This is a genomic window from Agromyces cucurbitae, assembly GCF_058349945.1.
On the sequence record NZ_JBYRES010000002.1, the window covers coordinates 507381 to 563476 of the forward strand.

Here is a 56096-nt window from a genome sequence, read left to right on the forward strand (position 1 = left end):
TCTCGCTGCGCCACCGCGAGGCCGACGGTCGCCTCGGCCGCGAGGCGATCGCGCCGGGCCGTTCGGCGAAGCTGCTGCAGCTCTTCCGCGACACCCCCAACCAGTGGGACGCCTGGGACATCGACGCCCACTACGCCCGCAACGTGGTCGAGCTGCGCGAGGCGGAGTCGATCGAGGTGCGGGACGGCGACCGCGTCTCCGTGCGCATCGTGCGCCGGTTCGGGGCGTCGAGCCTCGTCGAGACGGTGTCGCTCGGCGCCGACGACCGCGCCCTCGAGGTCGAGTTCGAGGTCGACTGGCACGAACGGCAGAAGCTCCTGAAGCTCGCGTTCCCGCTCGACGTGCACGCCGACCGCGCGACGAGCGAGATCCAGTTCGGGCATATCCACCGGCCGACGCACGCCAACACCTCGTGGGACGCGGCTCGCTTCGAGACCGTCGCCCACCGCTGGGTGCACGTCGGCGAGCCGGGCTACGGCGTCGCGATCGCCAACGACGCGACCTACGGCCACGACACGCAGCGCTCCGCCGACGTCTCGCGTCCGGGCGCGACGGTCACGACCGTGCGGCTCTCGCTGCTGCGCGCCCCGCAGTTCCCCGACCCCGAGGCCGACCAGGGCGCGCACCGCATGCGCGTCTCGATCGCCCCGGGCGCCGGCATCCCCGAGGCGATCGAGGAGGGCTACCGCCTCAACCTGCCGCTGCGCACCTTCTCGGGTGTGGATGCCTCGGCGATCGAGCCGCTCGTCCGGGTCACCGGTGCCGTGGTCGAGGCGGTCAAGCTCGCCGAAGACGGTTCTGGCGACGTCGTCGTGCGTGCGTACGAGCCGCATGGCGCCCGCGCGCGGGCCCGGCTCGAGGCATCCTTCGACGCAGCGGCCGAATCGACCGACCTGCTCGAGCGCCCGCTGTCGGGCACGGCCGGCACGGGAGCCGGCGTCGGCGTCGCGATCGCCGACGCCGGCCCGCGTGCGTGGGAGTTCGACCTGCGTCCCTTCCAGGTCGTGACCCTGCGCCTGCGGAGGAGTCGCTGACCGGTCCTCTGACACTGATGCCGATACGGCATCAGTGTCAGAGGGGCCCGACCTCATCGGTCGGGCGCGGCCCTCGTCGGTCTCGTATCGAGACCACGCCCGCGGTCGGGCCTTCGTCGGTCGAGTAGGCGCGCAGCGCCGTATCGAGACCACGCCCCGGTCGGGCCCTCGTCGGTCGAGTAGGCGTGCAGCGCCGTATCGAGACCACGCCCCGGTCGGGCCCTCGTCGGTCGAGTAGGCGCGCAGCGCCGTATCGAGACCACGCCCGCGGTCGGTTCGGAGTTCAGCCCCAGAACCCCCCGATGCGCTCGGCCAGGTCGCGGCCGCGTGCGAACCCGGCCCGTGCCGCGGCGGGTCGCAGCGCGAGGTTCATCGCGTTGTCGAACAGGTGCTGGTCGTCGCTCGTCGGGAAGATCGTCTCGACCCGGCTGCCGCCCGCGCGAAGCGCGTCGACCTGATCCGCGAGGCGCAGCCTCCACTCGTGGGGGAACCGGGTGCGGCCGCCGAACGGCGAGAGCACGAGCACGCGTTCGTGGCCGGCCGAGAGGTCGGCGTTCTCGGCGTTCGTGCGGTAGCCGCCGTCGATGTAGAACCGATCGCCGATGCGATACGCGAAGCCGCCCGCGCAGCTCGCCGCCACGGCGTCGACGAGCTCGACCCCGCTGTCGCGGTCGAACACGACGGGATCGCCGGTCTCGGCGTCGACCGCGGTGAGGAGCACGGTTCGCTCCGGCCATTCCGGGCTCGTGAAGCGCGAGGCGACGGTCGCGCGCCAGCGCGCCTGCTGGGCGTCGTCCGACGAGGCATCCAGTTCGAGCGCCGAGACGCCCATCCGGCGACGCATGTCGTCGGCGTCGCTCGAGGCCTCGATGATCGCGCCCGTTCGCGCGAGGTGGTCCACGGGGCGTCGGGCCGACGGGCGCCCGGCGTCGGACGCGCGGGCGTTTCCGGCCCAGGCCTGGCCTGAAGCAGGGGCCTGCGCACGTTGCGGCGGGGCCGCATCGACCGTCGCGGCGTACAGCTCGGCGGGGGGCGCACCGGCGAGCTGAGCCGCCGCGGTCGATCCGGCCGAGGTACCGATGGTCACGTCGGGTGCGGTCACGTCGATGCCGGCGTCGGCGAGGCCGGCGACGACGCCGATCAGCCAGGCGTTGCCGGTCGATCCGCCGCCGCCGAGCACGAGTGCCCGCGCGCCCGACCTGGGGATGCGCCCTGTGGCGTCGACGAGCCGGGGAGATGAAGAAGGTGTGGTGTGCATGGGAGTCGCCTTTCGCGATGTGCCGTTCGGCGCTCCCGGCGGCGACTACCTCAGTCGCGGATCGTGGACTGCAGGGGAGCGCCCACTGATACTGCGTTCATGGGTCTCACCTCCTGCCGTCGAAACACGATCAACGGGGACGGTAGCACGACGGGGTTCACCGCGGCAATCGCGGTCGCCCGCCCGGCGTAGGCTCGCGAGCATGACTGAACCCGAAGCCGGCATCGCGCCGACGGGCACGCGCGACGTGCCCGTCGCGCGGCACGAACCCCGCCCCGACCGCCGCGCGCGCATCGCCGTGCAGGTGAAGCCGCAGCACGCGAGCTACGCCGAGCTGCGGGCCGCCGTCGTGGCAGCCGAGAACGCGGGTGCCGACGTCGTGCTCGGCTGGGACCACTTCTTTCCGCTCAGCGGCGACCTCGACGGCGCGCACCTCGAGGCGTGGACGCTGCTCGCCGCGTTCGCCGAGGTGACCGAGCGGGTCGAGCTCGGCGTGCTCGTGTCGTCGACCGGGTATCGCAACCCGCAACTGCTCGCCGACATGGCGCGCACGGTCGATCACATCAGTGCGCGGGGCGGCGAGGGTCGGCTGATCCTCGGCATCGGCGCGGGCTGGTTCGAGCGCGACTACGCGGAGTACGGCTACGAGTTCGGCACGGCCCCCGAGCGCCTGCGCAAGCTGCGCGCCGACCTGCCGCTCATCCGCGAGCGGTGGACGAAGCTCAACCCGCCGCCGACGCGGGCCATCCCCGTGCTCATCGGCGGCGGCGGCGAGCAGGTCACGCTGCGCATCGTCGCGGAGCACGCCGACATCTGGCACGGTTTCGGCGACGCCGAGCAGATCGCGCACAAGCATGCGGTGCTCGACGACTGGTGCCGCCGCATCGGCCGCGATCCCGCCGACATCGAGCGGAGTGCGGGCGTCTCGCCGAAGCCCGGTCGCTACGCCGAAGACCTCGACGACTACCCGGGCCACGCCGACGCGCTGTACGCGGTCGGCACGCGGCTCTTCACGGTCGGGCTCGAAGCCGCGACCGGGTGGGACCTCGGCCCGGTTCGCGAACTCGTCGCCTGGCGCGACGAGGTGAACGCGCGCGTCGACCGCTGACGCCTCAGCCGTCGTGCACGAGGAGGCGCACCTCGATCACGTCGCCCTCGCCGATCTGCTCGGCGTCGAGCACCGCGCGCTTCACGGGCAGCGCGTAGGTGTCGCCCGACGGGAAGATCGACGTCGTCCACGTCGTGCCGCCGACCGTCGCCGTCACCCGGACGGAGTCGAAACCACGAGGCATCCGCGGCCGATCTGCGATGTCGGCGCTCGGCTCGGGCGGCACGTCGACGAAGAACCAGTTGCGCCGTGACGCCCACTCGTAGATCTCGGCCGAGAACACGACGTGGATGCCGCCGGCGGGGTCGGTCTCGCGCATGCGGTCATCGTACGGCGACCGGCCGACACCGGCGCCGGCACGACGTCCGATTCCCGCTCGTCGCACCGGCACCGGGCGCCCCGAACGGGGAGAGGATGGAGGCATGACCCGACGCCACGCCACGCTGACGACGCCCCTCGGCGACCTGCTCGTCGTCGCCGACGGCGACGCGCTCGCGGGCATCTACTTCCCGGGGCACTGGCATCCGCCGGTCGCGGGCACGATCGGCGTCGAGGTCACCGCGCGCGACGACGCGCTCATCACGCGGCTCGGCGTCGAGCTCGACGAGTACCTCGCCGGCACGCGCACCGCCTTCGACCTGCCGACCGCTCCCGAGGGCGACGAGTTCCAGCACGCGGTGTGGGACATGCTGCGCCGGATTCCGCTCGGCACGACCGTGACCTACGGCGAGCTCGCCGACCGGCTCGGCGACCGCAACCTCGCCCGCCGCGTCGGCGGGGCGGTCGGCCGCAACCCGCTCAGCATCATCGTGCCGTGCCATCGCGTCGTCGGCGCCGACGGGTCGCTCACGGGCTACGCCGGCGGCCTCGAACGCAAGCGATACCTGCTCGAACTCGAGGGTGCGCCGGTGGTCGCGCAGGCGCGGCTCTTCTAGCGAGCGGCGCACCCGGCTTCATCTGTTGCGGAATGCAACGCGCGAGCGTAGCGTTGCATATGACAACAGAAGGAGACGGGAATGACGAAGCGCACCACCCGCGACGAGGACGCCGCAGCGATCCTGCGCGAGCTCATCGTCATCACCCGACGCGGCGTCGCCGACGCCCGCACCGCGCCGCTCAGCCTCAGCATGACCGACCAGTCGATCCTCGGCTACATCGTCGACCACCCCGGCTGCCGCTCCGTCGACATCGCCGAGGCGTTCCGGCTCAACCGATCGACCGTGTCGCGTCAGCTCGCGGGGCTCGTCCGGCTCGGCGTCGTGAGAGAGATCGCGGATGCCTCGGGCCGAGGCCGTCCGCTCGAGCTGACCGACGCGGGCTGGGCCGCCTACGACGAGGCCATCGAGCTGCTGCAGGGCGTCGTCGGCCGCCATCTCGACGGCTGGAGCGACGCGGAGGTCGCGCGCTTCGCCGGCGACCTCACCCGGTTCAACGACGCCGCGAGCGACGGCGATCGGCCGCGGCATCCCACCGACGAGCGCGCCGGCTGAGACGCGCAACGCCCCACGAGGGCGCACCGACCCCGCCCCACGAGGGCAGAACAGGAAGAAGGAACACCATGACCGCAGTGCAGCACGTGACCGTGCTCGGAACCGGAGTGCTCGGCTCGCAGATCGCGTACCAGACCGCGTTCAGCGGGCTCGAGGTCGTCGCCTACGACCTCGACGACGCCGCGCTCGCCGCCGCGAAGCAGCGCTTCGAGAAGCTCGCCGCCACTTACGTCGAGGAGGGCGTCGCGGGCGCCGCCGACGGTGGAGCCCAGGCCGCGCTCGCACGCGTGAGCTACTCGGCCGACCTCGCAGGCGCCGTCGCGAACGCCGACCTCGTCATCGAGGCCGTGCCCGAGAGCATCGACATCAAGCGCGCCACCTACGAGAAGCTCGCCGCCGTCGCGCCCGAGCGCACCATCTTCGCGACGAACTCGTCGACCCTGCTGCCGAGCGCGATCGCCGACGCGACGGGCCGGCCCGACCGGTTCCTCGCCCTGCACTTCGCGAACCGCATCTGGGCGCACAACACCGCCGAGATCATGGGCACGCCCGCGACCGACCCGGCCGTCTACGCGACGGTCGTCGAGTTCGCGAAGACCATCGGCATGGTGCCGATCGAGATCAAGAAGGAGCAGCCCGGCTACGTGCTCAACTCGCTGCTCGTGCCGTTCCTCTCGGCGGCCGGCCAGCTGCTCGTCGACGGCGTCGCCGAGCCCGAGGCGATCGACGCGACCTGGCGCATCGGCACCGGCGCGCCGATGGGTCCGTTCCAGATCTACGACATCGTCGGGCTCACGACGGCCTACAACATCTCGACGATGGGCGGCCCGAAGCAGCAGGAGTTCGCGGCGCTCATCAAGGAGCGCTACATCGACCAGGGCAAGCTCGGTGTCGCGACCGGCGAGGGGTTCTACCGCTACGGCGAGTGATCGCCGATCGCCGGTCGAGTAGCGCCCGACGCAGGAGGACGCGTATCGAGACCCCTCGCGAGGTCTCGATACGCGTCGCCGCGCGACCACCGGCCGGCGTCAGTCGAGCAGGTGATCCAGCGCCCGACCCATCCAGGCCGCTCGAGTCGCGGCATCCGAGATGCCCTCGAACCCGAAGCCGGTCATGAGCGAACCCGGCGTCGCCACGACCGCCGCCTCGGGGAACCCGGCGGCCGTCGTCACGATGAAGTCGTTCGGGTTCGGCGCGCTGCCGGGCGGCGGCCCGGTGACCTCCCAGCCGCCAGTGTCGCCGTTCTCGAACGACGTCGTGCCCTCGCCCGTCGACACCTCGATGTCGTCGACGAAGACGCCGAGTCCCTGCGTGGCCCAGTCGCTGATGTACGCGATCGACACCTCGACCTGGCCGCCCGAGAAGCCGCTGAGGTCGACCGACCACTGCTGCCAGCCGCCCGAGTTGCCCGAGGCGGCCTGCCACGATCCCGTCGTGCCGGTCGACGTGCACGTGCTCGCGTCGGCGTCGTAGGTCTGGTAGTGGTCGAGCTGCGGGTGCAGCTCGCGCCACCCGGCCGGGCAGCTCTCGCCGACGCTGTCGCTCGTCGCGCCGTTGGCATCGGGCAGCGTCGTCCAGTCGTCCTGTCCGACGGTGTGCGCCTCGACGGCGACGTGGTCCCAGTTCTCCTCGGTGTCGTACGACGTCCAGAACGACAGGTCGGCGCCGCCCGCGGGCACGTCGATCGTGCGCGTCAGGCGCTTGTACGAGACGTCGCCGATCTGCGAGTACGCGTAGGCGTCGCCGGTGTGCGGCTCGAACGGACCGCCCTCGCGGTCCCACCGTCCCGCGACCCAGCTGTCGAACTGCGGGTACTGCTGCGGGTCGAGGATGCCGCTCGTCGTGATGAACGAGTTGCTGTGATCCTGGTTCGGGGCGTTGTCGCCGCTGCCGAAGCCCCAGTCGAGGCCGGTGAACGGCGTGTCCACGCCGAGCACGTCGAGCAGCTCGCCGTCCTCGGTCGTGCCGGCGTCGTCGACGACGAGGTAGGCGCCGAGCCAGTACTGCAGCGTGTCGTTCATGGCGTCGCCCGAGCCGCCGAGCGGCCGGCAACGCGCCAGCACCCCATCGGCGGTGCGGCACTGCGCGTTCGCGGCAGTCGGGTCGTAGAGCTGGTCTGTTCCCGAGTACTGCGTTCCGGCGTACTTGCCGGTGTAGAGCACCTGGCCGCCCTCGTTGAGGAAGTCGCGCACCTCGAGGGTGTTGTCCATCGCGAGTCGCGAGGCGGTGCCGCCCGGCCAGCCGGGTTCGCGCGTGATGATGTCGTCACCCGTGTACCAGATGACGGCGTCGTAGTGCGAGAGCACCCCGAGGGCGTCGGGGGCGGTGCGGGCATGGTCGTCGACGTCGTAGACGTCGTAGCCGGTGCCGTTCGCCTCGAGCGCCTCCTCGTAGTAGTCGAGGTACTGGGGCTCGGTGACGCCCTGCACGGGCGAGGCGCCCGTGTAGTCCTCGGCCGAGAGGATCAGCACGTCGTCGGTCGACTCCTCGACCGCCGTGTACGTGAACGAATCGCTCGTCTCGCCGCCGCCTTCGAACCAGACCTCGACTTCGTCGCCGGGATCGGTGCCGGTGACGACGCCGCTCATGATCCGGTAGTACGCCCCGGTCTTGCCGCCGTAGCGCTCACCGCCGGTCCACTCCTCGGTCGTCGCGCTCACCGGGTCGTCGCCGTTGATCGAGTACTTGAGCGTGACGTCGCCCAGGTCGCGCTTCGCGATGACGCGCACCTCCTGCGGGTCGCCGTAGGAGTAGTCGAAGGTGAGGTCCGCGAGCGGCAGGCCCGCCTTGTAGGTGTCGTCGCTCTCGAGGTAGAAGGGCTTCGTCTCGAGGCCGAGGTGCGACACGGGGTCATCGGGGTCGGCCGCCGACTTCGCGACGTCCATCGCGAACGGCAGTGCGCGCTCGAACTCGGCCTGCACCTGCGCCTCGTCGTCGGGGAACACGAACCCGCCGCCGGCCGGGAGGCCCTCGCCGAGTTCGGGCGTCCACGCGAGGGTGCCCCGCTGCGAGTGCGCGAAGTCGGTCGTCTCGCCGTTCGTCACGTACAGCACGTCCGACGAGAGCCCCGGCTCGAAGTCGGGGATCGCCGGGTCGTCGCGGTTGCCCGAGAGTGCGTAGTAGATCGGGTCGTCGGCCGTCGGCGTGCCGGTCTGCCAGCCCTCCGCGTAGAGCAGCCACTGCCCGAACGAGTGGTAGTTGACCTGGAACGAGAAGTCGGCCCGGTCGAACAGCGATATCATCGCCTGCGTCTCGGGCTCCGACCCGGCCGATGGGCCGCGGTACGTGTCGCTCGAGATCTGCGATGATGACCCCTCTTCGTCGTAGCCGAAGTGCTCGGGGTAGTTGCGGTTCGGGTCGACGCCGTCGGCGCGCGTGATCTGGCCGTCGTTGTCGTTGTCGCGCAGGTTCTTGCGCCACAGCCGCTCGTGGTCGAACGTGTACTGGTAGCCGTCGGGGTTGGCCACGACGAGGAACCAGAACTCGTTCTGGCGCAGGAGGTTCTTGATCTCCTGGTCGCCGCTCCGCCAGCCGTCGACGAAGTGGTGCAGCAGGCGGCGGTTGACCTCGGTCGAGATCCACTCGCGGGCGTGCTGGGTCGAGCTGTAGAGCACCGCGGGCCGGGCGCCGTCGGGCGTCGCCTTCGCGGCCTGGGTGACCTTGAGCGCGATGAGCTCGCGACCCTCGTAGGTGTGCCCGAGCACCTCGAGCTTCACCACGTTCGGGTTCTTCTTCGCGAGCGAGTACAGCTCGTCGCGGATGCCGCCCTGCTCGTCCCACGACCGGAATACGTCGTATCCCGAGGCGGCCTGCTCTTCGGCGAGCTGCCGGGCGGACTTGCCGTCCTTGTTCTTCTTGACGGCGACGTCGAGGCCGCGGGCCTGCAGGCCCTTCGCCTCGTCGGCCGTGAGCACGAGGTCGACGCTGACGCCGGCCTCGGTGACCGTGCGGTTCGCGACGTCGAACCCGGCGGCGGCGAGCTCGGCGGCTTCGTCGCCGCTGACCTGGGCCGTGTACATGTCGAGCGCGCCGTCGTCCTCGGCGGCGTTGGCGCCGACGGGACCCACCATCGTGAACGTCAGCGCGAGTGCGGCGGCGACGAAGACGACGCGATTGCGTATGGAGCGATTTCCAACCATGAGGGGACTCCTTCGGTCCGTCCCGGCCGAGGGCGGATCGTGACGACGTCCGTGTCCGTTGGAAAAGGTCGCCACGCCTCTGGCGTTCGCTGCGGACCCTACGGCACAGCCTTCCGCGACCCGCTCTCGCCTGTCAAGGCGTTGATGAGGATTGCTCGAAGGATTTCGGGCGGCTCGGCCGGTCCGGCGTCGCTCCGCGGCGCCGGCGGCGCCGACCTCAGCCGGCACCGGCCCCAGCCGGCGACGACCTCAGCCGGCGTCGACCTCAGCCGGCGCCGACCCCAGCCGGCGACGACCTCAGCCGGCGTCGCGATCGCGACGCTTCGGCCGCGGCTCGTCGAGGCCCATGCGCACCCGCGTGCGCCGGCGTTCGACGACGATGAACACCGAACCGAGGATCCAGAGCGGCATCTGCGTGAGGAACGCGATGCGGAACGCCTCGAGCGTGTAGGTCTCGGGCGTGCCGGCGCCCTGCAGGTCCATGGCGAGGCCGATCAGGAAGATCGCGATGAGGCCCGCGATGAAGCCGCCGCCGTTGACGATGCCCGTCGCCGTGCTGAGGCGGTGGCTCGGGTTGTGCGTGCGGGCGTGGTCGAACGCGATCATCGACGCCGGTCCCCCCGTCGCGAGCGCGAGGGCGAGCAGGAGCAGCAGCCAGATCGGCGCCGGCCCGGGCCACACGATGACGATGAGCCACGCGACGGCCTGGATGGCGATGGTCGGCAGCACGAGCATGCGCGATCGGCGCAGGGGATGCCGCGCCGAGAGCGCCCCCATCACCGGCCCGACGAGCATGCCGAACACGACGAACGCGCTCACGACGAGCGATGCCGTCGCGGGCGAGAGTCCCTCGCCGGCCGTCAGGAACGGGAACCCCCACAGCATCACGAACGCCGTGCCCGCGAACGGGGTCGTGAAGTGCGACCAGAAGGCGAGCCGCGTGCCGGGGTGCCCCCACGACTCGCGGAAGCCCTGGCGCAGGTCGGCCGACGAGCGGACGACCGCGATGGCACCCGTCTCGGTGTTGACCGAGACGTCGGCGTCGCTCGTCGGCGGGTGGTTGCGGATCACCGCGAACGTGAGCACCGCGAAGAGCGCGCCGAGGCCGGCGAGGCTGCCGAACGCGACGGTCCAGCTCGTCGCGTGCAGGAGGGCGGCCATCGGCAGCAGCGCGAGCAGCTGGCCCGTCTGGCCGACGATGCCCGTCATCTGCACGACGAACGGCGCCCGTTGCTGCGGGAACCAGGTCGCCACGACGCGCAGCACGCTCGGGAAGACGGCGGCGTCGCCCGCACCGAGCAGCACGCGGGCGAAGATCGCCGTGCCGACGTCGGTCGACAGGGCCATCACGAGCTGGCCGACCGCCATGAGCACCATGCCCGCCGTCACGATCGGGCGGGCGCCGAACCGGTCGAGCAGCAGGCCGACGGGGATCTGCATGCCGCCGTAGACGAAGAGCTGGATGACCGCGAACATCGACAGCGTCGAGGCATCCGCATCGAACCTGACGGCCGCATCGGCGCCGACGGCGCCGAGGGAGGTGCGATTGGTGACCGAGACGACGTAGGCGGCGACGCCGACGCCCCAGACCAGCCACAGCCGCCAGGGTCGCACGGGCTGGGGGAGGATCGTCACCGATCCATTCTCACCCCGGTCGCCGTACACATCGAATCGCTTCGAACGCTCGGGCCGGAACACGAAGGAGCGGACGCCCCGAAGGGCGCCCGCTCCCGCGCGATGCGATCGACTCGAGCGACTACTCGCTCGCCTCGATGATCTCCTCCTCCATGCCCTTCAACAGGGCCGACTCGGGCTCGACGTCGGACGACGTCACGATCGTGCCGTCGCCGAGCGCCTCCTCGGCGTCGAGGTCGGTCGCGGCCTGCTCGAACTGCGAGTTGTAGAGGCGGTAGTACGCGCCCTTCGCGGCGATGAGCTCGTCGTGGTTGCCCTGCTCGACGATGTCGCCGTGCTCCATCACGAGGATGAGGTCGGCGTCGCGGATCGTCGAGAGACGGTGCGCGATCACGAACGAGGTGCGACCCTCGCGGAGCGCCGCCATCGCGTGCTGCAGCAGCAGCTCGGTGCGGGTGTCGACCGAGCTCGTCGCCTCGTCGAGGATGAGCACGCTCGGCTGCGCCACGAACGCTCGCGCGATCGTGATGAGCTGCTTCTCGCCCGCCGAGACGTTCGACGCGTCCTCGTCGAGCACGGTGTCGTAGCCCTCGGGCAGCGAGTGCACGAACCGGTCGACGTAGGTGGCCCGCGCGGCGGCGATGATCTCGTCGTCGGTGGCGTCGGCACGGCCGTAGCGGGTGTTCTCGCGGATCGATCCGGCGAACAGCCACGGGTCCTGCAGCACCATGCCGGTCTTCGCCCGCACGTCGTGGCGCGTGAGGTCGGCGATGTCCTGCCCGTTGAGCAGGATGCGACCCGAGTTCAGCTCGTAGAACCGCATGATGAGGTTCACGAGCGTCGTCTTGCCGGCGCCCGTCGGGCCCACGATCGCGACCGTCTGCCCGGGCTCGACCCGGAACGACAGGTCCTTGATGAGCGGGCGGTCGGGGTGGTACGAGAACGCGACGTGCTCGAAGACGATCGTGCCGTCTCCGTCGACCGGCGCCGGGGCGTCGGCCGCGTCGGCCTCCTGCTCGTCGGCGTCGAGCAGCTCGAAGACGCGCTCGGCCGAGGCCGTGCCCGACTGCACCACCGCGGCCATGCCGCCGAGCTGCGACAGGGGCTGCGAGAACTGCTGCGAGTACTGGATGAACGCCTGCACGTCGCCGAGGCGCAGCGCGCCGCTCGCGACCATGATGCCGCCGAGCACGGCGATGCCGACGTACTGCAAGTTTCCGATGAAGGTCATCGCGGGCATCATGATGTTCGACAGGAACTGCGCCTTGAACGAGGCCTCGTACAGCTCCTGGTTCTCGGCCTTGAACGCCTCGCGGCTCGAGGCCTCGCGGCCGTACACCTTGACGAGGGCGTGGCCCGAGAACGACTCCTCGACCCGGGCGTTGAGTCGGCCGACCTTGCGCCACTGGGTGCCGAAGGCCTTCTGCGACTTCGGCCCGATGACGCCGAAGATCACGCCCATGAGCGGCAGCGAGACGAGCGCCACGAGCGAGAGCTGCCACGAGATCGAGAACATCATGACGAGCACGCCGATGACGGTGAGCACGTTCGTGAGCGCGCTCGACAGCGACTGCTGCATCGTCTGCGTGATGTTGTCGATGTCGTTCGTGACGCGCGAGATCAGCTCGCCGCGCTGCACCTTGTCGAAGTAGCTGAGCGGCAGCCGGTTGATCTTCGCCTCGACGTCCTCGCGCAGCTTCCACATCGCGCGCACCATGATGACGTTCACGACGTAGCCCTGGATCCACATGAGGATGGACGACGCGATGTAGAGGAACAGCACCAGGATGACGACCTGGCTGAGGGCGACGAAGTCGATGCCCTCGCCGGGCACGAGGTTCATCGCCTCGACCATGTTGGCCTGGTCGGTCTGGCCGGCGGCGTTCAGCTGGTCGACCACCTGCTGCTTCGTGACGCCGGGCGGCATCTGCGCCGAGATGAACCCCTCGAAGATGAGGTTGGTCGCCTCGGCGAGCACCTTCGGCGCCCACACGGTGAGCACGACGCCGATCGCGCCGAGCACCGAGGCCATCGTGAATCCGAAGGCGTGCGGCTTCAGCAGCCCGAGCAGGCGCCCGAACGACTTGCGGAAGTTCGCGGCCTTGCCCGGCGCGACACCGCCGCTCCAGTCGTCGGCGCTGATGCGGGCCTGCTCGGCCATCTCGAGCTCGAGCTTCTCGTCGTCGGTGAGCTCGGGTTCTGCGGTCTTGGGGCTCTGGTCGGTCATCGTGCGGCCTCCACTCCGAGCTGGGATTCGACGATCTCGCGGTACGTCTGGCACGTCTCGAGCAGCTGCTCGTGGGTGCCGATGCCCACGGCGACGCCGTCGTCGAGCACGACGATGCGGTCGGCGTCGGTGATCGTCGACACGCGCTGCGCGACGACGACCTTGGTCACGTTCGGCAGTTCGCGCCAGAGCGCCTGCCTGAGCCGCGCGTCGGTCGTCAGGTCGAGCGCCGAGAACGAGTCGTCGAACACGAGGATGTCGGGCCGGTGCACGATCGCGCGGGCGATCGCGAGCCGCTGGCGCTGGCCGCCCGAGACGTTGGTGCCGCCCTGCGCGATCTTGCCGTCGAGCTGCCCCTCCATCTCCTCCACGAAGTCGCGGCCCTGGGCGATCTCGAGCGCGTGCCAGAGCTCTTCGTCGGTCGCGTCCTCGCGGCCGAACCGCAGGTTCGACGCGACGGTGCCGGTGAAGAGGAACGGTCGCTGCGGGACGAGCCCGATCGTCTTCCACAGGAGGTCGAGGTCGGCCTCCCGCACGTCGACGCCGTTCACGAGCACGCTGCCCTCGGTCGTGTCGAACAGGCGCGGCAGCAGCGAGACGAGCGTCGTCTTGCCGGCGCCCGTCGATCCGACGATCGCGAGCGTCTCGCCCGGCTCGGCCTTGACCGTGATGCCGCTGAGCACGGGGTGCTCGGCGCCCGGGTACGTGAAGCCCGTGCCGCGGAACTCGACGGTTCCGGGCGTCGGGAACTCGGTGACGGGGTTCGCGGGGCGTGCGAGCGTCGTGTCGACGTCGAGCACGGCCCCGATGCGCTCGGCCGACACGGCCGCGCGCGGGATCATGATCGTGATGAAGCTCGCCATCATGACGCCCATCAGGATGAGCATGACGTACTGCATGAAGGCGAAGAGCACGCCGATCTCGGTGTTGCCCTCGTCGACCTCGATCGCGCCGAACCAGATCACGCCGACGAGCGTGACGTTGAGCACGAGCATGACGAGCGGGAACATCAGCACGAAGAGCGAGCCGACCTTGCGGCCGACCACCATGATGTCGGTGTTCGCCTCGCGGAAGCGCGCCTCCTCGATGTCTTCGCGCACGAACGCGCGCACGACGCGGATGCCCGTGAGCTGCTCGCGCATGATGCGGTTCACGCCGTCGAGCTTCACCTGGTACGAGCGGAAGAGCGGCACCATGCGCCAGATGATGAGGCCCGCGACGATGAGCAGGGTGGGCACCGCGACCGCGATGATCCAGCTGAGGCCGATGTCGACCGACAGCGCCTTGTAGATGCCGTAGAACGCCATGATCGGTGCGGCGACGAGGAACGTCGAGCCCATCATCGCGAGCATCTGCACCTGCTGCACGTCGTTCGTGTTGCGGGTGATGAGCGAGCCGGGGCCGAACGTCGACACCTCGCGCTCGGAGAAGCCCGACACGCGCTCGAACACGTCGTCGCGGATGTCGCGGCCGAGCTTCATCGCGGCCATCGCGGCGAACCACGTCGCGACGAGCTGCGTGACGATCTGCAGCAGCGACATGCCGAGCATGACGGCGCCCGACTGCCAGATGACCTCGGTGTCGCCCTTGGCGACGCCGTCGTCGATGATCTGCGCGTTGAGCGTCGGCAGCTGGAAGTTGGCGTAGGCGGCGACGATCTGGAACGCCAGCACGCCGAGTAGGAGAGGCCAGTAGGGCCTCAGGTATCTGAACAGGAGTCTTCCGAGCATGTGATCTCCAGGAATCGCGAACGGCGTTGGCCTCGGTCACGGCGGGTTCGTGCGCGCACGACCGCGGGCAGGGCTGATGACCCGTGCGCCCGGCTGCATCGTCGCACCCCCGTCCGACATTGCAGCGTTACAGCCAAACACGCACCCTCCCGGGACGCAAGCGGACCGGGGCATCCGACCCACTCCGTTCACCGAGGGCGAAATCCGACGCGACCTGCGGGTTGAGGAGGGAGCGCCGCGACGTCTCGAAACCCGGCGCGAGCGACCAGAATGACGGGTGGAGGTCGACGATGACGCTGACGCACGAGGTGCAGAACCAGGTTCCGCCGCGAGAGGCGGTCGACGAGTACACCGCGAACGCGCCGCTCGTCGAGGCGGTCGGGCGGTGGGGCCGGGATGCCGCGGCCGCGGCCGCACGCGAGCACGCGGCATCCGCGCCCGGGGCCGCCGGCGACGACCTCGCCGCGATCGGCCGGCACGTCGGGTCGGCCGCCTTCCAGCGCGACGCCGAGCGCGCGAACACGCATCCGCCCGTGTTGCACACTCACGATCGGTGGGGCCGGCGCATCGACGAGGTCGAGTACGACGACGCCTACCATCGCGTGCTCGGGGCCGCCGTGGCCGCCGGCGCGCACACGGGCGCCGCCGCGGCGCCCGGGCCGGGCGCGAACGTCGACCGCGCCGCCGCGTTCCTCCTCTTCGCGCAGGTCGAGCCGGGGCACGCCTGCCCCGTCTCGATGACGCATGCCGCGGTGCCGACGCTCGAGCTCGCGGCATCCGGCCTTCGCGACGACTGGATGCCGCGGCTGCTGAGCCGCGAGTACGACCCCGCCCTCGACGGAGTCGGCGCACCGAAGGCGTCGGCGCTCATGGGCATGGCGATGACCGAGAAGCAGGGCGGCTCCGACGTGCGCGCCAACACGACCCGCGCCGAGCGGCGGCCCGGCGGCGGCCTCGCGCCCGAGTGGGGCGCCGAGTACGCGCTCACCGGGCACAAGTGGTTCTGCAGCGCGCCCATGAGCGACGCGTTCTTCGTGCTCGCGCAGGCGCCGCACGGGCTCAGCTGCTTCTTCGTGCCGCGCGTGCTGCCCGACGGATCGCGCAACGTGTTCCGCATCCAGCGGCTGAAGGACAAGCTCGGCAACCGCTCGAACGCGTCGAGCGAGATCGAGCTCGACGGCACGACCGCGTGGCTCGTCGGCGACGAGGGGCGCGGGGTCGCGACGATCGTGCAGATGGTCACGCGCACCCGCCTCGACTGCGTCATCGGCTCGGCGGCCGGGATGCGGCAGGCCGTCGCCGAGGCCGCCTGGCACGTGCGGCACCGCCAGGCGTTCGGGGCGCTGCTCGTCGACCAGCCCGCGATGACGGCGGTGCTCGCCGACCTGGCGCTCGAGTCGGAGGCGGCGACCTGGACGGCCATGCGGCTCGCGCGGGCCTACGACGCGGGCGACGCGGATGCCGCGGAGTCGGCGTTCCGCAGGCTGGCGACCGCCGTGGCGAAGTACTGGGTGTGCAAACGCGGCGCGGGCCACGCGGCCGAGGCGCTCGAGTGCCTCGGCGGCAACGGGTACACCGAGGCCTTCCCGCTCGCGCGGCGGTATCGCGAGCAGCCGCTGCTCGCGATCTGGGAGGGATCGGGCAACGTCATCGCGCTCGACGTGCTGCGCGTGCTCGCCCGCGAGCCCGAGGCGTTCGAGGCGTTCTTCGCCGAGGTGGGGAAGGCGGCCGGCTCGTCGCGCGCGTTCGACGCCGCGCTGACCTCGTCGCAGGAACTCGTGCGATCGCTCGGCGCGACGCTCGCGGGCGGTTCCGACGGCGCGGGATCGGCGGCGCTGCGGGCGCGCGAACTGACCGAGCGGCTCGCGCTCGTGCTGCAGGGGTCGCTGCTCGTGCGCTTCGCGCCCCAGCCGGTCGCCGATGCGTTCGTGCGCACGCGGCTCGGTGGCGAGGGCGGTTCGCAGTTCGGGGTGCTGCCCGCGGGGGTCGACCTCGCGGCGCTCGTCGACCGGGCGTGACGCGGGAGCTGCCCGACGATGGAGTCGCCGCTTCGCTGGTTGACGAGCGCCGACGCGTCGCCTCCGCTGGTTGAGGAGCGTCGACGCGTCCCTTCCGCTGGGTGAGGAGCGCCGACGCGTCCCCTTTCGCTGGTTGAGGAGCGCCGACGCGGAGCGGCGACGCGTCCCTTTCGCTGGTTGAGGAGCGCCGACGCGAAGCGGCGACGCGTCTCGAAACCCTCGGCACGAGCGGCTCGTTGTAGCGGGCCGCGCCGCCCCGAGGCATCCGCCTCAGACCGGCCGGTAGTACGCGACGATCACGCCCTTCGGAGTGGTGATGCTTCGGGTGAGTTCGAGCTGCAGGTAGGTGTCGCCGAACATGCGCGTGCCCGTGCCGAGCACGAGCGGATGGATGATCAGCACGTACTCGTCGATCAGGCCCGCGGCCGCGAGCGAGCGCACGAGCTCGCCGCTGCCGAGGATGCCGAGATCGTCGCCGTCGGTCTGCTTGAGCTCGGCGACGGTGTCGGCGGCGTTGCCGACGAGCAGCCTCGAGTTCTGCCAGTCGAGGCGCGTGTGCGGGTCGCGCGAGACGACGAACTTGTCGGCGACGTTGAGGAAGGCCGTGAACGGGTTGCCGTCGGTCTGATGCGGCCAGAACGCGGCCATGCTGTCGTAGGTGCGCCGCCCGAAGAGCATGGCGCCGCCCTCGCCCATGCCGGCCGACATCTCGGAGGCGAGCACATCGTCGCTGTCGGGGATGGCCCATCCGCCGTACGGGAAGTGGCCGCGCCGGTCTTCGTCGGGGCTCGCCGGCGCCTGCATCACCCCGTCGAGCGAGACGTGATTGGTGACGGTGATCCTGCGCATGGGTTCATCCTGCGCCCGCCGGAGCGCCGCCGCCACCGGTTGATTCGCGCTCGCCGGTCGAGTAGCGGCGCCCGGGCGGGGCACCGCTCGGGGCGCCGCGTCGACCGTGGCCGGCGTCTGTGGATAACCGGCCCACCGCGCTTCGGGGCTCGCCTAGGGTGGTCGCCATGTCGATCTCACGCCCCGGCGCCGCTGCGCTCGCCGCGGCCGGCCTCGTCGGCGTGCTCGTCTTCGGGCTGAGCGCGTGCACGCCCGAGCCCGGGCCGAAGCCGTCGCCCACGCCGAGCGCGAGCTCCGCGCCGATCTTCGCGTCGGACGAAGAGGCGCTCGCGGCGGCGGTGAAGGCGTATGAGGCCTACGCGAAAGTATCTGACGAGATCGCTCACGACGGCGGGGCGGACCCAGCGCGGATTGAGTCAGTCGTGACTGCCGCGTACGCCGATTCAGCGAAAGACGACTTCGCGGCGCTAAAGAAACTCGGGCTGAAAATGAAGGGCGAGACTAGGCAGCAGAAGGCGCAACTCGTTTCCTATTCTGAGTCTGCGCAGGGCGCCGAGGTCTCGATTTACCTCTGTCAAGACCCATCCGGCGGACGCCTGTACGACGCGGACGGCAACGACGTGACTCCAAGTGATCGACCTGACCTGATTCCGTCTCAAGCGTTCTTCGTTTCGAGTGTTTCCGACCCAGCACGACTGCTTGTCGACGGAGTAGAGAAGTGGACCGGCGAAGACTTCTGCTAGCGGGCGCAGTATTGCTTGCCTTGCTGATTGCGCATCTAATCGGCTCGTCACCTGCGTACGCCGGCGGGGATGGCGGTTGTTCTCCGATCCTCGCTCAGGTTGGTTGTCCCGGCCCGGCTAGCGAGGGCAGTTTGACGTCTGAAGAAGCTCTCATCGAGGGCACCCAGCGAGGATCTGACGGCGGCGTCGAAGAAGGCAGCAGTGAGCGCGTCGGTGATAACGCGGATGGCAGGAGCGACGACTCTGAAGGATCCTTCGCGGAAGACCCCGGCCCGCGCGGCTCAACCGACGTGTGGTCGGGCGACAACTGGCAGCAGCTGTGCGGAGCGAACTTCGAAGGCGACTGCGCACGCTTGAACGAACCCGCACCCCCGTCGACTCCGCCGAAGCCGGGCGGCCCGGTCGTGGTCACGCTCCGCGACATCGCATCGTTCCGGCCGGCGCCGCCGGTGACCGTCATGGAGCCGAAGGGCTGGGCCGTCGTCGGGCTTCCGGCGAACTTCGTCGCCGAGGCCGAGTCGCAGGTCGTGTCGGGCACCCTGCTCGGGCGCACGGCCGAGGTGCGGTTCACGCCCGTCGGGTTCCGCTGGACGCACAGCGACGGCGCGGTCGTCGAGAGTGCATCGCCCGGCGCGACCTGGTCGGAGCTCGGGCTGAAGGAGTTCACCGAGACCGGCACGAGCCACGTCTACGCCGAGCGCGGCGAGTACACCGTGACGCTCGAAGTCGTGCTCTCGGCGGAGTACCGGTTCGGCGGCTCGGGCTGGCGGTCGATCGCGGGGGTGCTCGCGGTCGCGGGTGATCCGGTGCCGGTGCTCGTCGGCGAGGTCGACACCGTGCTCACGAACGGCGACTGCCGGGCTGACCCGTCGGGCCCCGGCTGCTGATCACGCTGCAGGCCGCGGCAGCCGAGTGTATTGCAGGAAGATACGGTCGATACCCCCGAATACGAGGGGCATCGACCGTATCTTCCTGCAATACGTGACGGCGTGGTCGCCCGGCGTCGCGACTCACCGCGAGAGAGCGACTCACCGCCAGAGGGCGACTCACCGCCAGAGAGCGACTCACCGCCAGAGAAACGGCGGGTGTCCTTCGCGCACCCCGCCGATCGCCGCGAGCCGCGCGAGGCGCACGGCGCCGTCGAGCGGCGACCCCGCGGGGGTGACGAGCGACGCGTCGGGCGCGAGCCGCGCGAACTCCGCGCGGAACGCCTCGGTGAACGCCTTGCCCGATGCGAAGACCCCGCCGACCCCGGCGGCACGGCGCGGCAGCGCCGGGTCGAGGGCGGCAACGAGGGTCGCGGCCACGAGGGCTCCGGCCGTCGACATGATGCGAACGGATGCCGCGTCGCCGAGCTCGGCGAGCCCCGAGACGTCCGCCGCGAAGCCCGCGAGCACCGCGCCGCGGTCGTCGCGCGTGTAGAGCTGGCCCGGCCAGGTGGGGGCGGGGCCGAACCGGGACTCCGCGGCCGACAGCAGCGCCGAGGCATCCCGCTCGAGGCCGTCGTGCGCCATGATCGCCGCCTTGAGGCCCTCGATGCCGATCCAGGCGGCCGAGCCGCGGTCGTCGTAGAGGTGCCCCCACCCGCCGACGCGTCGCCAGGTGTCGCGCAGGTCGGTGCCGAGCGCGATCGCGCCCGTGCCGACGGCGACCACCGCGCCCGGCGCGCCGCCGAGGGCACCGAGGTGGGCGGTGAGCGCGTCGATCGCGAGCGCGACCGGCGCGCCGCCGGCGGCCTCCGACAGGGCCGCGATCGAGGCCGCCGGGTTCGCGACGAGCGAGGCGAGTCCGGTCGCACCGATCGCGACGGCCGCGATCCGCGGCGCCCCTGCGCCCAGCCGGCCGCCGGCACCCGAACCCTCACCCGCAGCAGGAGCCGCGGCCGCCCCTCGCGCCCGCTCGATGAGCTCGAGCGCGACCGACAGCGCCGAGCTGCCGCCGCCGGTCACCGAGACCTGCGGCCCGTCGAGGCGCACGCGCCCCTCGCCGAAGGCGCCCGAGAGCGGTTCGAGCGCGGCGCGACTGCCCGTGCCGCCGATGTCGATGCCGAGCACGACTTCCAACTGTTCGGAAGTTTCTTGCAAAACTCGCGCCATTCCCGAATACTACTTCCAGAGTCACCAGTGTTGCGGATGCCGGAAACCCTACGTCCACAGCATCACATCCGGGCCTGACAGCCCACACACCAGCCGGGCGCTCGAGCGACGAGCACCCACGACCAGTTTCAACGAGGAGACCAACCGATGAACAAGCGCTTCCTCCCGATCGCCGCGCTCGGCCTCGCCGCCGCGCTCGGCCTGACCGCGTGTTCCAGCGGGTCGGGCGACGGCTCCGGCGACGGTGCCACGAACGCCGAAGGCCAGACGCTCAAGGTCTGGATCATGGAGGGCACCAACCCCGACTCCGACGCGTACTTCGACGAGGTGAGCGACGCCTTCACCGAGCAGACGGGGGCGAAGCTCGACGTCGAGTTCGTGCAGTGGGCCGACGCCCACGACCGCTTCGTCACGTCGATCGCGGGCGGCACCACGCCCGACGTCGCCGAGACCGGCACGACGTGGACGGCCGAGTTCGCCGACGCCGGCGCCCTCGCCCCGATCGGCGACTACGTCGACGAGGCGGGCCTCGGCGACGACCTCGTCGACGGCCTCGTCACGGCCGGCACCTACGACGACGAGCTCTACGGCATGCCCTGGTACGCCGGCGTGCGCTCGCTCGTCTACCGCGCCGACATCTTCGAGGAGCTCGGCATCGAGGCGCCCACCACGTGGGACGAGATCGTCGCCGCGGGCGACAAGATCAAGGCCGCGCACCCTGACATGATGGCCTTCGCCGTTCCGGGCGACGCCGAGTTCGGCGTCTACCCGTGGGTGTGGGGCGCGGGCGGCGAGGTCTCGACGCTCGAGGGCGACAAGTGGGTCTCGGGCATGGCCAGCCCCGAGTCGCAGGAGGGCATCGGCTTCTACACGGGCCTCGCGACCGAGCACGGCTTCTCGTCGGCCGGCGCCACCACGTGGAAGGAGACCGACGTCCTCGACAACTTCGCGCAGGGCAACATCGCCATGGCCCTCATGGGTTCGTGGACGCCCGCCGCGATCGTCGAGAAGAACGCCGAGATGGAGGGCAAGTTCGCCGCCACGCCGATCCCCGGCAAGGACGGCGGCATCGCCCCGTCGGTGCTCGGCGGCTCGCACCTCTCGATGTTCGAGACGGCGAAGAACAAGGACCTCGCGTGGGCCTTCATCGAGCTCATGACCACGGGTGAGTTCGCCAAGAAGTGGGGCGAGCAGTCGGGCTATTTCCCCGGCCAGAAGTCGCTCCTCGACGAGGCGATCGCCTCCGACGACCCGCTCGTGCGCCCCTTCGCGCAGCAGATGGTCGACGGCGGCGGCACGGTGCCGGTGACGCCGAAGTTCGGCGCCGTCCAGGCGAAGAAGACCACGAACACCGCCATGCAGGCGATCCTCTCCGGGCAGAAGACGGTCGAGCAGGCGCTCACCGACGCCGCCGCGGAGATGGACGAGATCATGAACGGCAACTGATTCCGTGTCGAACACCCTCCAGGTTCCGTCGGCCGTGCAGGGAGCTCCGGCTCCCCGCGCGGCCGGCGGGCCCGCCCGCAAGAGCCTCCTGACCCGGAGCCGCCCCTGGCTGCTGCTCGCGCCCGCCCTCGCGGTGCTCGCGGTGCTCATGCTGTGGCCGCTCGTGCGGGTGTTCCTCTTCTCGCTGCAGGACTACGGCCTGCGCGAGATCGTATCCGGCGAGCCGAACTGGATCGGCATCGCCAACTACGGCGAGATCTTCACGAGCCCCGAGCTCTACACCGTCGTGCTGCCGAACACGGTCGGCTTCGCGGTGCTCGCCGTCGCCGGCACGGTCGCCCTCGGCACCGCGGTCGCGGTGCTCATGGCGAGCCTCGGCCTCTTCTGGCGCACCGTCGTCGGCAGCGCCATCATGATCGCCTGGGCCATGCCCGCGGTCACCGGCACCTACGTCTGGATCTGGATCTTCGACGCCGATCGCGGCATCTTCAACGAGACCCTCGAGGCGCTCGGCCTCATCGACGAGCCGGTCAACTGGTTCACCAACCGCTACACGTTCTACGCGATCGTGCTGCTCAACGTCATCCACCACGGCTTCCCGTTCGTGGCGATCACCATCCTCGCGGGCCTGCTCGGCGTGCCGAAGGAGATGCTCGAGGCCGCCGAGATGGACGGCGCGGGCGCCTGGCGCCGCTTCTGGCGCATCATCGTGCCGAACCTGCGGCAGGTGTTCGCGGTCGTCATCATCCTGTCGACGATCTGGGACTTCAAGGTCTTCGCGCAGGTCTACCTCATGCCGGGCGGTTCGGGGTCGAACCGCGAGGCGCTGAACCTCGGCGTCTGGTCGTACGTCGAGTCGTTCGGACAGAACCGCTACGGCTTCGGCTCGGCGATCGCCGTGCTGCTGACCCTCGTACTGCTCGCGATCACGGTCGTGTACGTGCGCACCATGCTCAAGGAGGAGGAGCTGTGAGCACCGACACCGCGAACCGGGTGGATGCCGCGAGCCGGCGTCGCTCCGAGGCATCCGAGCTCATGGCCGGGGCGCGGCGCAGCCGCCGCACCGCCCGCAAGACCCGGGCCGCAGCCGGCAAGGCCGTGCTCGTGGTCGTCCTGCTGGCGTTCACCCTCTTTCCCGCGTTCTGGATGCTCTCGAGCGCGTTCGACGCGAAGGCCGGCGCCGGCGGGCAGCAGCTGCTGCCGCGCGAGTGGTCGCTCTCGAACTTCGAGTACGTGCTCACCGAGGGCGGGTTCGACGTCTTCCTGCGTAACTCGGCGATCGTCGCCCTCGTGACCGTGCTCGCGAGCGCCCTGCTCGCGCTGCTCGCCTCGGTCGCCGTCGCCCGGTTCCGCTTCCGGTTCCGCACGGCGATGCTGCTCATGATCCTCGTCGTGCAGATGGTGCCGCTCGAGGCGCTCGTCATCCCCCTGTTCGTGCAGGTGCGCGACCTGCAGCTGCTCAACACGCTGCTCGGCCTCATGATCGTGTACGTCGCGCTCTCGCTGCCGTTCGGCATCTGGATGCTGCGGGGCTTCGTGGCCGCGGTGCCCGTCGAGCTCGAGGAGGCCGCGTACATCGACGGCGCGAGCTGGGGCCGCATGTTCCGGTCGGTGCTGCTGCCGCTCGTCATGCCGGGCCTCGTCGCGACCAGCGTCTTCTCGTTCATCACCGCGTGGAACGAGTTCATCTTCGCCATGACCCTGCTCGGCGGGGCCACCGAGAACTACACGGTCGCGATCGGCCTCAAACAGTTCTTCGGGGAGCACTCGAACGAGTGGGGCTACATCATGGCCGCCTCCACGATCATCACGATCCCGGTGATGATCTTCTTCGTCATCGTCCAGCGTCGCTTGTCGAGCGGCCTCGTGGCCGGCGCGGTGAAGGGGTGACCGCCCTGGACGATCCCACCATCAGGGCTACGGTGGGCGGAGTGCTCTGGCCCGGCTTCCTCGGCCGGAGCACTCCGGATTGGCTTCGCCGTGAGCTCGACGCGGGCCTCGCCGGCGTCGTGCTCTTCGCGCAGAACCTCGGCACGTCCGAGCGGGTTGAAGAGGGAGCGCAGCGACCGTCTCGAGACCCCGACGCCGACGCGATGGGTTTCGAGACCCGTCCTCCTTCGTCGGGCGCTCCTCGACCCGCGGACTTCGCGCACCCCCTGCTCGTCGGCATCGACGAGGAGGGCGGCAACGTCACGCGCGTCGATGCGAGCACGGGCTCGCCGCTGCCGGGCGCAGCCCAGCTCGGCTTCGTCGACGACCTCGCCGCGACCGAGGCCGTCGGCCGTCAGCTCGCCCGTCGGTCGCTCGCTGCCGGTGCGAACGTCGTCCTCGGCCCCGTCGCCGACGTCAACACCGACCCGCGCAACCCGGTGATCGGGGTGCGCTCCTTCGGCGCCGACCCCGAGCTCGTCTCCCGTCACGTCGTCGCCTCGCTCCGCGGCATCCGCTCGGCCGGCGCCGCCGGGTGCGTGAAGCACTTCCCGGGCCACGGCGACACCCACGTCGACTCCCACCACGCGATGCCCGAGCTTGCGATCGGCCTCGACGAGCTCGAGCGGATGCACCTGCCGCCGTTCCGCGCCGCGATCGACGCCGGCGTCGAGGCCGTCATGACGGCGCACATCGTGGTGCCCGAGTGGGGCGACCGGCCGTCGACGCTCAACCCCGTCGCGCTCTCGCGCCTGCGCGAACTCGGATTCGAGGGCGTCATCGTGACCGACGCGCTCGACATGGCCGCGGTGCGCGAATCGGTCGGCGCGGGCCCCGGCGCGGTGCAGGCGCTGCTCGCGGGGGCCGACCTGCTCTGCATCTCGAACCCCGCCAACCTCGGGGAGGCCGCCGCGCCCGACCAGGACGAGCGCGACTTCCGCGAGGTGCAGCACGCGATCTTCGCCGCGATCGACGACGGCACGCTGCCGGTTGCGACCGTCGAACGCGCCGCCCGGCGCGTGCGCCGGCTGGCCGAGGCGGTCGCCGATCGCGCGGTGCTCGCCGCAGCCGCGGTCGCCGCCGACGACGGCTGGATGCCTCGTGGTGCGCGCCGCGCCGCCCGCGAGGCGATCTCGATCGACTGCGCCGTGCCGGCGCTACCGGGGCCGCGCACCGTGCTCGACCTGCGAGGGCGGTCGACCCTCGCCGTCGCGAGCGATCGCGACTACGTCGAGCGCACGCTCGCGGGCGGCGGCGAGGTGCTCCGCGGCGACGCGCCGGTACCGCCGCGCGGATCGCTCGTGGTGCTCGTCGACCGGGTCGGCGTCGACCGCGGGGCGCAGCGCGAACGCGTGTCGGAGGTCGCCGCCGTGCGGCCCGACGCGGTCGTCGTCGACGTGGGCCTGCCCGGCGAGCCGCTGGCGTTGCCGACCGTGCACACCCGTGCCGCCAGCCTGCTCGCCGCCGAGGTCGCGAGTGAGCTGCTCGAGTCGGGAGCATCCGCGTGATCGTGCTCTCGCTGCAGTCGGGCACCTCCGCCGACGGCATCGACGTCGCCGTCGTCGACATCGCGCCCGTGGAGGTCGCCCCCGTCGGCGTCGCGCCTGTCCGCGTCGCGCCCGTCGACGCGCTCCCGCCTCGACCGGCCGAGCTCGTGATGACCGTGCTGCACGCCGAGACCGTCGCGTGGGAGCCGGCGCTCCGCGCCGAGGTCCTCGCCGTCGCCGCGGGCGAGCCGCGCGACGCTGGAGCCTGGACCCGCCTCACCACGGCGCTCGGCCGGGCCTTCGCGGACGCGGCGGCGCGGGGCATCCGCGAGTCGGGCACGAGGCCCGACCTCATCGTCTCGCACGGCCAGACCGTGCATCACTGGGTCGAGCAGGGGCACGCCCGTGGCACCCTGCAGCTCGGCGAGCCCGCGTGGATCGCCGAGCTCACGGGCGTGCCCGTGCTCTCCGACGTGCGCATGGCCGACATCGCGGCCGGCGGCGAGGGGGCACCGCTCATGGCGTTCTTCGACCGGCTCTGGCTCGCCGCCGAGGCGCGGGCCGCCGGCCGGCCGATCGCGACCGTCAACCTCGGCGGCATCGCCAACGTGCAGCTCGTCGGCGCCGACGGCGAGGTGCTCGCCTTCGACAGCGGCCCGGGCAACTGCCTCATCGACGCCGTCGTCGACCGCGACACGGGCGGCGCCGAGGGCTACGACGCCGACGGCCGCCGCGCCGCCGTCGGACGCGTGCACGCCGAGCTGCTGGCCGAGCTGCTGCACCACCCCTACTTCGCCGCCGCCGCCCCGAAGTCGACCGGTCGCGAGACCTTCGACCTCGCCGTCGTCGACGCGGCGGTCGAGGCTGCGGTCGCCGCGAGAACCGGCCACGGCATCCCCGTCGACGATCTCGTCGCGACCCTCACCGAGCTCACCGCGCGCACGGTCGTCGACGCGATCGCCCCGCCCGCATCGCCCGACGCGCCCGCGACGCTCGTGTGCTCGGGCGGCGGTGCGCTCAACCCGGTGCTGCTGGCCCGCATCGCCGAGCTCTCGACCGAGCGCGGCGTCGTCGTCGAGTCGAGCGCGGCACGCGGCATCGCCCCCGAGTACAAGGAGTCGCTCATGTTCGCGCTCCTCGGCTACCTGAGCGTGCACGGCGTGCCGATCGAGCTGTCGACCGGGCCCGACGGGGCACGCGTGCTCGGCCGGCTGTCGCCGGGCCGGGCGGCACTCGCCCTGCCCGAGCGGCTCGGCGCCGTGGCATCCGTCACCATTCACGCCGACGCCGGTCGGGCGGGCGCCGACGACCGAACCACCGAACACCGAACCACCGAACACCGCACCACCGGGGGAGCAACGCAATGAGCGGTCAGGCACCGCAGTCGGCCGAGCATCGCGCGCTGCGCGACCTGCTCGGCGAACTCTCGACCGAGCAGGTCAACGAGGCCCACGCGGGCTTCGACCTGCTCTCGACCGAATCGCAGCTCGCGGCCATGCACGACGAGAGCGCCCAGGCCGTCACGGCCGTCGCCGAGGCGACCCCGCAGATCGCCGCCGCGATCGACGCGATCGTCGCCCGCCTGCGCGGCGGCGGCCGGCTCGTCTACCTCGGCGCCGGCACGGCCGGACGCATGGGCGTGCTCGACGCGAGCGAGATCCCGCCGACGTTCGGCACCGACCCGGCGCTCGTCGTCGGCCTCATCGCGGGCGGCGACGTCGCGCTGCGGTCGGCGGTCGAGGACGCCGAAGACGAGGCGGCGCGCGGCGCGGCCGACCTCGAGGCGATCGCACTCGGCGCCGGCGACGCGCTCGTCGGCATCTCGGCCTCGGGCCGAACGCCGTACGTGCTCGGCGGCATCGAGCACGCGCGACGGGTCGGCGCCCTCACGGTCGGCTTCGCGTGCAACCGCGGATCGGCGATCGGGTCGGCCGCCGACCTCGCCATCGAGACGGTCGTCGGCCCCGAGATCGTCGCCGGGTCGACACGGCTCAAGGGCGGTACGGCGCAGAAGCTCGTGCTCAACGCGATCTCGACGATCGCGATGGTGCGGCTCGGCAAGGTGCACGGCAACCTCATGGTCGACGTGCAGGCGACGAACGCGAAGCTGCGCGCCCGCGCCGAGCGCATCGTCATGCAGGCGACGGGCGTCGACGCGGCCGCAGCGGCGGCGGCGCTCGCCTCGGTCGACGGGCATGTGAAGGCCGCGATCCTCGTCACCATGACTGGGGCCGCGCCCGAGGTCGCGCTCGCCCGCCTGGCCGCAGAAGATGGAGTGCTGCGCGATGCGCTGTCGAGCGTGCGCGCGTCGACGACGTAGCGCGGCGAGCAGGCACGGCAGAGTAGTCACGACGGTGCGCACGGTGCACCGCAGAACGTAAGGGAACCGGAACGGCGATGTCGGCGAACGTGCTCTCCTCCGTACGCGAGGCGCTGCCGCGCCTGAGCTCCTCCGAGGCGCGCGTCGCCGAGGCGATCATCGCCGACCCGACGCTCGTGGTCGACCTCACCATCACCGAGCTCGCGGGCGTCTGCGGCACCTCGCTCTCGACCGTCGCCCGGTTCTGCCAGACGCTCGGCTACTCGGGGTACCGCGAGTTCCGCATGGAGGTCGCGAGCGCCGTCAGCCGCGAGGCCGCCGAACGCGACCGGTTCGGGCTCGCGAACGCCGACATCGACCCCGACGACTCGGCGGCCGACGTCGTCGCGAAGATCGCCTTCCACGAGGTGCTCGCGATCGAGCAGACCGTCGAGGGGCTCGACACGACCGTGCTCGACGCCGTCGTCGACGCGATCGTCGCGGGCGCCCACGTCGACCTCTACGGCTTCGGCTCGAGCGGGCTCACCGCCCAGGACCTGCAGCAGAAGCTCGCCCGCATCGGCATCTCGGCGTTCTGCTCGGTCGACGTGCACCTCGCGCTCGTCTCGGCCGCCCTGCGCAAGCCGGGCGACGTCGCGATCGGCATCTCGCACTCGGGCCTCACCGCCGAGACGAACCACGCGCTCGAGGTCGCCCGCGAAGCGGGTGCGACGACCGTCGCGATCACGAACTCGCCCGAGTCGCCCGTCGCCGACGCGGCCGACTTCGTGCTCACGACCCACGCGCGCGAGTCGAGCTACCGCATGGGCGCGATGTCGAGCCGCATCGCCCAGCTCGCGGTCGTCGACTTCTTGTTCGTGCGGGTCGCGCAGCGCCACGGCGACGCGGTCGCCGAGCCGCTGCAGCGCACGTTCGAGGTCACGGCGCGCCACCGGGTGCCGCCGCGCCGCCGGCCGAGCTGAGCGGCCGCCCGCGCGGAGGGCCGTCGGCTCACTCGCCCGATTGCGGGCGGTACAGCGTCGCCTGGAACTCGTAGGCGTCGTGCCGGTACGTGGCACGACCGAGCAGGATCGGCGTTCCGGACAGCTCGGACGCCGTCTCCTCGCCGACGAGGACGGGGGCGCCTTCGGGGATGCCGAGGGCGCTCGCGATCTCGGCCATCGCGGGCTCGGCGCGCACGGTGTAGTCGCTCCGCACGATGCGCACGCCGCTGACGGACTCGAGGGTCGCGTAGAGCGAGGCGTCCTCGAGCATCGAGGCCTCGAGGCCGCCGGCGCGCTGCACGGGGATGATGGCGACGTCGTAGCACACCGGCATCTCGTCGAGGGTGCGCACGCGGTGCACCTCGAGCACGGGCGAGGCCGGGGCGAGGGCGAGCGCTCGCGCCTCGCTGAGGGTCGCGGCACGAACGGTGGAGAAGCCCACCCGGGCGCCGGGCACCAGCCCGCGCGCGGCCGCCATCTCGCTGAACGACTGCAGTGCGACGCGCTCGGCCATATGCGGGAGGGTCACGAACCACCCCCGCCACGGCGAGCTCTCGAGCAGGCCCTCGTGCTCGAGCGACGCGAGCGCCTCTCGGAGCACGACGCGGCTGACTGCGACCCGCTCGGCGAGCTCGCGCTCGCCCGGCAGCTTCTGCCCCGGCTCGAACACCCCGGTGTCGATGAGCTCGCGCACGGCGTCGCGGGCACGGGCTGCGGTCGGTCCGAGGTGGCGGCGAGGGGCTTCGGCAGCGCTCTGCGTCATCGTGGCCGAGTCTCCAGGTTCAGCGGGCGGGGTCCGGTCGCTCGGCGGCCGGTGCGGATGTCCTCGGCGAGGGCGTCGGCGCCCCAATCCTGACGAGTGCCGGCGCGCCCGGTCAAGCATGCCCCGGGCGTGCCGGTGATTTCGCGGAGCGTCATTCCTTGACCGCCCCGGCGACGACGCCGGTGATGAACCGGCGCTGGAAGATCGCGTAGACGACGAGGATCGGCACGGCGACGATCACGGCGGCGGCGGCCGTGACCGAGGGGTCGAAGTTGCGCGTGCTGCCGGCGAAGAACGAGAGGGCGAGGGGCGCCGTCTGCACGTCTGGGTTCTGCGGCACGAGCACGAGGGCCATCAGGAACTCGTTCCAGGTGTAGAGGAACAGCAGCGTGCCGAGCGTCGCGATGGCCGGGGTGGAGACCGGCAGGTGCACGCGCCACAGGGTGGTCCAGCGGTTCGCCCCGTCGATCGACGCCGCCTCGCCGAGCGATCGCGGCACGTTCGCGTACGCCGTGCGCATCCAGAGGACGCCGAGCGAGACCGACGTGGCGATCTGCGGCAGGATGAGCGCCCAGTAGGTGTTCAGCAGTCCCATGCCGTCGAGCAGGTAGTACAGGGGCACGATGATGCCCTCGTAGGGCATGACGAGCCCCACCAGCAGCACGCCGAGCAGGAGCAGGCGCCCGGGGAACCGCATCGTCGAGAACGCGTAGCCGGCGAGCACCGAGACGAGGCTCGCACCGGCCACCACGGCGACCGCGACGATGAGCGACGACCACAGCGCCTGGCCGAAGCCGCCGCGCGTCCACGCGGTGGCGAAGTTGTCGAGCGTGAGGCTCGACGGGGTGCCGCCGCCCGCGCGCTGGCCCTCGGGGGTGAGCGCGAGCAGCAGGATCGAGAGGAAGGGGAGCAGCGCCATCAGGGCCCCGATGATCAGGAGCACGTGGCCGAGGACTTGCTCGGAGCGGCGGATTCTCATCGGGCGCCTCCTGCGGCGTCGGTCGCGTCGCGGTCGCGGGTGAGCCACATGACGGCGCCGACGATCGCGAAGATGAGGACGGTGAGCACGACGGCGATGGCCGAGGCCCGGCCCACGTGGTGCGTGACGAACGCCTCTCGGTAGATGTAGTACGACGGGACGGTCGTCGAGGTGCCGGGGCCGCCGGCGGTGGTGTTCCAGACGATGTCGAAGTTGCGCAGCGCGGCCGTGATCATGAGCACGAGGGCGACCTGGATCTCACCGCGGAGCGAGGGGAGCGTGACCGCGAAGAACTCGCGGACGGGGCCGGCGCCGTCGAGCCGGGCGGCCTCGAACTGCTCGGCGGGGATGTTCTGCAGCCCGCTCACGAAGAGCACGAATGCGAGCCCGAACATCACCCAGGTGCCGATCACGCCCACCGAGGGCAGTGCGGTCGTGAAGTCGCCCAGCCACGCGCGGGCGAGCCCGCCGAGGCCGATCGCACGGAGCGCGGTGTTGAGCGGCCCGTCTTCGGCGAAGATCCAGCGCCACGAGATCGCCACGACGACCGAGGAGAGGATGTAGGGCACGAACAGGATGGCGCGGAAAGTCGCGAGGCCGCGCACGCGGATCCGCGCGATGACGCCGACCACGAGCAGCGCGATCGCCGTGGGCAGGAAGGCGTAGAAGACGACGAAGACGAGCGAGTGCAGCGTCGCCTGCCAGATCAGGGGGTCGCCGAGCACGTCGGCGAAGTTCTCGCCGCCGACCCAGGTGCTCGACGTGATGCCGTCCCACTCGAACAGTGCGATCCAGACCGACTCCACCACCGGGCGCACGAGGAACACGAGGTAGAACGCGAAGGCGGGCAGGAGGTAGAGGTAGGCGTCCCAGTCGTAGCGGCGGAGGAGCGGTCGCCGCCGGGGGCGCACGTCGCGCGGGGACGCCGGTGGCGACGAGGTGAGTCGCGGGGCCGTGGTGGTCGTCATGAGGTCTCCGGGTGGGCGGGCAGGGGTCGGCGGGGCGGGTCGAGGCCCGCCCCGCGAGGTTCACTCGTTGTGGAATTCGTCCCAGTCGGACTGCACCCGATCGAGCAGCGCCGCCGACGACTCGCGTCCGGCGAGCACCTCCTGCAGCCCGCTCGTGAAGGTGTCGAACATGGTGTCGGTCGCCCAGTCGTACCAGTACAGGGGGCCGGCACCGTCGAGCTGCTCGGCGGAGGCGGCGAGCAGGTCGCCGAACATCGCGTCGTCGCCCGAGGCGTCGACGGCCTGGATCGGCACCCGGTGCGTCTCGGCCAGCATCGCGGCCGAGTCGGCCGAGTTCACCATGCCGACGAAGGCGATCGCGGCGAGCGAGGCGTCCGACTTCGAGCTCACGTGCCACGGCATGCCGAACGATCCGCTCGACGCGTGGTCGCCGTCGTCGAGGCCCGAGGAGAAGTCGAAGACCTCGCCGTCCGAGATGGTGCCGGCGTACCAGTTGCCGCCGATGAAGAAGACGCCGTCGCCGCCCGCGAACGCCGCGGCCGCGTCATCCGGGCTCGTGCCGTCGTAGCCGGCGGAGACGTAGCCCTTCGCGACCCAGTCGCTGAACCGGTCGAGCGCCTCCGCGTTGGTGTCGACGGCGAAGTCCGATCCCGCGGCGCCGGTGATCCACGAACGGGTGTCGGCGGCCGGCGTCAGCGCGCCCTGCAGGATGGAGAACGTCTGCATGGCCGACGCCTTGTCGGAGTTGCCGAGCACGAGCGGGGTCTCGCCCGCGGCCTTCGCCGCGGCGAACGCCGCCTCGAGCTCATCGAGGGTGCGAGGCGTCTCGAGGCCGAGCTGCTCGAGCTTCTCGCGGTTCGAGAACACGCCGACCATCTGGTTGTCGGGCGACATGCCGTAGACCGAGCCCGAGCCGAACGAGCTGCCGTCCTCCGACCACTGCAGCTGCGTGATCGCGTCACCGGCCGCCTCGCGGTAGCCGTACGCGTCGGCGACGTCGTCGAGCGGGCGGATGAGCCCCGCCTTGACGAGCGCGCCGTCGGTCGCCCAGCCCTGGTTGCCCTGGGTCACGTCGGGGGCATCGGCCGAGTTCATGGCGTTGAGCACGGTCGCGGTGAGGTCGTTGAAGCTCTTGAACTGGACGTCGACCTTCACGTTCGGGAACTCGGCCTCGTAGGCGGGGATCAACTGGTCCATGAAGTCCTGCTCGCCCTGGTCGGCCCAGACGCTGAGCGTGACGTCGCCGAGCTCGGCCACCTGCTCGGGCGTGACGGGAGCGGTGATCTCCTCGACCGGCGCGGACTCGGCGCTCTGGCCGCCGCCCGGCGCGCTGCAGGCGGCCAGGCCGAGCGACACCGCGGCGAGGGCCGCGGCGGCGCCGATGAATCGGGTTCGACGAGTACTCATGAGGTTCCTTTCCCGATGCGGCGCGGTGCCGCTCGCGGGGCGGTTCGGCAGGAATGCCGGGGGATGGGGTGGAACGCCCGTCGCTTTTCGGCTGTCGCCATTGGCGCCGCGGACGTCGACATCGTGTCATGATGAGACCAATTAGTCCAGTTGGTAGACCAGTCGGCCGTCAACGGCTACCATCGCCAATGCACCCGAGGTTTGTCAAGACAAACTTCGCTCTCGAGTCGGAGCGATCCGATGCCCGGCGCCGCGCCCATCGGAGGGCGATCGCGCCCACTGAAAGGAGACCGATGACCGCCATCGCCGAGACCCTCGTCCTGCCCGATGACGACGCCGTCGCCGATTTCGTCGCCACCCGCATCGCGGACGGCATCGAAGCGGCGCGCGAGGCCGGAGCGCCCTACATGCTCGGCTGCCCGAGCGGACGCACCCCGCTCAAGTCGTACCGCGCACTCGCGCGGATCGTCGCGGAACGGGGGATGCCGCTCTCGCACGTGCGCATCGCGCTCATGGACGACTACGTCATCGAGGTCGACGGCGGCTTCCGCAACGTCGATCTCGACGCGCACAACAGCTGCCGGCGATTCGTGCGCGAGGAGGTCGTCGCACCGCTGAACGCGTCGGCGTCCGACGAGGGCATCACGCCCGACCGGATTCTCGAGCCCGACACCACGGCGCCCGAGGCGTACGACGCGACCCTTCGCGACGCGGGCGGCATCGACTGCTTCCTCCTGGCGAGCGGCGCGGGCGACGGGCACGTCGCCTTCAACCCGCAGGGCTCCGACCGAGACAGCGGCAGCCGCATCGTGCGCCTCGCCGAGCAGACCCGGCGCGACAACCTCGGCACGTTCCCCGAGTTCGGCGACCTCGACGCGGTGCCCACGCACGGCGTGACGGTCGGCATCGGCACGATCGCGAGCCTCTCCCGCAGCGCGATCATGATCATCACCTCGGCGGAGAAGCGGGTCGCGTTCGGCCGCATCTCGACGGCCGCGGCCTACGACCCCGAATGGCCGGCCACGGTCATCGCGGAGTGCGCCGACGGGCTCATCGTCGCCGACCGTGCGGCGGCGGGCGTCGGCACGTTCGACCCGGCAGTGGCGTGACCGGCGATCCCGCCTGGTCATGATTGTCCTGTCAAATTGACATTCGGACATCACAGAGGCGAGGATGGGACTCGCGCTCGCGCACCCCCGATCCAAGGAAGCATCATGAACCCCGTATCCCCCGACGGTCGTTCCGACGTCGTGCTGTTCGCCACCGACGAGGTGCTGCGCCCGCCGCTCGGCGTCGAATACGTCGACCGGCTCGTCGAGGTGCCCGAGGGGGTCGAAGAGCTGCGGGTCGAGCTCGACTACGACAAGGTCACCGATCGCTTTCAGCTCTACGCAGCGCTGATCGACCCCGACGGCGTGTTCCGCGGGCACGTGCAGTGCCCCGGCGGGCCCGGTCCGCGCGAACTGCGCTTCTCGGTTGCGACCGGGTGGGCGAGCCCCGGCTGCATCGCCGGCCCCATCAGGGCGGGGGCGTGGATGCTGCGCCTCGACCTCGATCGCTTCCGTGAGGCGGGCCCCTACGAGCTCAGGCTCGTCGCCGGTTCGGGGAAGGCGCGGCAATCGCTCGTCGACGACCCGGAGGTGCCGCACGGTTCGGCGGCGCCTGCCGCACACGGCGAAGCGGCGCACCTGCCCGCGCGCACCGACGACGAATCCGGGGCCGTCTGGCTGCGGGGCGAACTGCACTGCCATTCGGTGCACAGCGACGGTCGCGACTCCGTGGAGGGCATCCTCGCCGAGGCTCGCGCCCGTTCGTTCGACTTCCTCGCGCTCAGCGACCACTTCACCTGGAGTCACTGGCGCCCGGGCGCAGAAGCGGCGGCGGAGGCGGGCGGACCGATCGTGCTGCCCTCGATCGAGCTGACGACCCATCGCGGGCACGGCAACCTGCACGGGCTCAGGGACTGGGTCGACGTGTACGTCGACCGCCCCGAGCACGATTGCGGCACGCTCGTCGCCGAGGTCCACCGGCAGGGCGGCCTGTTCGGGGTGAACCACCCGTTCAGCGGCCAGCAGGCCTGGCGCCGGTCGGATGTCGCGTGGTCGGAGGTCGACCTGCTCGAGGTCGTGAACCAGGGCCAGGACGCGAACAACGATGCGGCCATCGGCCTCTGGGACCGCCTGCTCGGTGCAGGCCACGACGTCGCCCCGGTCGCGGGGACGGACTGCCACGACCTCGCCGATCCGGCGCAGCGGCTCGGCCAGGTCGTCACCGCGGTGCGGGCGACTGAACGCAGCATCGACGGGGTGCTCGACGGCCTGCGCCGGGCGGCCACGGTCGTCACGCGCGGCGCCGACCTCGACCTGCGCCTTCGTGCCGGCGGCCGAGCGGCGCACCTCGGCGAGTCGCTCCCCATCCCGTCGGACGGCGGACCCGTCGACGTGGTCGTCGACGTCCGCGTCGATGTGCCCTGCGCCCTCTTCGTCATGCGCGACGGCCTCATGTGGCACCAGGTCGACGTCGAGCCGGGCGAGTCCACGTTGCGCATCGTCGACGACGCCCCGGTCGTCGGCGCCTACCGCGCCGAGCTGCACCGCCGCTCCGACGACCCGAGGCACTGGGCGTCCGCCTGGCGCTCGCACGAGTCGTTCGAAGCGCTCACGAGCTTCGTCCGGCTCGTCCCCGAAACCACCCGCAACACGCACGAAGGAGAATCATGAAGCACCGCATGAAGTTCGCCGTGGTCGGCATCGCCGCCGCCTCGGCTGTGCTCGCCCTCAGCGGCTGCAGCGCCATCATCGGCGGGCAGCCCGCGACCGGCGAGGACTCGGCCGAGTCCGGCGAAGTCGTCGTCTACGCCGCATCCGGCCCCGAGGTCACCGACCCGATCATCGAGGCGTTCGAGAAGGCCTACCCCGACATCAAGGTGACGCTCACGGCCAGCCCGGGCACGGGCGAACTCATCAGCCGGGTCGAGAGCGAGATGAAGAACCCCCTCGGCGACGTCGCCTGGGGTGGCTCCAACGAGAACTACGAGGCTGCGGCCGACGGCGCGTTCGCCGCGGTCGAGCTCGACAACGACGCAGCCATGGTCGCCCAGGACCCCGAGCACCAGTGGCACGCCACCGACGCGCTCTTCCAGGCCATCGCCGTGAACACCGATCGCGTCACCGACAAGTCGACCTACCCCGAGAGCTTCGAGGACCTCCTCGACCCCGCCTGGGGCGAGGCCGGCGGCATCGCCTTCGCGAACCCGCGCTCGTCGGGCACCTCCTACTCGCTGCTCGCGGCGATGGTCTCCGAGTACGACTGGGACTACCTCGACGACTTCCTCCCCAACGCGAAGGTCGTCGACGGCAGCTCGCAGATGTTCGACGGCGTGCGCACGGGCGAATACCCGGTCGGCTTCATCAACGAGGACCTCGGGTCGACCTGGATCGACGAGGGCGCGCCCATCGAGATGATCTACCCGAGCGACACGGTCTCGAACCAGATCGGCGTCGCCGCAGTCATCGAGGGCGCCAAGCACCCGAAGGCCGCCGAGACCTTCGTGAACTTCCTGATGTCGAAGGAGGCGCAGGAGCTCATGGTCGACGAGGTCGGCCGTCGCTCGGCTCGCACCGACGTCGCACCCCCGGCCGGCCTGCCCGACGCGGCCGACCTGAACCTCGCCACGCCCGACCCGGCGGTCTTCGCGACCGACAAGGAGGCCGTGCTCACGCAGTTCGACGAGAAGCTCGCGAACGCCCAGTAGCCCTCTCACGCAAGGCCGGGCCGGCCCTCGTGGCCGGCCCGGCCGGAAACGGTGCCTCATGACCAGCAACGACCTCCAAGAGCGGATCGAACCGCTCGAGGCGACGCTCGCACCCCCGTCGAGCGCGCCCGCCAAGACCCGGGCGAGCCGGCGCCCGAGCGTCTGGTTCCTCGTCGCACTCGGGCTGCTCGCGCTGCTCACCTCGACGATCGTCCTCCCGCAGCTCCGGCTCGTCGGCGAGGCCTTCACCGACGACGGCGCCTTCTCGTTCGCCAACTTCGTCGAGTTCTTCACGACGCCGCGGTTCCAGGAGGCGATCGTCAACTCGCTCGTCATCGCCGTGATCGCGGGCGTGTGCGCGTGCGCCGTCGCCGTGCCCGCCGCGTACCTCCTGGCGCAGTTCGACCTGCCGGGCCGGCACGGCTTCCTCACGCTCGCCACGATGGCGACGGTCTCGCCGCCGTTCCTCGGCGCGTATGCGTGGGTGCTGCTCCTCGGCCGCGGCGGCATCCTCACGACGCAGCTGCGCGAGTGGGGCATCCAGCTGCCGTTCGACAGCATCATCGGGCCGGGCGGCATCGTCTGGGTGACGATCTGGGCGACGCAGGCGCTCGTCTTCCTGCTCGCCTACGACGCCTTCCGGGCCATCGACCCGAGCCTCGACGAGGCCTCCTCGAGCGTGGGCGCGAACCCGTGGCGGACGCGCCTGCGCATCGTCCTCCCGATGGCCGTGCCCGCACTCGTCACCGGGTTCTACATGTCGAGCATGAAGATCTTCACCGACTTCGGCACGCCGCTCATCATCGGCGGCGGCACGCCGATGCTGCCGACCGCGGTCTACTACGAGTTCATGTCCGAGGTCTCGACGAACCCGGCGATCGCGTCGGCGGGCAGCCTCGTGATGCTCGGCGTGGCGTGCATCGCGCTCGCCCTGCAGCAGTGGGCGCTGCGTCGTCGCACGTACGCCTCGGTGAGCAGCCGACGGCGTCCGCTCCAGCCGGTTCACGGTGCCCGGCGAGTGCTCATGATCGGCTATCTCGCGATCGTCTTCGGCATCTCGTTCGTGCCGCACCTCGTGGTCGTCGGCACGAGCCTCCTCACCTGGCGCGCGGGCATCCTCAACTGGGTGCCGACGCTCGACAACTACGTGAAGCTGTTCGACGAGGACCTCGAGGTGATCCTCATGAGCCTCCTGCTCGCGGGCATCGCGTGCATCATCTGCGTGTTCGTCGCGGTGCTCGTCGCCTACCTCACCGTCCGTCGCCGCTACGCCGTGCTCAGCCCCGCCCTGAACGTCATCACGATGGTGCCGTACATCATTCCCGGCACGGTGCTCGCGATCGGCCTCATCCTGGCCTTCAGCAGCGGGCCGCTGATCCTCACCGGCACCGCGACGATCCTCGTGCTGGCCTACTTCATCCGACGCATCCCGTACGTCACGAAGTCGATCGAGGCGTCGCTCACCCAGGTCCACCCGGCCCTCGAGGAGGCCGCGATGAGCGTCGGGGCGAAACCGATGCGCGCCTTCCGCCAGGTGACCGTTCCGCTCGTGCGACCGGCGATCGTCTCCGGCGGCACCGTCGGCTTCCTGCAGATGGTCACCGAACTGAGCGCGACCGTGATGCTCTACTCGGTGCCGTTCATCACGATGACGGTCGTCATCTTCACGAACGCGATGCAGCCCGCGAGCCCCTTCGGGGTCGCCTCGGCGATGACCGTGGTGCTGATGCTGAGCGTCTACATCCCCCTGTACTTCGTGCGGCGGAAGTTCGCCTCGGTCACGAGCGTCTAGAGAAAGCGAGAGAGCAATGGAACGTGGCAACGGAGTCGCGGTCGGCGTCCAGTCGGTCAGCAAGGAGTTCCCAGGGCACGTGGCGCTGAAGGGCGTCGACCTCGAGGTGGAGGCGCGCTCGTTCACGACCCTCCTCGGCCCGTCCGGCTGCGGCAAGACCACACTGCTGCGCATCCTCGCGGGCTTCGAGAACGCGACGACCGGCCGGGTGACGTTCGACGGCAAGGACATCGCGAAGATGCCGGCCTGGAAGCGGAACATCGGATTCGTGTTCCAGAACTACGCCCTGTGGCCGCACATGACCATCCGCGACAACGTCGCGTACGGGCTCAAGCTGCGCAAGCTCGGCAAGGAGGCGATCATCGATCGCGTCCTCGACTCGCTGCGCATGGTCGGGCTCGAAGCGCGCGCCGACGCCTTCCCCGGTCAGCTCTCGGGCGGCCAGCAGCAGCGCGTCGCCATCGCGCGCGCACTCGCGCTCCGCCCGAACGTGCTCCTGCTCGACGAGCCGCTGTCGAACCTCGACGCGAAGATGCGCATCGGGATGCGGCAGGAGCTGCTCCGGCTCCAGCGCGAGGTGGGCATCACCGCGGTGTACGTCACGCACGACCAGGAGGAGGCGCTCGAGATGAGCGACCAGGTCGCGGTCATGCACGACGGGCGCATCGACCAGGTCGGGTCGCCGCAGGAGATCTACGAGGCGCCCGGAACGGCCTTCGTGGCCTCGTTCGTCGGGCACGTCACCCTGCTCGGCGGCGAGAGCGACGGGCGCGGCGGGTTCACTCCCGATCTGCCCGTGGCCGGCGCGCTGCCCCGGTTCGGCAGCGTCGGCGCGGCGGGACGCGCACAGCTCGTGCTCCGGCCCGAGAACCTCGATCTCGTCGACGACGCGGACGCGCAGCTGCGCGGCACGCTCGCACGGACGAGCTACCACGGTCGTGGCTACCGGTCGGCCCTGCGGCTCGCCGACGGCACGCTGTGCGAGGTCGACCACCGGAGTCCGGTCGCGGCGACGCAGGGCGACGCCGTCGGGATCCGCATCCGCTCGGCCTCTCTCGTGCCCGAGTCCGACGACTACTATCGCGAGTCGACGCCCGACGAGAACGACGACGAGGCCGCGGTCCTCGCCGAGGCGCCGGCCGCGTGAGCACGACGAACGGAGAACGGACGATGATGGGTATCGGATCGGCACCGGTGAGCTTCGGCATCCACGGGGGAGCGGATGTCTCGAAGCTGGCGGCGACGCCCCGCGAGCTCGTCGCGGCGATGGCGGCGGCCGGATACACCGGCAGCGAGCTCGGCCCGCCCGGATTCTTCGGATCGCCCGAGGAGACCGCGACCCTGTTCGCGGACCACGGCCTCGCGGTGGTCGGCGCCTACGTGCCGCTGCACCTGAGCCTGTCCGACGAGGTGATGGCCGCCGACCTCGAGGGCATGCGGCGAACGCTCGACGAGCTCGCCGCGGCGGGCGGCGACGGGCTCGCCATCCTCGCCGACGAGGGCGACCCCGCGATCATCGAGCACCCGTTCCGCCCGAACGCCGAGCGCGGGCTGCGCCCCGCGCAGTGGGATGTCGCCATCGAGCGGCTGAACCGCGCCGACGAGCTCGCCCGTTCGGCCGGCCTGCGCACGAGCTTCCACCCGCACTTCGGCACGTACGTCGAGCAGGCGCCCGAGATCGACATCCTGCTCGAGCGCACGACGATCGACCTCTGCCTCGACACCGGGCACTTCGTGCTCGGCGGTGCCGACCCCGTCGACTACCTGCGCGAGTGGGCGCACCGCGTCAACCACGTGCACATCAAGGACGTCCGGCTCGCGGTGCTCGAGGCGGCGCGCGCCTCCGGCAACGAGCGCATCGACGACTGGTGGGACGAGGTCTCGGTGCCGCTCGGCGCCGGCGACGGGCCGCTCGACGAGTTCCTCGCGCGACTCGGCGCCACCGGGTACGAGGGTTGGATCGTCGTCGAGCAGGACGGCGCCCCCGCGACGATCGACACCTGGAGCCGCATCGTCGGCGACCAGCGTCACAACCACGACTGGGTGGCCGAACGGCTCGGTCGATGACGGAGGTGGTGCTCGCGCTCGACGTGGGCGGCACGAAGGCCCACGGGGCGCTCGTCGACGCCGACTTCGGACTCGTCGACGAGCACCTCGTCTCGACCGCGGGGCGCGATCCCGGCCTCGTCGCGACGGTCGGCCTCGCCCGTACCCTCCTGGAGCGCGCCGAGCAGCGAGGCCTCAGGGTGGGCGCGATCGTCGCCGGCTTCCCCGAGTACGTCGCGAACGACGGCCGAGTCACCGCCCACGAGGTGCTCGACTGGGACGTGCAGCCCGAGCAGGCGCTGTCGCTCGCGACCGGCGTCCCCGTGCGCATCGCGAGCGACGTCAAGTGCGGCGCCCGCGGCGAACTGGCGCTCGGCCGCGGACGCGAGACCGACGACTTCGTCTACGTCTCCCTCGGCACCGGACTCTCGACGACGATCGTGCTCGGCGGCACGATCCACGACGGCACTCGCGGCGAGGCGATCGGCTTCGGCGAGTGGGCCGTTCCCGCCGACCTCGACCCCGACTGGTCGGGCAACCTCGAGGGCTTCGCCTCCGGCACCGGCATCGCCGATCGTTACGCGGCCCGGAGCAGCCGGGAGGCGCCCGCCCCCGGCGCCCGTGGCGTGCTCCTCGCCGCCGACGCGGGCGACGCCGTCGCCGAAGCGATCGTCGACTCGGCGGGTCGCGCCATCGGCAGGGCGCTCGCCCAACTCGTGTCGGTGCTCGACCCGGCGGCGCTCGTGCTCGCGGGCGGGCTCGGCTCCGCCGACACCCGCGTCCGCCGCGCGCTGCTCGCCGAGTACGCGCTCCGGACGAACCGCAGGCCCTCGCCGCCGCCGATCCTCACGAGCACCGTCCCCGCGAACCCCGGACTCCTCGGAGCCGCCGTGCTCGCGTGGGAGCTCGCCGACACCACACCCCGAGAAGAGAGAACCGCATGACCGCACCCGTCCGCATCGCCGTGATCGGCGCCGGAACCATCTCGCAGTCCGTCCACCTCCCGACGCTCCAGCGCGCCGGCTACGAGATCGTGCTCGTATGCGACCTTTCGCCGTCGCGGGTCGCCGAGGTCACGGCGCGCACCGGCATCCCCGGCACCACATCGCCCGACGAGGCGATCGCGTCGAGCGACGTCGAGGCGGTCCTCATCGCGACGCCCGGTTCGCACGCCCAGCTCGCGCTCGCCGCGATCCGCGCGGGCAAGCACGTGCTCGCCGAGAAGCCGCTGGCGCTCACGCTCGCGGAGATCGACGAGCTCGAGGCCGCCGCGGCCGAGGCGGGCGTCGTCGCACAGGTCGGCTACATGAAGATGTACGACCCGCTCACCGAGCGGGCGCGCGCCGAGCTCGACGAGCTGCACGACGTGCGCCTGGTGCGCATCACGGTCGCGCACCCCGACGACCTGCCCCAGGTCGACCACCTGCGCATGTCGCCGCCGCAGCCCGACGCCGACGTCGCCGAGATCGAGCGCGCGCAGGCGTACGAGGCGGAGCAGGGCCGCCTCGCGCTGCCCGGCGCGTCCGACCTCGTCCAGCGGTACTACCGGAACGTGCTCAACGGCTCGGTCGTGCACGAGCTCAGCCTGCTGCGGGCCCTCGGCCTCGAGCTGCCCGAGACGTGGTCGGCGGAGACCTTCCCCGCGCTCGAGACCGCGAACCCCGCATCGCTGCTCGCGACCGGCGCGGTCGGCGATGTGCGCTACGTCCTCAGCTGGAACTGGCTCCCCGACTACCCCGAGTACGACGAGGAGCTCAAGGTGCTCGCCGCCGACGGGCGGCTCGAGTACCACCTCGCGAAGCCCTACCTCCTCGAGGAGCGAAGCCGCCTCCGCGTCGAACGGCACGACGGCCTCGAGCGCCGCGACACGACGTACACCGACGGCTTCGAGACGGGCTTCCTGCGCCAGCTCGACGCGTTCGCGCGCTCGATCCGCGACGGTGCTCCGGTGCGCTCCGACTTCGCGGGCGCCCGACGCGACGTGCGTTGCCTGCAGGCTCTCGCGAAGGCGATCGGCGACGCGCGCGGCGAGTCCTTCACGACCGAGGCGGACGCCGCGCAGGCATGAGCCCGCGTGCCGGGGTGCGGGACCGCGCCCCGCACCCCGGCACCCGCACCCGCACCCGCACCCGCACCGGCACCGGCACCCGCACCCGCACCCGCACCTGCGAAGCGACCGCTCACTCCACGGTGAACGTCGCCTCGTAGAGTTCGCGCAGCCCGGGCATCCCCGCTGCCGCGAACGCGGCCCGCTGCCGTGCCGCTCCCGTGCCGTGGTCGAGCAGCCGGTCGATCCCGCGGCGCACGAACTCGACGTCGCCGCTGCGCTCGAGCGCCGGTGCCAGCAGCTCGAGCGCGTGCTCGACGACCTCGACGGCCGGCCGCAGCTCGCCGAGCACTGGGTCGAGCACGGTGGTCGACAGGCCCCGGTGGGCCGCGTGCAGGAGGGCGGCGTTCAGCAGCTCGGGCCCCGGTGCCGCAGCGGCATCGGGCAGCACCGAGCCGGCGCCCGTGCCGCCGACGGGGTCGACGACGCTGTCGACGAGGGCACGGCAGAGCACCGCGACGAGCACCGACTCGCCCGCCTCGAGCTGGGCGTCGGCGATCCGCACCTCGACCGTCGGCACGTGCGACGACAGGCGGGCGGTCCACATGACGACGGCGCGGTCCTCGGTGCCGCCGACGCCGATCAGCCGTTCGAGCCGCCGGTCGTAGTCGGCGGCGTCGACGAACTCGGGTGGAGCGCCGGTCGTCGTCCACCGGCGGAGGCCGACGTTGCGCCAGCTCTCGTAACCGGTGTCGTACCCGCGCCAGATCGGCGAGTTGCCGGTCAGCGAGGCGAGCAGCGGCAGCCAGGAGCGGGTCGCGTTGAGTGCGCGCACGGCGAGGTCGCGATCGGCGACGCCGACGTGCACGTGCAGGCCCTGGATCTGGTGGTCGGCGATGACGCCCTGCATGTCGTCGACGATGCGCCGGTACCGCGGGGTGTCGGTGATGGTCGGGAACGGCAGGGCGTCGGGCGGGCTGCCGACGCTCGCGACGACCACCCCGAACCGGCGGGCCTCCGCCGCCACCTCTCGGCGAAAACCCAGGAGGGCGGCCTGCGCCGCGTCGGTCGTCTCGAACACGACCGACGCGTGCTCGACCTGCGCGGCGAGGAACTCGCGGTGCGCGACGGCGCGCCACGCCGGCTCAGCGGCGAGGTGCGCGAAGGCCTCGTCGGCCTTGTCGACCGGACGAAGCGTCTGCGGGTCGAGGAAGACGAACTCCTCCTCGATGCCGAAGGTGGTCATCGACCCCTCTTCCTCGATGCTCGAACTCTCGCGAGCGCGCGCCGGGTTGTCAAGGGGTGGCGGCCGACGGGCCCGATCAGCCGAACAGCATCATGGCGATCGCCGAGACCGCCGCCAGGGTGAGGGCGCCGGCCGCGAGCGACGCGAGCACGAGCAGGGCGACCTGGCCGCCCGAGAGCGCGTCGTGCGGCTTCGCGGGGTGGGCGCCGGAGACCGCGACGGATGCCGCGGGGCCGCCGCCAGGCGTCGGCACCGTCGTGTGCTCGGGGGCGAGTCGCACCGTGTGCGTGACGCCGGCGTCGAGCTCGGCGGCGGCGTCGGCGAGGACCCCGGCGAACGCCGGCTCGGGGGTGGGCAGCACCACGGTCGCGAAGACCGGCTCGACCGCTGCGGCGGGTGCCGCGAGCGCCGCGAGCACCGGGTCGGAGACGTCGGGCTCCGCGTCGGGCTCGGGCACGAGCACGAGTCCGTTCCGTTCGAGCGGCTTCGGCACCGTGTGCGGGGTCCACCCGCGACCGTCCCAGTAACGCATGGCCGAGGCATCCGCCTCGTCGTCGTACCAGCCCGCGCTGCGCCGCCGGTCGTTCGCGGGCGCGGCTGAGGTGGTCACCCGCCGAGTGTACGTCGCCGCGCTAGGCCGCGCGATCGGCAGAACTCCCCATGGCGGCGAGTGCCGGTTCGTGGTGCCGGGCCGACGCCGCCGTGCCGGTCGCGAGGTGCGAACGGGCCGGCTCGAACGCGACCAGCGCGTCGATCGCACCCGTCGCGTACGCGGCGTCGATCGCCTCGGTGGGGGAGAGCACCTCGGTCGCCGCCACCGCGCCCGCGCGGCGCACCATGCGGGCCGTCTGCACGAGCACGACGCCGACGACGGTGCCGGCCGTGTTCATCACGAGGTCGCGGGGATCGGAGATGCGGTCGGGCTCGGGCAGTTGGATGAGCTCGATCACCGTCGCGAAGCCGAACCCCGCGAGCATCGCGAGCGGCCAGAGCCGCCGGGAGAGGAGCAGTGCGGCGAGTGCCCCGACGGGGATGAAGAGGGCCACGTTGAACGCGATCTCGGCGATGTAGCCCGTCGTCCACGTGACCGAGGCCGTCCACGCGTCGGGGTTGAGGATGCCGCCGTCGACCTGGTGGCTCGCGGTGCGCCAGGGGGCCGGGCCGATCGTCACCCACAGCACGATCGCTGCGTACGCGGCAGCGACGAGACCGAGGGGGCGGCGATCCATGACTCGATTGTGCCCCCGATCCGCTGCGAGCGGGCTGGATTCTCCACAGAGTGTCCTGAGAATGCGAAACCGCCCGTGATGCGCGAAATCACGCCGAATGTCACGATCCGGTCGCGACCGGGTGTGCCCGCGCGCCTGAGCCGATAGGGTTGCGTTCACTGATTCCTCCATCATGCGGGCAGACGCCCGCGCCTCCATCTGATTGCCCGGAGGCGGACCGATCCGCGTGGCATGACCCGATACGAGCCGGCGGATGCGCGAGCGCAACCCCGCCACTCGCCCCTCGCTGGGGCGGCACCCGTCGCCCGAGCAGCGATCGAGAGTCGATCGCATCGGGTCGCACGTGCGGCCCGCACGACAGAAGGACAGCAGTATGGCAACCGGAACCGTCAAGTGGTTCAACGCCGAAAAGGGCTTCGGCTTCATCGCCCCCGACGACGGCTCGGCCGACGTCTTCGCGCACTTCAGCGCGATCACGGGCTCGGGCTACCGCTCGCTCGAAGACGGCCAGCGGGTCGAGTTCGAGGTCGCACAGGGCCCGAAGGGCCTGCAGGCGGAGAACATCCGCGCCGTCTGAGGCGCCGGCTCCCCGAACGCCGTCGCAGCCACGTGCTGCGGCGGCGTTCGTCATCTCCCAGCACGTTCTCATTCGGCTGCCGTAGAGTCGGGACATCTGCAGCGGGTGATCACCCGCGAATCCCGGCTGGGAAGTCCACGACAAGCTGGGAACACCATCTCTCACACCGAATCACTCGGTGCGATCCGGGCGACGAAGCCCCGCACCGGCTCCGCGGACATCACGCGCAGCTACACCGCTCTCTCCCGGGTCGTTCGCGAGTCCGGCCTCCTGAACCGCACGCGGTGGTTCTACCTCGCACTCGTCGCGGCACTCGTGCTCGCACTCGGCGGCGCGATCACCGGATTCATCCTGCTCGGCGACTCGTGGTTCCAGCTGCTCATGGCGGGCGCGCTCGGCCTGATCTTCACGCAGTTCGCGTTCCTCGCGCACGAGGCATCCCATCGCCAGGTGCTCGAGTCGGGCCCCGCCAACGACCGCGTCGGGCGCATCCTCGCGGCGGGCGTGGTCGGCATCAGCTACTCGTGGTGGATGACGAAGCACACGCGGCACCACGCGAACCCGAACAAGCTCGGGCGCGATCCCGACATCGAGTTCGACACGATCTCGTTCACCGAGGCGGACGCCCGACGGCAGCGAGGGCTCCTCGCGATCATCACGCGCAAACAGGGCTACCTGTTCTTCCCGCTGCTCACGCTCGAGGGCGTGAACCTCCACGTCCGCTCGATCCGCACCCTGTTCGACCGCGGCCCGGTGAAGGGGCGGTGGATCGAGCTCTCCCTCATCGCGGCGCGATTCGCCGTGTACTTCGGCGCGATCTTCTGGGTGCTGCCGCTCGGCATGGCGTTCGCCTTCATCGGCGTGCAGCTCGCCGTGTTCGGCATCTACATGGGTGCGTCGTTCGCCCCCAACCACAAGGGCATGCCCCTCATCCCCGCCGACGCGAAGCTCGACTTCCTCTCGAAGCAGGTGCTCACGTCGCGGAACATCTCGGGCGGGCTGTGGGCGAGCGCACTGCTCGGCGGACTCAACTACCAGGTCGAGCACCACCTGTTCCCGAACATGCCGCGCCCGCACCTCGCGAAGGCGCGCGAGATCGTGCGCGAGCACTGCCGCACCCTCGGCGTCCCGTACACGGAGACGACGCTCGTGCGCTCGTACGGCATCGTCATCGACTACCTCAATCGCGTCGGCCTCTCGGCGCGCGACCCGTTCGACTGCCCGATGGTCAATCGCTTCCGTCGGGTCTGAACTCCACACGCTTCCGGCGGCGGACGTCGTCGTCGGAACCCCGCACGATCCTCGGGTCGTGCACGTCGCAGCCGCTTCGGCGGCTCGGCTCTACAGAAGGAAATGAATATGGCAACCGGAACCGTCAAGTGGTTCAACGCCGACAAGGGCTTCGGCTTCATCGCCCCCGACGACGGCTCGGCCGATGTCTTCGCGCACTTCAGCGCGATCGCGTCGGGCGGCTACCGCTCGCTCGAGGAGAACCAGAAGGTCGAGTTCGAGATCGCCCGCGGCCCCAAGGGCCTGCAGGCGGAGAACATCACCGTCATCGGGTAGTTCGCGCTCGCACGAAACGCGCCGCCGCGGCCTCCGCCGCGGCGGCGTTCGTCGTCTCCGGCGGGCCGCAACCCCCTCACGGCCCGCCGCGCCGGCGCCTATCCTGCGGTCATGACCGAGCGGCCCGAACGGCCGGGCGCCGAAGGGTGGGTTCCCGAGGACGGCGACCTCGATGCCCTGCGCGCCGCCGCGCCCGACTGCCGGGGCTGCGAACTCTGGCGTGAGGCCACCCAGGTCGTGTTCTCGCGCGGCGGGCCGGCCGCCCGGCTCATGCTCGTCGGCGAACAGCCCGGCGACCGGGAGGACCGCGAGGGCGAACCGTTCGTCGGGCCGGCCGGTCGTGTGCTCGCGGGGGCGCTCGAGGCTGCGGGCATCGAAGCCAGGCGCGTGTACCTCACGAACGCCGTCAAGCACTTCAGGTTCGAGCGGCGCGGCAGGCGGCGCATCCACGAGAAGCCCGCGGTCGGGCACATCGTCGCGTGCCGGCCCTGGCTCGTCGCCGAGTTCGAGGCGGTCGATCCCGCCGTCGTGGTGGCGCTCGGTGCGACGGCGGCACGGGCGGTGCTCGGGTACCCCGCTCGTGTGGGCGAGTCCCGCGGCCGCGTGCTCCCGCCGGCGACGCACGCCGCCGGCCTGCCGGCGCCGACCGTCGTGACGGTGCATCCCTCGTCGCTCCTGCGCATCGAGGAGTCCGACGAGCGCGAGGCCGCACTCGCCGCGTTCGTCGCCGACCTCCGGCTCGCGGCCGACGCGGCCCGACCCTGAGCGGTCTCGAAGCTTCGCATCCTAGATTCGAGTCACCGAACATCCCGCCAGGAGAAGGAGCCCCCATGCAGTGCCCCACCGACGGAACCGTGCTCGTCATGAGCGAGCGCAGCGGCATCGAGATCGACTACTGCCCGACGTGCCGAGGCGTCTGGCTCGACCGCGGCGAGCTCGACAAGATCATCGAGCGCGCCGGACGTGAGTTCAGCGGTGCCCAGGCCGCGCAGCAGGCGCCGGCCGCGCCCGCCCAGCCCCAGCAGCCCGCCTACGGCCGGCCGCAGTACCAGCAGCCGTACGACGACCGCGGCTACGACAACCGCGGTTACGGCGATCAGGGCTACTCCCGCAAGAAGAAGAAGGAGAGCTGGCTCTCCGAGCTCTTCGACTGAGCCTCCCGGGCGGCGAAGCCGCCTGACGACCGGATGCCGCGGCGCCGGCCCCTCGTGGGGCCTGCGCCGCGGCATCCGTCGTTCGGAGCCGTTCAGGCGGCGTTGAACTCCACGGGGTGCGGGCCGGTGCGGCCGTCGCGCTCGAGGGCGTCGATCGCGGCGAGCTCGTCGGCGGCCAGTTCGAAGCCGAACACGTCGAGGTTCTCGGCGATGCGCGAGGGCGTCACCGACTTGGGGATCACGACGCGGCCCTGCTGCAGGTGCCAGCGCAGCACGACCTGCGCGGCGCTCACGCCGTGGCGGGCCGCGCTCGCGACGATCGCGTCATCGCCGAGCACGGCGCCCTGCGCGAGCGGGCTCCACGCCTCGGTGACGATGCCGTGGCGGGTGTTCGTCGCGACGGTGGTGCGGTTCTGCAGCGCGGGATGCAGCTCGATCTGGTTCACCGCGGGCACGACGTCGGTCTCGGCGATGAGGCGCTCGAGGTGCGCGGGCTCGAAGTTCGACACGCCGATCGCCCGCACACGGCCCTCGGCGGAGAGGCGCTCCAGCGCTCGCCAGGTGTCGACGTAGCGGTCGCGCTCGGGAGTGGGCCAGTGGATGAGGTACAGGTCGAGCTGCTCGAGCCCGAGCTTGCCGAGGCTCGCGTCGAACGCGCGCAGCGTCTGGTCGAAGCCCTGGTCGGAGTTCCAGACCTTCGACGTGATGAACAGCTCGTCGCGGGCGAGACCCGACTCGGCGATGGCGCGCCCGACGCCCGCCTCGTTGCCGTAGATCGCCGCCGTGTCGATGCTGCGGTACCCCGCCTCGAGGGCGGTGGCGACGGCGGCGGTGGTCTCGGCGTCGGGCACCTGGTAGACGCCGAAGCCGAGCTGCGGCATCTCGACGCCGTTGTTGAGGGTGACGGTGGGGACGGTGGGGTTCATGGATTCGCTTTCGGTGTCGAGGTGGTTCGGTCGGGGGTCGATGGCGGGTGCGGGGATCAGCCGGCCACCGCCGGGGTCGGCGAGGTGGTGGGGAGGGTCGGTGCCGAGGCATCCGCCTTCGTGCTCGAGGCGACGCGAGCGCGACGTGCGGTCGCGGCGGCGGCCGCCATCACGACGAGGGCCGCGAGCGTGATGGCCGCACCCACCCAGATGGGCGAGGTGTAGCCGAGGCCGGCCGCGATCGTGAGGCCGCCGGCCCAGGCGCCGAGCGCGTTGCCGAGATTGAACGCCGCGATGTTCGCGCCCGACGCGAGCGTCGGGGCCTTGGCGGCGTAGCGCATGATGCGGCTCTGCAGGCCGGGCACGGTGCCGAAGCCGAAGGCTCCCATGAGCACGAGCAGCACGACCGTCGCCACGGGGCTGAACGCGAGCCACGCGAAGAGCGCGAGCACGACGACGAGGGCGCCGATGAAGGCGAGCAGGGTGCCGTCGATCGAGCGGTCGGCGAGGCGCCCGCCCGCCCAGTTGCCGACGACGAGTCCCGCGCCGAAGAGCACGAGCAGCCACGGCACGGCTCCCGAGGCGAAGCCGCTCACCTCGGTGAGCGTGTAGGCGATGTACGTGAAGGCGCCGAACATGCCGCCGAAGCCGAGCACGGTGACGGTGAGCGAGAGCCAGACCTGGCCCGAGCGGAACGCGCCGAGCTCGCGGCGCAGGCTCGGGGCGGTCGACGGCGCCCGCAGCGCCGGCACGAGCATCGCGATGCCGACGAGTGCGACGACGCCGATCACCGAGATCGCCCAGAACGTCGCACGCCAGCCGTACTGCTGGCCGATGAACGTGCCGAACGGCACGCCGAGCACGTTCGCGGCGGTGAGGCCCGTGAACATGACGGCGATCGCACCCGCAGCCTTCTCGGGGGCGACGAGGCTCGCGGCGACGACCGAGCCGATGCCGAAGAACGCCCCGTGGCAGAGGGCCGCGATGATGCGCCCGGTCATCATGAGCTCGTAGGTCGGCGCCATCGCCGAGATCGCGTTGCCGGCGATGAAGAGCACGAGCAGGCCCATGAGCACGGGCTTGCGGGGGAGGCGGGTGGTGGCGGCCGTCAGGCCGAGGGCGCCGACGACGACGGCGAGGGCATAGCCCGAGATGAGCCAGCCGGCCGCGGCCTCGCTCACGCCGAAGTCGGACGCGACCTCGGGCAACAGGCCCATGATGACGAACTCGGTGAGTCCGATGCCGAAACCCCCGATGGCGAGGGCGATGAGTCCGAGAGGCATGCGCGTACTCCTGATACAGTGGAGGAAGATTAGTTGCAAACGCGGTCTATTGCGCGAGCGACTTAAATACTTGCACACGCAAATACAAAGCGCAAGCAACTACTTTTGGAGAGGAGCGGGCATGGGCATCGCCGACGACGCCGTCGAAGTGCGCGCGCAGGGCTGGCGCACGCTCGCCGCACTGCACGGGCTCATCGAGTCCGAGCTCGAGCGCGCGCTCGGGGCATCGGCCAACCTGTCGGTCGTCGAGTACACCGTGCTCGACGCGCTGAACCGCCAGGACGGCTGGCACATGCGCATGCAGCAGCTCGCGCGCGCGACCGCGCTCAGCCCGAGTGCGACCACCCGGCTCGTCAACCGCCTCGAAGACCGGGCGCTGCTCACCCGCATCCTCTGCGCCGACGACCGGCGCGGCATCTACACCGAGCTCACGTCCGCCGGGCGGGCGCTGTACGAGCGGGCCCGCCCGATCCACGACGAGACGCTCGAGCGTGTGCTCGCGCAAGCGGCCGAGCAGCCCGAGCTCGCCCCCGTGGTCGACGCACTGCACGTCGCGGCGCCCGTCGCGGGCTGAACTCGCGCTCGTGCGCTTCCCGCCCCGCCTTCGGAGATCGCCACGGGATCGGGCGATCCGACCGTGTCGCATCCGATTCGGTGGTGATCGCCGAAATCGAGGTGCGCCCGAACGCGGCAGCGCGCCCGAGCGAGTGCCCGGGCGCGCTGTTCGTGGTGGATGCGGCGCTCAGCCCTGCGCCTCGCCCCCGATGTTGACGAGCCAGGTCACGCCGTAGCCGTCGACGCACATGCCGAACGCGTCGCCCCACGGGGCGACTTCGAGCGGCACGATCTCGGAGCCCGAACCGAGCAGCTTCTCCCAATAGCCGCGGAGCGTCGCGTCGTCGTCGGGGCCGCCCGAGAGCGAGACCGAGATGTTGCTCGTCGTGGCGGCCGGCGGCATGTGGCTCGGCGTGTCGGCGGCCATGAGCACGATGCCGCCCTCGCCCTCGAGCTGCCCGTGCATGATCTTGTCGGCGTCGGCCGGGTCGTCGGCCTGTCCGAACTCGGCGAACGTGCTCATCGTGAGCTCGCCGCCGAACACCGAGTGGTAGAACTCGAGGGCTGCGCGGGCGTTGTCCTGGAAGTTGAGGTACGGGTTGAGCCGAGCCATGGTGCGTCCCTTCGTCGAGGTGTGCGGTCAGGGCCGATGATTCTCGCTCGGGCGGCGGGCCGCAAGACCCGGTTTCCGCCATCCCGTCCGTCGCCTGCGCGCTCGACGAACAACGTGCGAGAAAGTGCTTGACCGCGGCATCCCCCAGTCGTATCCTTTAATCAACCAAAAGGTTGATCAAAGAACAGGTTGAGGAGGGGTGATGATCGTGGACCCGAGCTCGGATGACCGCCTCGATCGCGCGTTCATGGCCCTCGCCGACCCCGTGCGCCGGCGCATCATCGCACGGTTGAGCCGTGGGCCGGCGACCGTGAACGAGCTCGCCGACCCGTTCGAGATCACCAAGCAGGCCGTCTCGAAGCACATCCAGGTGCTCGAGCACGCGGGTCTCGTCACGCGCACCCGCGACGCCCAGCGTCGCCCCGTGCACCTCGACCCGGCGGCCCTCGAAGCCCTCACCGCGTGGATCGACCGCTACCGGCTGATCCACGAGCAGCGGTTCCGCTCACTGGACGCGCTGCTCGCCGAAAGCACCACCGCGGAGGCCTCGTCCGAGGCATCCGACCCCGCGGCCGACGCAACCGGCCGCCGAACGGAAGAAGAACGATCATGACGAACCCCGTCACCATCACCGCCCCCGAAGGCCTGCCCTTCATCGAGATCGAGCGCGAGTTCGACGCCCCCGTCGCGGCGGTGTTCAACGCGCACCGCGACCCCGAGCTCGTCAAGCAGTGGCTCGGGCCGAACGGCTACGAGATGAGCATCGAGCGGTGGGACTTCGTCTCGCAGGGCGGCTACCGCTACGTGCACACCGACACCGACGGCGCCGACTGGGCGTTCAACGGCACCTTCCACTCGGTGCGCGAGAACGAGCTCGCGATCCAGACCTTCGAGTTCGAGGGGTACCCCGACGTCGTCGCGATCGAGTCGATGACCTTCGAAGACCTCGGCGGGGGGCGCACGAAGCTGCGCATCCACTCGGTCTACCCGACCGTCGAGAGCCGTGACGGCATGGTCGCGAGCGGCATGGAGCGCGGCGTGACCGAGGGCTACGCCCGTCTCGACGGCCTCGTCGCGGCCTGACGCGACACCCCCGGCGAACCCGCACCGCAGAACACCACGAAACGGAGCAGATCATGGACTGGACCCTCGAGGTCGTCATCGTGCCGGTCGCCGACATCGACCGCGCGATCGAGTTCTACCGCGACCACGTCGGTTTCGAACTCGACCACCACACCGTCACCGAGCACATGGAGGTCGCGCAGCTGACGCCGCGCGGCTCGGGGTGCTCGATCGTCGTCGGCAACCTCCCGAGCCAGCGCGAGATGGCGCCGGGCTCGCTCAAGGGGCTGCAGCTCGTCGTCGCCGACGCGGCCGCGGCCCGGGCCGAGCTCGTCGGGCGGGGTGTCGAGTGCAGCGACATCGTCGTCTTCGACGAGCGCGACGGCGGCACCTTCTTCGGCTTCGCCGACCCCGACGGCAACTCGTGGGCGGTGCAGCAGATCACGGCCCGCGCCGAGCGCCCGCTCATCCCCGTCGAGGCGCGCCAGCGCTTCGGCGCCGAGCAGGAGGCCTGAGACCCTGCGGCAGCCGGTCGCGCGCGTCGCTCAGTCGGCGCGCACGACCGGCTGCCGCAGGATCGTGCGCAGTTTCTCGGGCGCCGTGCGCCGAGGGTCGCCGAGATAGATCTCGTGGTGCGGGCCGCCGAAGCGCAGCCCGTGCTCGGGCATGAACTCGTCGTGCAGGCGCGCGAGCGTCGGCCCCTCGTCGTCGTACGAGCCGAGGTGCAGGGTCTGCACGCTGAGCCCCTCGTCGAGGGCCCCGAGCCGCACGCGACCGGCGGCGGTCGTCTTCGCGGCGGCCTGCTCGCGGGCGGCGCCGAACACGTCGGCGTCGAGCCAGTCGGGTTGCCAGATCATCATGGTCCACGACCACGCCGACTTCTCACGGGTGACGAAGGTCGTCGGATCGTCGGCCGTCCACAGGCCCTCGAGCGGGCCGACGACGTGATCGCGCCCGAGCCCGCGCTTCAGCGCGAACTTCGCCGCGTACGAGACGGCGTAGAGCGCCTCGACCGCGGCCGCGTACTCGGGCGCGGTGTTCGGGTCGCCGTGGCCGTCGACCATCGCGTAGCGCAGGGTCGGCACCTCGACGAGCTCGAACCGCCCGCGCGGGGCGGTGTAGGTCGCGATCTCGCGCTTGGGGTCGAACTTCGTGGCCATGAGCCTCATCCTGCCGGGACCCACCGACGCGGGCCGCCACGCTTTCGGAGATCATCACGATCTCGGACCGACACGCCGTGACCGCCTCCGAAAAGCTGGTGATCTCCGAAATCGTGGTTGCGGAGTGCGGCGGTGTGAGGGTCGGGTTCCGGGTCAGGCGTCGACCGCGGTCGTCGACCCGGTGCCCGTGGCCACCGCGGTGGCCACGCCGCCGTCCGCGTCGTCCGCCGGCCGCCGCCGCACCTGCCCGGCGACCGAGAGACTGAGGATCATGACCGCCCCGACCGCGAGCAGCGCGTACCGGGCGCCGACCTCGTCGGCGAGGAGGCCCAGCAGCGGCGGCGCCGCGAGCGACGAGATGGTCGAGAACGACGTCACGACCGAGACGCGCTGCCCCGCGCGAGACGGGTCGTCGGAGGCCGCCGAGATCGCGATCGGGTTGCCGAGCGCGGTGCCGCAGCCCCAGAGCACGATGCCGATCCAGGCGATGGCGAGGTTCGGCCCGAAGACGAACAGCGCGAGCCCGATGAGCGACGAGACGCCCGAGGCGCGCAGCACCGCGACCCGCCCGAACCGGTCGATGAGGCCCGTGCCGACGAACCGGAACACCGTCATCGCCCCGACGAACGTGCCGTACGCGATGGCGCCGATCGCCTCGGTCGAGGCGAACCCGTCGACGACGGCGAGCGTGAGCCAGGTGGTCGCCGCCCCCTCGGCGAGCGAGGCGGCGAGCAGCACCACCCCGAGCAGCAGCGTGCGCGGCTCGAGCCACGCGCCGAGCGCCGACCGCACCGCCTGCCGGTTGCGTGCACCCGTCGCTGCGGCGTCGACCGACCCGGTCGCCGTCGAGACGGGCTGCTGCCGCGTGTAGGCGGTCGACGCGGGCACGAGCAGCGCCCGCAGCACCGTGACGATCGCGGTCACGACGACGACCTGCGTCGCGACGTGCACCCCGGCGAACGAGAACGCCCCGGCGATGAGCGCGCCGCCCGCCGCGCCGATCGAGAACGCCGCGTGGAACTGCGGCAGCACCGCCCGGCCGAGCTGCTGCTCGACGGCGGCGGCGTTGATGTTGATCGGCACGTTGATGAACGCGCCGCAGAGGCCGTTCACGAACATGCCGGCGATGAAGAATCCGAGTCCCCAGCCCATCAGCCCCGCGGCATCCAGCCCGAAGCCCAGCACGTTGCCCACGGTGCCCGCGATGAGCACGTTGCGGCTGCCGAACCGGGCGACGTTCGCGCCGATCGTGAGCGCGCCGATGAGCGAGCCGATGCCGCCGATGATGAGCAGCGAGCCGAGCTGCAGCGCGCTGATGTCGAGCGCCGTGCGGATCGACGGCATGCGGCTCATCCACGAGACCTGGATGAGGCCGAACAGGGCGAACTGGGCCATGAGCGACCAGCGGGCGCGTGAGACGGTGGGCACGCGCCGAGGCTATCAGTCAAGATCCCTTACTCGTGCGCGGGATCCGGACATCGAACGTCCGATTCCCGTCAGGGGCGCCGCGCCTCGAACCGCCACCCGGTGATCCACTCGGGGTCCTCGCCGTGCTCGTACGCGTACGCCCGCGCCGCGCCGCGCGCCGCCTCCCATTCGGCGGCGATCTCGGCGACGCCGGGCCGCGCCGCGAGCCCCGGCACCCGGCGCACGACGTCGAGCGCGAGCCGGTACCGGTCGAGGTCGTTGAGGTGCAGCATGTCGAACGGCGTGGTCGTGGTGCCCCGCTCGGCGAAGCCGCGCACGTGCAGGTTCGCGTGGTTCGTGCGCCGGTACGCGAGCTGGTGGATGAGCGACGGGTACCCGTGGAACGCGAAGATCACGGGCGCCGACGTCGTGAAGATCGCGTCGAACTGCGCATCGGTCAGACCGTGGGGGTGGCGCGAGAGATCCTGCAATCGCATGAGGTCGACGACGTTCACGAGCCGCACGCGCAGGTCGGGCAGCCGCTCGCGCAGCAGTTGCGCCGCCGCGATCGCCTCGACGGTCGGCACGTCGCCCGCGCAGGCGAGCACGACCTCGGGTTCGGATGCCGCGGGGTCGCGTTCGTCGAACTCCGGTTCGTTGCCCGCCCAGGGCCAGACCCCGAGCCCGGCCTCGACGTGCGCGTCGGCCTCGTCGGGCGAGAGCCATTGCTGCTGCGGCTGCTTGCCGGCGACGACGACGTTGACCCGGTTGCGCGTGCCGAAGGCGTGCCGCATGGTCGCGAGCAGGGTGTTCGCATCGGGCGGCAGCGACACCCGCACGATCTCGGCCTGCTTGTTGACGACGACATTGAGGAATCCCGGGTCCTGGTGCGAGAAGCCGTTGTGGTCCTGTCGCCACACGTGCGACGAGAGCAGGTAGGTGAGACTCGCCACGTCCTCGCGCCACGGTACCTCGCGCGCCGACTCGAGCCACTTCGCGTGCTGGTTGAACATCGAGTCGACGATGTGGATGAACGCCTCGTAGCTCGTGATGAGCCCGTGGCGGCCGGT

The 56096-nt window shown here is 71.3% G+C and carries 53 protein-coding genes (2 of these 53 cut by a window edge); 32 read left to right on the top strand and 21 right to left on the bottom strand.

The annotated features are described in order from the left end of the window. A protein-coding gene (locus AC3RJ6_RS09175) for an alpha-mannosidase (RefSeq protein ID WP_491426721.1) crosses the window boundary here: on the top strand, window positions 1-1034 show its 3' portion. The gene continues 2203 nt to the left of window position 1, outside the view; the window shows 1034 of its 3237 coding nt (coding positions 2204-3237); the start codon falls outside the window, past its left edge; the stop codon is at window positions 1032-1034. A gap of 283 nt (window positions 1035-1317) precedes the next feature. Here AC3RJ6_RS09175 and AC3RJ6_RS09180 read toward each other — a convergent pair whose 3' ends face one another. Further along, the gene (locus AC3RJ6_RS09180) at window positions 1318-2292 is read right to left on the bottom strand and encodes a patatin-like phospholipase family protein (RefSeq protein ID WP_491426723.1); all 975 of its coding nucleotides are present in this window, start codon (window positions 2290-2292) and stop codon (window positions 1318-1320) included. Between the two features lie 202 nt (window positions 2293-2494). On the opposite strand from AC3RJ6_RS09180, the gene AC3RJ6_RS09185 reads away from it, so the two are divergent. Further along, complete coding sequence (locus tag AC3RJ6_RS09185; RefSeq protein ID WP_491426724.1) at window positions 2495-3400, top strand: LLM class F420-dependent oxidoreductase; 906 nt, start codon at window positions 2495-2497, stop codon at window positions 3398-3400. Between the two features lie 4 nt (window positions 3401-3404). Here the strand turns inward: AC3RJ6_RS09185 and AC3RJ6_RS09190 are convergent, their stop codons facing one another. Continuing rightward, complete coding sequence (locus tag AC3RJ6_RS09190; protein WP_491426726.1) at window positions 3405-3719, bottom strand: DUF1905 domain-containing protein; 315 nt, start codon at window positions 3717-3719, stop codon at window positions 3405-3407. A 103-nt stretch (window positions 3720-3822) separates the two neighbouring features. Here AC3RJ6_RS09190 and AC3RJ6_RS09195 point away from each other — a divergent pair, with 103 nt between their 5' ends. From AC3RJ6_RS09195 to AC3RJ6_RS09205, 3 genes are all read left to right on the top strand, one after another. Further along, window positions 3823-4335, top strand: a complete 513-nt coding sequence (locus AC3RJ6_RS09195; protein WP_491426728.1) for a methylated-DNA--[protein]-cysteine S-methyltransferase — start codon at window positions 3823-3825, stop codon at window positions 4333-4335. Window positions 4336-4416: 81 nt separating this feature from the next. Then, window positions 4417-4890: a MarR family winged helix-turn-helix transcriptional regulator gene (locus AC3RJ6_RS09200; RefSeq protein WP_491426730.1), complete on the top strand. Its 474-nt coding sequence runs from the start codon at window positions 4417-4419 to the stop codon at window positions 4888-4890. Between the two features lie 68 nt (window positions 4891-4958). After that, window positions 4959-5819, top strand: a complete 861-nt coding sequence (locus tag AC3RJ6_RS09205; protein ID WP_491426731.1) for a 3-hydroxyacyl-CoA dehydrogenase — start codon at window positions 4959-4961, stop codon at window positions 5817-5819. A gap of 99 nt (window positions 5820-5918) precedes the next feature. On the opposite strand, the gene AC3RJ6_RS09210 is transcribed toward AC3RJ6_RS09205, so the two are convergent. The 4 genes from AC3RJ6_RS09210 to AC3RJ6_RS09225 all read right to left on the bottom strand — a co-directional run bounded on the left by AC3RJ6_RS09210 (window position 5919) and on the right by AC3RJ6_RS09225 (window position 14621). Beyond that, on the bottom strand, window positions 5919-9029 hold the full coding sequence (locus tag AC3RJ6_RS09210) for a M14 family metallopeptidase (RefSeq protein WP_491426733.1): 3111 nt from the start codon (window positions 9027-9029) through the stop codon (window positions 5919-5921). Between the two features lie 297 nt (window positions 9030-9326). Continuing rightward, window positions 9327-10664, bottom strand: a complete 1338-nt coding sequence (locus AC3RJ6_RS09215) for an MFS transporter (RefSeq protein WP_491426735.1) — start codon at window positions 10662-10664, stop codon at window positions 9327-9329. Between the two features lie 121 nt (window positions 10665-10785). Further along, on the bottom strand, window positions 10786-12891 hold the full coding sequence (locus AC3RJ6_RS09220; RefSeq protein ID WP_491426736.1) for an ABC transporter ATP-binding protein: 2106 nt from the start codon (window positions 12889-12891) through the stop codon (window positions 10786-10788). Continuing rightward, on the bottom strand, window positions 12888-14621 hold the full coding sequence (locus AC3RJ6_RS09225; RefSeq protein WP_491426738.1) for an ABC transporter ATP-binding protein: 1734 nt from the start codon (window positions 14619-14621) through the stop codon (window positions 12888-12890). Before AC3RJ6_RS09225 ends, AC3RJ6_RS09220 begins: the two co-directional genes overlap by 4 nt. Window positions 14622-14911: 290 nt before the next feature. On the opposite strand from AC3RJ6_RS09225, the gene AC3RJ6_RS09230 reads away from it, so the two are divergent. Further along, window positions 14912-16639 (top strand): acyl-CoA dehydrogenase family protein, encoded by a 1728-nt coding sequence (locus tag AC3RJ6_RS09230; RefSeq protein ID WP_491426739.1) that lies wholly within the window; start codon window positions 14912-14914, stop codon window positions 16637-16639. Between the two features lie 270 nt (window positions 16640-16909). Here the strand turns inward: AC3RJ6_RS09230 and AC3RJ6_RS09235 are convergent, their stop codons facing one another. After that, on the bottom strand, window positions 16910-17488 hold the full coding sequence (locus tag AC3RJ6_RS09235; RefSeq protein ID WP_491426741.1) for a dihydrofolate reductase family protein: 579 nt from the start codon (window positions 17486-17488) through the stop codon (window positions 16910-16912). A 167-nt stretch (window positions 17489-17655) separates the two neighbouring features. Here AC3RJ6_RS09235 and AC3RJ6_RS09240 point away from each other — a divergent pair, with 167 nt between their 5' ends. Beyond that, window positions 17656-18231 (top strand): hypothetical protein, encoded by a 576-nt coding sequence (locus AC3RJ6_RS09240; RefSeq protein ID WP_491426743.1) that lies wholly within the window; start codon window positions 17656-17658, stop codon window positions 18229-18231. Window positions 18232-18584: 353 nt separating this feature from the next. After that, window positions 18585-19118 carry a PKD domain-containing protein gene (locus AC3RJ6_RS09245; protein ID WP_491426744.1) on the top strand — a complete coding sequence of 178 codons (534 nt, stop codon included), beginning with the start codon at window positions 18585-18587 and terminating at the stop codon, window positions 19116-19118. Between the two features lie 177 nt (window positions 19119-19295). Here AC3RJ6_RS09245 and AC3RJ6_RS09250 read toward each other — a convergent pair whose 3' ends face one another. Beyond that, window positions 19296-20285, bottom strand: a complete 990-nt coding sequence (locus AC3RJ6_RS09250; RefSeq protein WP_491426745.1) for an N-acetylglucosamine kinase — start codon at window positions 20283-20285, stop codon at window positions 19296-19298. Between the two features lie 189 nt (window positions 20286-20474). Between AC3RJ6_RS09250 and AC3RJ6_RS09255 the strand changes: the two genes are divergently transcribed. The 7 genes from AC3RJ6_RS09255 (at window position 20475) to AC3RJ6_RS09285 (ending at window position 28471) form a co-directional block, all read left to right on the top strand. After that, complete coding sequence (locus AC3RJ6_RS09255) at window positions 20475-21773, top strand: sugar ABC transporter substrate-binding protein (protein WP_491426746.1); 1299 nt, start codon at window positions 20475-20477, stop codon at window positions 21771-21773. Window positions 21774-21777: 4 nt separating this feature from the next. After that, the gene (locus AC3RJ6_RS09260; protein WP_491426747.1) at window positions 21778-22746 is read left to right on the top strand and encodes a carbohydrate ABC transporter permease; all 969 of its coding nucleotides are present in this window, start codon (window positions 21778-21780) and stop codon (window positions 22744-22746) included. 62 nt (window positions 22747-22808) lie between these two features. Further along, complete coding sequence (locus AC3RJ6_RS09265) at window positions 22809-23663, top strand: carbohydrate ABC transporter permease (RefSeq protein WP_491427159.1); 855 nt, start codon at window positions 22809-22811, stop codon at window positions 23661-23663. Between the two features lie 41 nt (window positions 23664-23704). Further along, window positions 23705-25210: a glycoside hydrolase family 3 protein gene (locus tag AC3RJ6_RS09270; protein ID WP_491426749.1), complete on the top strand. Its 1506-nt coding sequence runs from the start codon at window positions 23705-23707 to the stop codon at window positions 25208-25210. Beyond that, window positions 25207-26556, top strand: a complete 1350-nt coding sequence (locus AC3RJ6_RS09275) for an anhydro-N-acetylmuramic acid kinase (protein WP_491426750.1) — start codon at window positions 25207-25209, stop codon at window positions 26554-26556. The genes AC3RJ6_RS09270 and AC3RJ6_RS09275 overlap by 4 nt, the downstream gene beginning before the upstream one ends. Beyond that, window positions 26553-27509: an N-acetylmuramic acid 6-phosphate etherase gene (gene murQ / locus AC3RJ6_RS09280; protein WP_491426752.1), complete on the top strand. Its 957-nt coding sequence runs from the start codon at window positions 26553-26555 to the stop codon at window positions 27507-27509. The genes AC3RJ6_RS09275 and murQ overlap by 4 nt, the downstream gene beginning before the upstream one ends. 77 nt (window positions 27510-27586) lie before the next feature. Next, window positions 27587-28471, top strand: a complete 885-nt coding sequence (locus AC3RJ6_RS09285) for a MurR/RpiR family transcriptional regulator (protein ID WP_491426753.1) — start codon at window positions 27587-27589, stop codon at window positions 28469-28471. Between the two features lie 28 nt (window positions 28472-28499). Here AC3RJ6_RS09285 and AC3RJ6_RS09290 read toward each other — a convergent pair whose 3' ends face one another. From AC3RJ6_RS09290 to AC3RJ6_RS09305, 4 genes are all read right to left on the bottom strand, one after another. Continuing rightward, the gene (locus tag AC3RJ6_RS09290) at window positions 28500-29255 is read right to left on the bottom strand and encodes a GntR family transcriptional regulator (protein WP_491426755.1); all 756 of its coding nucleotides are present in this window, start codon (window positions 29253-29255) and stop codon (window positions 28500-28502) included. Window positions 29256-29406: 151 nt separating this feature from the next. Then, window positions 29407-30234, bottom strand: a complete 828-nt coding sequence (locus AC3RJ6_RS09295; RefSeq protein ID WP_491426757.1) for a carbohydrate ABC transporter permease — start codon at window positions 30232-30234, stop codon at window positions 29407-29409. Beyond that, window positions 30231-31202, bottom strand: coding sequence for a carbohydrate ABC transporter permease (locus tag AC3RJ6_RS09300; RefSeq protein ID WP_491426758.1), 972 nt, complete (start codon window positions 31200-31202; stop codon window positions 30231-30233). Before AC3RJ6_RS09300 ends, AC3RJ6_RS09295 begins: the two co-directional genes overlap by 4 nt. A 60-nt stretch (window positions 31203-31262) precedes the next feature. Beyond that, a complete protein-coding gene (locus AC3RJ6_RS09305) occupies window positions 31263-32609 on the bottom strand; it encodes an ABC transporter substrate-binding protein (protein WP_491426759.1) in 1347 nt (448 codons plus the stop codon). Between the two features lie 293 nt (window positions 32610-32902). Here AC3RJ6_RS09305 and AC3RJ6_RS09310 point away from each other — a divergent pair, with 293 nt between their 5' ends. The 8 genes from AC3RJ6_RS09310 (at window position 32903) to AC3RJ6_RS09345 (ending at window position 42269) form a co-directional block, all read left to right on the top strand. After that, window positions 32903-33718, top strand: coding sequence for a 6-phosphogluconolactonase (locus tag AC3RJ6_RS09310; protein ID WP_491426761.1), 816 nt, complete (start codon window positions 32903-32905; stop codon window positions 33716-33718). A 105-nt stretch (window positions 33719-33823) separates the two neighbouring features. Further along, window positions 33824-35329, top strand: coding sequence for a CehA/McbA family metallohydrolase (locus AC3RJ6_RS09315; RefSeq protein ID WP_491426763.1), 1506 nt, complete (start codon window positions 33824-33826; stop codon window positions 35327-35329). After that, complete coding sequence (locus AC3RJ6_RS09320) at window positions 35326-36363, top strand: extracellular solute-binding protein (RefSeq protein ID WP_491426765.1); 1038 nt, start codon at window positions 35326-35328, stop codon at window positions 36361-36363. The genes AC3RJ6_RS09315 and AC3RJ6_RS09320 overlap by 4 nt, the downstream gene beginning before the upstream one ends. Window positions 36364-36421: 58 nt before the next feature. After that, a complete protein-coding gene (locus AC3RJ6_RS09325; RefSeq protein WP_491426767.1) occupies window positions 36422-38155 on the top strand; it encodes an ABC transporter permease in 1734 nt (577 codons plus the stop codon). 16 nt (window positions 38156-38171) lie between these two features. Continuing rightward, the gene (locus tag AC3RJ6_RS09330) at window positions 38172-39302 is read left to right on the top strand and encodes an ABC transporter ATP-binding protein (RefSeq protein ID WP_491426769.1); all 1131 of its coding nucleotides are present in this window, start codon (window positions 38172-38174) and stop codon (window positions 39300-39302) included. 23 nt (window positions 39303-39325) lie between these two features. Further along, a complete protein-coding gene (locus AC3RJ6_RS09335; RefSeq protein WP_491426771.1) occupies window positions 39326-40222 on the top strand; it encodes a TIM barrel protein in 897 nt (298 codons plus the stop codon). Next, the gene (locus tag AC3RJ6_RS09340; RefSeq protein WP_491426772.1) at window positions 40219-41145 is read left to right on the top strand and encodes an ROK family protein; all 927 of its coding nucleotides are present in this window, start codon (window positions 40219-40221) and stop codon (window positions 41143-41145) included. Before AC3RJ6_RS09335 ends, AC3RJ6_RS09340 begins: the two co-directional genes overlap by 4 nt. Next, window positions 41142-42269 (top strand): Gfo/Idh/MocA family oxidoreductase, encoded by a 1128-nt coding sequence (locus AC3RJ6_RS09345; protein WP_491426774.1) that lies wholly within the window; start codon window positions 41142-41144, stop codon window positions 42267-42269. The genes AC3RJ6_RS09340 and AC3RJ6_RS09345 overlap by 4 nt, the downstream gene beginning before the upstream one ends. A gap of 112 nt (window positions 42270-42381) precedes the next feature. Here the strand turns inward: AC3RJ6_RS09345 and AC3RJ6_RS09350 are convergent, their stop codons facing one another. The 3 genes from AC3RJ6_RS09350 to AC3RJ6_RS09360 form a co-directional block, all read right to left on the bottom strand. After that, window positions 42382-43494, bottom strand: coding sequence for a carboxylate-amine ligase (locus AC3RJ6_RS09350; RefSeq protein ID WP_491426775.1), 1113 nt, complete (start codon window positions 43492-43494; stop codon window positions 42382-42384). Between the two features lie 76 nt (window positions 43495-43570). Beyond that, complete coding sequence (locus AC3RJ6_RS09355; protein WP_491426777.1) at window positions 43571-44104, bottom strand: DUF2510 domain-containing protein; 534 nt, start codon at window positions 44102-44104, stop codon at window positions 43571-43573. Between the two features lie 22 nt (window positions 44105-44126). Further along, window positions 44127-44723: a VanZ family protein gene (locus AC3RJ6_RS09360; RefSeq protein ID WP_491426778.1), complete on the bottom strand. Its 597-nt coding sequence runs from the start codon at window positions 44721-44723 to the stop codon at window positions 44127-44129. A 373-nt stretch (window positions 44724-45096) separates the two neighbouring features. Here AC3RJ6_RS09360 and AC3RJ6_RS09365 point away from each other — a divergent pair, with 373 nt between their 5' ends. The 5 genes from AC3RJ6_RS09365 to AC3RJ6_RS09385 all read left to right on the top strand — a co-directional run bounded on the left by AC3RJ6_RS09365 (window position 45097) and on the right by AC3RJ6_RS09385 (window position 48020). After that, entirely contained in the window at window positions 45097-45300 is a 204-nt protein-coding gene (locus AC3RJ6_RS09365) for a cold-shock protein (RefSeq protein ID WP_231429943.1), read from the top strand. Window positions 45301-45483: 183 nt separating this feature from the next. Next, window positions 45484-46551: a fatty acid desaturase family protein gene (locus tag AC3RJ6_RS09370; protein ID WP_491427160.1), complete on the top strand. Its 1068-nt coding sequence runs from the start codon at window positions 45484-45486 to the stop codon at window positions 46549-46551. A gap of 108 nt (window positions 46552-46659) precedes the next feature. Further along, the gene (locus tag AC3RJ6_RS09375) at window positions 46660-46866 is read left to right on the top strand and encodes a cold-shock protein (protein WP_491426780.1); all 207 of its coding nucleotides are present in this window, start codon (window positions 46660-46662) and stop codon (window positions 46864-46866) included. Between the two features lie 111 nt (window positions 46867-46977). Beyond that, window positions 46978-47631 (top strand): UdgX family uracil-DNA binding protein, encoded by a 654-nt coding sequence (locus AC3RJ6_RS09380; protein WP_491426781.1) that lies wholly within the window; start codon window positions 46978-46980, stop codon window positions 47629-47631. A 65-nt stretch (window positions 47632-47696) separates the two neighbouring features. Beyond that, a complete protein-coding gene (locus tag AC3RJ6_RS09385) occupies window positions 47697-48020 on the top strand; it encodes a TFIIB-type zinc ribbon-containing protein (protein ID WP_491426782.1) in 324 nt (107 codons plus the stop codon). Window positions 48021-48112: 92 nt separating this feature from the next. On the opposite strand, the gene AC3RJ6_RS09390 is transcribed toward AC3RJ6_RS09385, so the two are convergent. Together AC3RJ6_RS09390 and AC3RJ6_RS09395 are read right to left on the bottom strand one after the other, a co-directional pair. Continuing rightward, on the bottom strand, window positions 48113-48946 hold the full coding sequence (locus AC3RJ6_RS09390) for an aldo/keto reductase (RefSeq protein WP_491426784.1): 834 nt from the start codon (window positions 48944-48946) through the stop codon (window positions 48113-48115). Window positions 48947-49002: 56 nt separating this feature from the next. Then, entirely contained in the window at window positions 49003-50229 is a 1227-nt protein-coding gene (locus tag AC3RJ6_RS09395; RefSeq protein WP_491426785.1) for an MFS transporter, read from the bottom strand. Window positions 50230-50350: 121 nt separating this feature from the next. On the opposite strand from AC3RJ6_RS09395, the gene AC3RJ6_RS09400 reads away from it, so the two are divergent. Then, entirely contained in the window at window positions 50351-50803 is a 453-nt protein-coding gene (locus AC3RJ6_RS09400) for a MarR family winged helix-turn-helix transcriptional regulator (RefSeq protein ID WP_491426787.1), read from the top strand. Between the two features lie 168 nt (window positions 50804-50971). On the opposite strand, the gene AC3RJ6_RS09405 is transcribed toward AC3RJ6_RS09400, so the two are convergent. Further along, window positions 50972-51397, bottom strand: a complete 426-nt coding sequence (locus AC3RJ6_RS09405; protein ID WP_491426788.1) for a VOC family protein — start codon at window positions 51395-51397, stop codon at window positions 50972-50974. A 202-nt stretch (window positions 51398-51599) separates the two neighbouring features. Between AC3RJ6_RS09405 and AC3RJ6_RS09410 the strand changes: the two genes are divergently transcribed. The 3 genes from AC3RJ6_RS09410 to AC3RJ6_RS09420 are packed head-to-tail and all read left to right on the top strand — an operon-like array spanning window position 51600 to window position 52974. Continuing rightward, the gene (locus tag AC3RJ6_RS09410) at window positions 51600-52010 is read left to right on the top strand and encodes an ArsR/SmtB family transcription factor (RefSeq protein WP_491426789.1); all 411 of its coding nucleotides are present in this window, start codon (window positions 51600-51602) and stop codon (window positions 52008-52010) included. Beyond that, window positions 52007-52480: an SRPBCC family protein gene (locus AC3RJ6_RS09415; RefSeq protein WP_491426791.1), complete on the top strand. Its 474-nt coding sequence runs from the start codon at window positions 52007-52009 to the stop codon at window positions 52478-52480. Before AC3RJ6_RS09410 ends, AC3RJ6_RS09415 begins: the two co-directional genes overlap by 4 nt. Window positions 52481-52533: 53 nt before the next feature. Continuing rightward, the gene (locus AC3RJ6_RS09420) at window positions 52534-52974 is read left to right on the top strand and encodes a VOC family protein (protein ID WP_491426792.1); all 441 of its coding nucleotides are present in this window, start codon (window positions 52534-52536) and stop codon (window positions 52972-52974) included. Window positions 52975-53004: 30 nt separating this feature from the next. On the opposite strand, the gene AC3RJ6_RS09425 is transcribed toward AC3RJ6_RS09420, so the two are convergent. The 3 genes from AC3RJ6_RS09425 to AC3RJ6_RS09435 form a co-directional block, all read right to left on the bottom strand. Beyond that, window positions 53005-53619, bottom strand: coding sequence for a GyrI-like domain-containing protein (locus AC3RJ6_RS09425; protein ID WP_491426793.1), 615 nt, complete (start codon window positions 53617-53619; stop codon window positions 53005-53007). A gap of 153 nt (window positions 53620-53772) precedes the next feature. Then, entirely contained in the window at window positions 53773-55047 is a 1275-nt protein-coding gene (locus AC3RJ6_RS09430; protein ID WP_491426795.1) for an MFS transporter, read from the bottom strand. A 68-nt stretch (window positions 55048-55115) separates the two neighbouring features. Continuing rightward, window positions 55116-56096 carry the 3' portion of a phosphoketolase family protein gene (locus tag AC3RJ6_RS09435; RefSeq protein ID WP_491426796.1) on the bottom strand. 1428 nt of this gene lie beyond the right edge of the window, so only the last 981 of its 2409 coding nucleotides appear in the window; its start codon lies off the right edge, out of view; it ends in the stop codon at window positions 55116-55118.

Coding starts and splice junctions, on each gene's coding strand:
- AC3RJ6_RS09230 (WP_491426739.1), top strand. CDS start 14,912: ATGACGCTGACGCACGAGGTGCAGAACCAGGTTCCGCCGCGAGAGGCG.
- AC3RJ6_RS09425 (WP_491426793.1), bottom strand. CDS start 53,619: ATGGCCACGAAGTTCGACCCCAAGCGCGAGATCGCGACCTACACCGCC.
- AC3RJ6_RS09405 (WP_491426788.1), bottom strand. CDS start 51,397: ATGGCTCGGCTCAACCCGTACCTCAACTTCCAGGACAACGCCCGCGCA.
- AC3RJ6_RS09415 (WP_491426791.1), top strand. CDS start 52,007: ATGACGAACCCCGTCACCATCACCGCCCCCGAAGGCCTGCCCTTCATC.
- AC3RJ6_RS09210 (WP_491426733.1), bottom strand. CDS start 9,029: ATGGTTGGAAATCGCTCCATACGCAATCGCGTCGTCTTCGTCGCCGCC.
- AC3RJ6_RS09240 (WP_491426743.1), top strand. CDS start 17,656: ATGTCGATCTCACGCCCCGGCGCCGCTGCGCTCGCCGCGGCCGGCCTC.
- AC3RJ6_RS09300 (WP_491426758.1), bottom strand. CDS start 31,202: ATGACGACCACCACGGCCCCGCGACTCACCTCGTCGCCACCGGCGTCC.
- AC3RJ6_RS09290 (WP_491426755.1), bottom strand. CDS start 29,255: ATGACGCAGAGCGCTGCCGAAGCCCCTCGCCGCCACCTCGGACCGACC.
- AC3RJ6_RS09310 (WP_491426761.1), top strand. CDS start 32,903: ATGACCGCCATCGCCGAGACCCTCGTCCTGCCCGATGACGACGCCGTC.
- AC3RJ6_RS09420 (WP_491426792.1), top strand. CDS start 52,534: ATGGACTGGACCCTCGAGGTCGTCATCGTGCCGGTCGCCGACATCGAC.
- AC3RJ6_RS09190 (WP_491426726.1), bottom strand. CDS start 3,719: ATGCGCGAGACCGACCCCGCCGGCGGCATCCACGTCGTGTTCTCGGCC.
- AC3RJ6_RS09180 (WP_491426723.1), bottom strand. CDS start 2,292: ATGCACACCACACCTTCTTCATCTCCCCGGCTCGTCGACGCCACAGGG.
- AC3RJ6_RS09410 (WP_491426789.1), top strand. CDS start 51,600: ATGATCGTGGACCCGAGCTCGGATGACCGCCTCGATCGCGCGTTCATG.
- AC3RJ6_RS09305 (WP_491426759.1), bottom strand. CDS start 32,609: ATGAGTACTCGTCGAACCCGATTCATCGGCGCCGCCGCGGCCCTCGCC.
- AC3RJ6_RS09205 (WP_491426731.1), top strand. CDS start 4,959: ATGACCGCAGTGCAGCACGTGACCGTGCTCGGAACCGGAGTGCTCGGC.
- AC3RJ6_RS09395 (WP_491426785.1), bottom strand. CDS start 50,229: ATGCCTCTCGGACTCATCGCCCTCGCCATCGGGGGTTTCGGCATCGGA.
- AC3RJ6_RS09225 (WP_491426738.1), bottom strand. CDS start 14,621: ATGCTCGGAAGACTCCTGTTCAGATACCTGAGGCCCTACTGGCCTCTC.
- AC3RJ6_RS09220 (WP_491426736.1), bottom strand. CDS start 12,891: ATGACCGACCAGAGCCCCAAGACCGCAGAACCCGAGCTCACCGACGAC.
- AC3RJ6_RS09400 (WP_491426787.1), top strand. CDS start 50,351: ATGGGCATCGCCGACGACGCCGTCGAAGTGCGCGCGCAGGGCTGGCGC.
- AC3RJ6_RS09340 (WP_491426772.1), top strand. CDS start 40,219: ATGACGGAGGTGGTGCTCGCGCTCGACGTGGGCGGCACGAAGGCCCAC.
- AC3RJ6_RS09295 (WP_491426757.1), bottom strand. CDS start 30,234: ATGAGAATCCGCCGCTCCGAGCAAGTCCTCGGCCACGTGCTCCTGATC.
- AC3RJ6_RS09330 (WP_491426769.1), top strand. CDS start 38,172: ATGGAACGTGGCAACGGAGTCGCGGTCGGCGTCCAGTCGGTCAGCAAG.
- AC3RJ6_RS09325 (WP_491426767.1), top strand. CDS start 36,422: ATGACCAGCAACGACCTCCAAGAGCGGATCGAACCGCTCGAGGCGACG.
- AC3RJ6_RS09315 (WP_491426763.1), top strand. CDS start 33,824: ATGAACCCCGTATCCCCCGACGGTCGTTCCGACGTCGTGCTGTTCGCC.
- AC3RJ6_RS09320 (WP_491426765.1), top strand. CDS start 35,326: ATGAAGCACCGCATGAAGTTCGCCGTGGTCGGCATCGCCGCCGCCTCG.
- AC3RJ6_RS09380 (WP_491426781.1), top strand. CDS start 46,978: ATGACCGAGCGGCCCGAACGGCCGGGCGCCGAAGGGTGGGTTCCCGAG.
- AC3RJ6_RS09195 (WP_491426728.1), top strand. CDS start 3,823: ATGACCCGACGCCACGCCACGCTGACGACGCCCCTCGGCGACCTGCTC.
- AC3RJ6_RS09345 (WP_491426774.1), top strand. CDS start 41,142: ATGACCGCACCCGTCCGCATCGCCGTGATCGGCGCCGGAACCATCTCG.
- AC3RJ6_RS09255 (WP_491426746.1), top strand. CDS start 20,475: ATGAACAAGCGCTTCCTCCCGATCGCCGCGCTCGGCCTCGCCGCCGCG.
- murQ (WP_491426752.1), top strand. CDS start 26,553: ATGAGCGGTCAGGCACCGCAGTCGGCCGAGCATCGCGCGCTGCGCGAC.
- AC3RJ6_RS09375 (WP_491426780.1), top strand. CDS start 46,660: ATGGCAACCGGAACCGTCAAGTGGTTCAACGCCGACAAGGGCTTCGGC.
- AC3RJ6_RS09285 (WP_491426753.1), top strand. CDS start 27,587: ATGTCGGCGAACGTGCTCTCCTCCGTACGCGAGGCGCTGCCGCGCCTG.
- AC3RJ6_RS09350 (WP_491426775.1), bottom strand. CDS start 43,494: ATGACCACCTTCGGCATCGAGGAGGAGTTCGTCTTCCTCGACCCGCAG.
- AC3RJ6_RS09185 (WP_491426724.1), top strand. CDS start 2,495: ATGACTGAACCCGAAGCCGGCATCGCGCCGACGGGCACGCGCGACGTG.
- AC3RJ6_RS09390 (WP_491426784.1), bottom strand. CDS start 48,946: ATGAACCCCACCGTCCCCACCGTCACCCTCAACAACGGCGTCGAGATG.
- AC3RJ6_RS09365 (WP_231429943.1), top strand. CDS start 45,097: ATGGCAACCGGAACCGTCAAGTGGTTCAACGCCGAAAAGGGCTTCGGC.
- AC3RJ6_RS09235 (WP_491426741.1), bottom strand. CDS start 17,488: ATGCGCAGGATCACCGTCACCAATCACGTCTCGCTCGACGGGGTGATG.
- AC3RJ6_RS09335 (WP_491426771.1), top strand. CDS start 39,326: ATGATGGGTATCGGATCGGCACCGGTGAGCTTCGGCATCCACGGGGGA.
- AC3RJ6_RS09265 (WP_491427159.1), top strand. CDS start 22,809: ATGGCCGGGGCGCGGCGCAGCCGCCGCACCGCCCGCAAGACCCGGGCC.
- AC3RJ6_RS09385 (WP_491426782.1), top strand. CDS start 47,697: ATGCAGTGCCCCACCGACGGAACCGTGCTCGTCATGAGCGAGCGCAGC.
- AC3RJ6_RS09360 (WP_491426778.1), bottom strand. CDS start 44,723: ATGGATCGCCGCCCCCTCGGTCTCGTCGCTGCCGCGTACGCAGCGATC.
- AC3RJ6_RS09200 (WP_491426730.1), top strand. CDS start 4,417: ATGACGAAGCGCACCACCCGCGACGAGGACGCCGCAGCGATCCTGCGC.